The sequence below is a fragment of the Terrabacter terrigena genome (assembly GCF_042676085.1).
Lineage (GTDB): Bacteria > Actinomycetota > Actinomycetes > Actinomycetales > Dermatophilaceae > Terrabacter > Terrabacter terrigena.
The window spans coordinates 1-45826 of record NZ_JBHTKH010000024.1 but is presented as its reverse complement, the minus strand read 5'-3'; the positions used below and the strand labels follow the sequence as shown (position 1 = coordinate 45826).

The 45826-nt window shown below is 71.7% G+C and carries 37 protein-coding genes; 14 read left to right on the top strand and 23 right to left on the bottom strand.

The window, feature by feature from the left end; all coding sequences use genetic code 11:
- Window positions 1–78: 78 nt before the first annotated feature.
- From ACFQ2V_RS20690 to ACFQ2V_RS20645, 10 genes are all read right to left on the bottom strand, one after another.
- Window positions 79–1368 (bottom strand): guanine deaminase, encoded by a 1290-nt coding sequence (locus ACFQ2V_RS20690; protein ID WP_386054835.1) that lies wholly within the window; start codon window positions 1366–1368, stop codon window positions 79–81.
- Window positions 1365–2213, bottom strand: coding sequence for a xanthine dehydrogenase accessory protein XdhC (gene xdhC / locus ACFQ2V_RS20685; protein ID WP_386054834.1), 849 nt, complete (start codon window positions 2211–2213; stop codon window positions 1365–1367). The genes ACFQ2V_RS20690 and xdhC overlap by 4 nt, the downstream gene beginning before the upstream one ends.
- Window positions 2210–4696 carry a xanthine dehydrogenase molybdopterin binding subunit gene (gene xdhB / locus ACFQ2V_RS20680; protein WP_386054833.1) on the bottom strand — a complete coding sequence of 829 codons (2487 nt, stop codon included), beginning with the start codon at window positions 4694–4696 and terminating at the stop codon, window positions 2210–2212. Before xdhB ends, xdhC begins: the two co-directional genes overlap by 4 nt.
- Window positions 4693–6231, bottom strand: a complete 1539-nt coding sequence (locus tag ACFQ2V_RS20675; protein WP_386054832.1) for a xanthine dehydrogenase small subunit — start codon at window positions 6229–6231, stop codon at window positions 4693–4695. The genes xdhB and ACFQ2V_RS20675 overlap by 4 nt, the downstream gene beginning before the upstream one ends.
- 194 nt (window positions 6232–6425) lie before the next feature.
- Complete coding sequence (locus ACFQ2V_RS20670) at window positions 6426–7265, bottom strand: bifunctional allantoicase/(S)-ureidoglycine aminohydrolase (RefSeq protein ID WP_386054831.1); 840 nt, start codon at window positions 7263–7265, stop codon at window positions 6426–6428.
- Window positions 7262–8632: an allantoinase AllB gene (gene allB, locus ACFQ2V_RS20665; protein ID WP_386054830.1), complete on the bottom strand. Its 1371-nt coding sequence runs from the start codon at window positions 8630–8632 to the stop codon at window positions 7262–7264. The genes ACFQ2V_RS20670 and allB overlap by 4 nt, the downstream gene beginning before the upstream one ends.
- Complete coding sequence (locus tag ACFQ2V_RS20660; protein ID WP_386054829.1) at window positions 8614–9543, bottom strand: fumarylacetoacetate hydrolase family protein; 930 nt, start codon at window positions 9541–9543, stop codon at window positions 8614–8616. Before ACFQ2V_RS20660 ends, allB begins: the two co-directional genes overlap by 19 nt.
- Window positions 9540–10679, bottom strand: a complete 1140-nt coding sequence (locus tag ACFQ2V_RS20655) for a glycerate kinase (RefSeq protein WP_386054828.1) — start codon at window positions 10677–10679, stop codon at window positions 9540–9542. The genes ACFQ2V_RS20660 and ACFQ2V_RS20655 overlap by 4 nt, the downstream gene beginning before the upstream one ends.
- Before the next feature lie 10 nt (window positions 10680–10689).
- Window positions 10690–12468 (bottom strand): glyoxylate carboligase, encoded by a 1779-nt coding sequence (gene gcl, locus ACFQ2V_RS20650; RefSeq protein ID WP_386054827.1) that lies wholly within the window; start codon window positions 12466–12468, stop codon window positions 10690–10692.
- A 51-nt stretch (window positions 12469–12519) separates the two neighbouring features.
- The gene (locus ACFQ2V_RS20645) at window positions 12520–13428 is read right to left on the bottom strand and encodes a 2-hydroxy-3-oxopropionate reductase (protein ID WP_386054836.1); all 909 of its coding nucleotides are present in this window, start codon (window positions 13426–13428) and stop codon (window positions 12520–12522) included.
- Here ACFQ2V_RS20645 and ACFQ2V_RS20640 point away from each other — a divergent pair.
- Window positions 13403–13546 carry a hypothetical protein gene (locus ACFQ2V_RS20640; protein WP_386054837.1) on the top strand — a complete coding sequence of 48 codons (144 nt, stop codon included), beginning with the start codon at window positions 13403–13405 and terminating at the stop codon, window positions 13544–13546. The two genes, ACFQ2V_RS20645 and ACFQ2V_RS20640, sit on opposite strands and share 26 nt — an antisense overlap.
- On the opposite strand, the gene ACFQ2V_RS20635 is transcribed toward ACFQ2V_RS20640, so the two are convergent.
- The 10 genes from ACFQ2V_RS20635 to ACFQ2V_RS20590 all read right to left on the bottom strand — a co-directional run bounded on the left by ACFQ2V_RS20635 (window position 13529) and on the right by ACFQ2V_RS20590 (window position 25104).
- Window positions 13529–14362, bottom strand: a complete 834-nt coding sequence (locus tag ACFQ2V_RS20635) for a hydroxypyruvate isomerase family protein (protein WP_386054826.1) — start codon at window positions 14360–14362, stop codon at window positions 13529–13531. The two genes, ACFQ2V_RS20640 and ACFQ2V_RS20635, sit on opposite strands and share 18 nt — an antisense overlap.
- Window positions 14363–14581: 219 nt before the next feature.
- Entirely contained in the window at window positions 14582–14908 is a 327-nt protein-coding gene (gene uraH, locus ACFQ2V_RS20630; protein WP_386054825.1) for a hydroxyisourate hydrolase, read from the bottom strand.
- Complete coding sequence (uraD, locus tag ACFQ2V_RS20625; protein ID WP_386054824.1) at window positions 14908–15411, bottom strand: 2-oxo-4-hydroxy-4-carboxy-5-ureidoimidazoline decarboxylase; 504 nt, start codon at window positions 15409–15411, stop codon at window positions 14908–14910. Before uraD (ACFQ2V_RS20625) ends, uraH begins: the two co-directional genes overlap by 1 nt.
- A complete protein-coding gene (gene uraD, locus ACFQ2V_RS20620; RefSeq protein ID WP_386054823.1) occupies window positions 15408–17345 on the bottom strand; it encodes a 2-oxo-4-hydroxy-4-carboxy-5-ureidoimidazoline decarboxylase in 1938 nt (645 codons plus the stop codon). The genes uraD (ACFQ2V_RS20625) and uraD (ACFQ2V_RS20620) overlap by 4 nt, the downstream gene beginning before the upstream one ends.
- Window positions 17346–17355: 10 nt before the next feature.
- A complete protein-coding gene (gene pucL / locus ACFQ2V_RS20615) occupies window positions 17356–18270 on the bottom strand; it encodes a factor-independent urate hydroxylase (protein ID WP_386054822.1) in 915 nt (304 codons plus the stop codon).
- A gap of 223 nt (window positions 18271–18493) precedes the next feature.
- The gene (locus ACFQ2V_RS20610; protein ID WP_386054821.1) at window positions 18494–19732 is read right to left on the bottom strand and encodes a DUF6986 family protein; all 1239 of its coding nucleotides are present in this window, start codon (window positions 19730–19732) and stop codon (window positions 18494–18496) included.
- Window positions 19733–19823: 91 nt separating this feature from the next.
- Window positions 19824–20255 (bottom strand): SRPBCC family protein, encoded by a 432-nt coding sequence (locus ACFQ2V_RS20605; RefSeq protein WP_386054820.1) that lies wholly within the window; start codon window positions 20253–20255, stop codon window positions 19824–19826.
- Window positions 20256–20396: 141 nt separating this feature from the next.
- Window positions 20397–22802: a Tex family protein gene (locus tag ACFQ2V_RS20600; protein WP_386054819.1), complete on the bottom strand. Its 2406-nt coding sequence runs from the start codon at window positions 22800–22802 to the stop codon at window positions 20397–20399.
- 75 nt (window positions 22803–22877) lie between these two features.
- Window positions 22878–23681 (bottom strand): FadR/GntR family transcriptional regulator, encoded by an 804-nt coding sequence (locus tag ACFQ2V_RS20595; protein ID WP_386054818.1) that lies wholly within the window; start codon window positions 23679–23681, stop codon window positions 22878–22880.
- Complete coding sequence (locus ACFQ2V_RS20590) at window positions 23674–25104, bottom strand: amidase (protein ID WP_386054817.1); 1431 nt, start codon at window positions 25102–25104, stop codon at window positions 23674–23676. Before ACFQ2V_RS20590 ends, ACFQ2V_RS20595 begins: the two co-directional genes overlap by 8 nt.
- Window positions 25105–25270: 166 nt before the next feature.
- Here ACFQ2V_RS20590 and ACFQ2V_RS20585 point away from each other — a divergent pair, with 166 nt between their 5' ends.
- The 10 genes from ACFQ2V_RS20585 (at window position 25271) to ACFQ2V_RS20540 (ending at window position 35241) form a co-directional block, all read left to right on the top strand.
- On the top strand, window positions 25271–26326 hold the full coding sequence (locus ACFQ2V_RS20585) for an isocitrate/isopropylmalate dehydrogenase family protein (protein ID WP_386054816.1): 1056 nt from the start codon (window positions 25271–25273) through the stop codon (window positions 26324–26326).
- The gene (locus ACFQ2V_RS20580) at window positions 26323–27864 is read left to right on the top strand and encodes an ABC transporter substrate-binding protein (RefSeq protein WP_386054815.1); all 1542 of its coding nucleotides are present in this window, start codon (window positions 26323–26325) and stop codon (window positions 27862–27864) included. The genes ACFQ2V_RS20585 and ACFQ2V_RS20580 overlap by 4 nt, the downstream gene beginning before the upstream one ends.
- 3 nt (window positions 27865–27867) lie before the next feature.
- The gene (locus tag ACFQ2V_RS20575) at window positions 27868–28815 is read left to right on the top strand and encodes an ABC transporter permease (protein WP_386054814.1); all 948 of its coding nucleotides are present in this window, start codon (window positions 27868–27870) and stop codon (window positions 28813–28815) included.
- A complete protein-coding gene (locus ACFQ2V_RS20570) occupies window positions 28812–29729 on the top strand; it encodes an ABC transporter permease (RefSeq protein WP_386054813.1) in 918 nt (305 codons plus the stop codon). Before ACFQ2V_RS20575 ends, ACFQ2V_RS20570 begins: the two co-directional genes overlap by 4 nt.
- Window positions 29726–30748, top strand: a complete 1023-nt coding sequence (locus ACFQ2V_RS20565; protein WP_386054812.1) for an ABC transporter ATP-binding protein — start codon at window positions 29726–29728, stop codon at window positions 30746–30748. The genes ACFQ2V_RS20570 and ACFQ2V_RS20565 overlap by 4 nt, the downstream gene beginning before the upstream one ends.
- On the top strand, window positions 30745–31575 hold the full coding sequence (locus ACFQ2V_RS20560) for an ATP-binding cassette domain-containing protein (protein WP_386054811.1): 831 nt from the start codon (window positions 30745–30747) through the stop codon (window positions 31573–31575). Before ACFQ2V_RS20565 ends, ACFQ2V_RS20560 begins: the two co-directional genes overlap by 4 nt.
- Complete coding sequence (locus tag ACFQ2V_RS20555) at window positions 31572–33098, top strand: aldehyde dehydrogenase family protein (RefSeq protein WP_386054810.1); 1527 nt, start codon at window positions 31572–31574, stop codon at window positions 33096–33098. Before ACFQ2V_RS20560 ends, ACFQ2V_RS20555 begins: the two co-directional genes overlap by 4 nt.
- On the top strand, window positions 33091–33876 hold the full coding sequence (locus ACFQ2V_RS20550; RefSeq protein ID WP_386054809.1) for an SDR family NAD(P)-dependent oxidoreductase: 786 nt from the start codon (window positions 33091–33093) through the stop codon (window positions 33874–33876). Before ACFQ2V_RS20555 ends, ACFQ2V_RS20550 begins: the two co-directional genes overlap by 8 nt.
- 82 nt (window positions 33877–33958) lie before the next feature.
- Window positions 33959–34393: a hypothetical protein gene (locus ACFQ2V_RS20545; RefSeq protein WP_386054808.1), complete on the top strand. Its 435-nt coding sequence runs from the start codon at window positions 33959–33961 to the stop codon at window positions 34391–34393.
- A gap of 293 nt (window positions 34394–34686) precedes the next feature.
- A complete protein-coding gene (locus tag ACFQ2V_RS20540) occupies window positions 34687–35241 on the top strand; it encodes a hypothetical protein (protein WP_386054807.1) in 555 nt (184 codons plus the stop codon).
- A gap of 146 nt (window positions 35242–35387) precedes the next feature.
- Here ACFQ2V_RS20540 and ACFQ2V_RS20535 read toward each other — a convergent pair whose 3' ends face one another.
- Together ACFQ2V_RS20535 and ACFQ2V_RS20530 are read right to left on the bottom strand one after the other, a co-directional pair.
- Window positions 35388–35756, bottom strand: coding sequence for a hypothetical protein (locus tag ACFQ2V_RS20535; RefSeq protein ID WP_386054806.1), 369 nt, complete (start codon window positions 35754–35756; stop codon window positions 35388–35390).
- 542 nt (window positions 35757–36298) lie between these two features.
- Complete coding sequence (locus ACFQ2V_RS20530; protein ID WP_386054805.1) at window positions 36299–36925, bottom strand: DUF6318 family protein; 627 nt, start codon at window positions 36923–36925, stop codon at window positions 36299–36301.
- 347 nt (window positions 36926–37272) lie between these two features.
- On the opposite strand from ACFQ2V_RS20530, the gene ACFQ2V_RS20525 reads away from it, so the two are divergent.
- Entirely contained in the window at window positions 37273–40089 is a 2817-nt protein-coding gene (locus tag ACFQ2V_RS20525) for an McrB family protein (RefSeq protein ID WP_386054804.1), read from the top strand.
- 58 nt (window positions 40090–40147) lie between these two features.
- Window positions 40148–41380: an McrC family protein gene (locus tag ACFQ2V_RS20520; protein ID WP_386054803.1), complete on the top strand. Its 1233-nt coding sequence runs from the start codon at window positions 40148–40150 to the stop codon at window positions 41378–41380.
- A 51-nt stretch (window positions 41381–41431) separates the two neighbouring features.
- On the opposite strand, the gene ACFQ2V_RS20515 is transcribed toward ACFQ2V_RS20520, so the two are convergent.
- A complete protein-coding gene (locus ACFQ2V_RS20515; protein WP_386054802.1) occupies window positions 41432–42262 on the bottom strand; it encodes a VOC family protein in 831 nt (276 codons plus the stop codon).
- Here ACFQ2V_RS20515 and ACFQ2V_RS20510 point away from each other — a divergent pair.
- Window positions 42242–45592 (top strand): TM0106 family RecB-like putative nuclease, encoded by a 3351-nt coding sequence (locus ACFQ2V_RS20510; protein WP_386054801.1) that lies wholly within the window; start codon window positions 42242–42244, stop codon window positions 45590–45592. The two genes, ACFQ2V_RS20515 and ACFQ2V_RS20510, sit on opposite strands and share 21 nt — an antisense overlap.
- Window positions 45593–45826: the final 234 nt, after the last annotated feature.

Genomic DNA, 45826 nt, shown 5'->3' with positions numbered 1-45826 from the left:
CACCGGGAGGTCTTCATCTGCCATGAAGGTCAGATCGTGTCGTCACACTGACTCGACCAACGTGACTGGGCATCACAGCTAGCCGCGCACCCGGTCTCCGCCCACCCAGACACCGCCCAGGTGGCCGGGCGTCGCGAGGGCGAACACCTTGGCGAGCGCGTCCTCGGCGCACGACGCGTGGCGGAGGCCGACGTCCAGGGGGTCACCCACGGGGGGTCGCACCCAGACCGCGTCGAACTGCCGGCCGACCGACAGGTCGCCGACCTCGTCGCCGAGACCGAGCGCCAGCGCACCGGCCCGGGTCGCGAGGAAGAGCAGGTCGGGCGAGGCGAGCGGGAGCCCGGCCGGCCCGAGCAGCTGCTGCATGAAGTACGCCTGCAGGCCCTCCTTGAAGAGGGAGAAGCCGGTGCCGGCGCCCACGTCGGAACCCAGCGCCACGCGTACCCCGTGCTCGGTGTGCGACCGCAGCGGGAACAGCCCGCTGCCGAGGGCCGCGTTGCTCGTCGGGCAGTGCGCCACTGACGCGCCTTGCGACGCAAGGAGACTCAGCTCGCGGTCGGTGGCGTGGACGTTGTGGGCGAGCACGCTGCGCGGTCCCACGAGGCCGTGGCGGTCGTAGGTGTCGACGTAGTCCTCGGCCTCCTCGAACAGCTGGGCGACCTCGGCGACCTCGGCCTGGTTCTCGTTCACGTGCGAGGTGAACCACGAGCCCGCGACGTCCTTCATGACTGCGGCACAGGCGTCGAGGAGGTCGTCGCTCGCCGAGTACGAGAAGCGGGGCGTCACGGCATACCTCGTGCGCTCGCGTCCGTGCCAGCGCCGCGCGAGGGCGACGGACTCGTCGTACGTGCGGTCAGGCGTCGAGAGCAGCGGCTCGGGTAGGGAGCGGTCGCTGACGACGAGGCCCGACGTGACGCGCAGCCCGACCCGGTCGACCTCTTCGAAGAGCACGTCGACCGCGCTCGCGAAGTGCGACCCGAAGACGAGGGCCGTGGTCGTGCCGGCGCCGACGAGGCCGCCGACGAACTCCGCGGCGACCGCCCTGGCGTAGTCGGCCGAGGCGAGGCGTGTCTCCTCCGGCAGCGCACACCGGTCGAGCCACTCCAGCAGGGGCATGCCGAGGGCACCGATGGCCCGCACCTGTGGGAAGTGGACGTGGGTGTCGACGAGGCCGGGGAGCACGAGCCCGTCGCGCAGGTCGACGACCTCGTCGCCGGGGTGGGCGGCCCGGAGGTCTGCCGCCGGCCCCCGCGCGGTGATGACACCGTCGGCGACGCGCAGGGCGGTGTCGGTGTCGGAGCGCAGCCGCACGCCCGAAGGTGCGTTCGCGTCGGGGGTGTCGAGGAACGTGCCGAGGAAGAGGGTCATGCCCGCACCTCCGCGGTGGCGGTGGTGCCGCGCGCCTCGACGCCTGCGACCTCCGCGCGAAAGCGCGTCACGAGGTGCGCAGCGACGCTGACGGCGATCGTCGCGGGGTCCTTGCCGGTGATCTCCGGCATCCCGATCGGGGTCGTGATGCGGGCCAGGGCGGCCTCGTCGTGACCCTCGCGCCGCAGGAGCACCTCGAACCGGCGCCACTTGGCGCTCGACCCGATGAGGCCGATGGACCCGAGGTGCGCGCAGCGCAGCGCCATGTCGCACAGCGCGGCGTCCTCGGCGTGGTCGTGGGTCATGACGAGGACGTGCGTGCCCGGCGGCACCTGGCCGAGCACGACCTCGGGCACGGAGGAGTGGTGCACGTGGATACGCGCAACCGCGTCGGAGAGACAGGTGAGCCTGGCGGGCTCCACGTGCTCGGCGCGCGAGTCCACGAGGTGCAGCTCGATGTCGTGCCGGGCGAGGATGCGCGCGAGCTCGAGCCCGACGTGGCCGACGCCGAAGATCGCGACCGCGGGTACGACGGGCAGCGGCTCGAGGAGCAGCGTCACCTCGCCACCGCAGCACTGCCGGCCGTGCTCGCTCGGCGCCTTGTCGCTCAGCGACATCGTCAGCGTCTCGGGCGTGGCGCCACCGGTCGCGAGCAGCTCGCGGGCCCGGGCCACCGCGGTGGCCTCGAGGTTGCCGCCACCGACCGTGTCCCACTCGGTGTCGGCGGCGACGACCATCTTGGCCCCGGCGTCGCGCGGTGCGTGACCGCGGACCGTGGTCACGGTGACGAGAACGCCGGCACGCCGCTGCTCACGCAGCGCCTCGACGGCGCGCACCCAGTTCATCGCCGGGCCCCTGCCGAGACGGCGCTGTCGAGCGCGCGTTCGGACTCGGGCTCGAGCACCGGGGCCCCGGGCTCGGGCTGCTCGGGCTCGACCCCCTTGCCGCCGACGACGAGGTGGGCGTGCCCGGCCCGACGTGCGAGCGGCTCGTCGGCCGCCTGCGCGCGGGCCGACTCGACGGCCCAGTACACCGCCTCGGGGGTGGCGGGCGAGGCGAGGTCGACAGCCGCGCCGGCCGGGCCGAAGGCTGCAGCGGCCTCGCGCAGAGCCTCGCGCACCGAGAAGGCGAGCATCAAGGGTGGCTCGCCGACGGCCTTGGAGCCGTAGACGACGCCGTCCTCGTGCGCGTGCTCGAGCAGTGAGACGTTGAACTCCTCCGGCATCTCGGAGAAGGACGGCAGCTTGTAGGTGCTCGCCGCCTGGGTCGCCAGGCGGCCGCGCGAGGGCCGGTCGGACTCGTCCCAGCGAAGGTCCTCGAGGGTGAGCCACCCCGCGCCCTGGACGAACCCGCCCTCGATCTGGCCGATGTCGACGAGCGGTGACAGGCTCTCGCCGACGTCGTGGACGATGTCGACCCGACGCGTCGCGTAGGCCCCGGTGAACCCGTCGACCTCGACCTCGGTGGCAGCGACGCCGTAGGCGAAGTACTTGAAGGGCGAGCCCTGCATGCGCGAGGAGTCCCAGTGCAGCCCCTCCGTGCGGTAGAAGCCCGCGGCCCAGAGCTGCACGCGCTGGAAGTACGCCTGCCCGACGAGCTCGTCCCAGCCGACCGACTCGCCGGCGTCGCCGAGCCCGCGCACCCGGCCGTCGACGAAGCGCACGTCGTTGGGGTGCACTCCGAGGCGTCCTGCGGCCACTGCGGTGAGGCGCTCCTTGATCTGCTCGCACGCGTTCTTCACCGCGCCACCGTTGAGGTCGGCGCCCGAGCTCGCTGCAGTCGCAGACGTGTTCGGCACCTTGTCGGTGCGTGTGGGAGCGAGACGGACGCGGCTGAGCGGGATGCCGAGAGTCGTCGCGGCCACCTGCAGCATCTTCGTGTGCAGCCCCTGGCCCATCTCGGTGCCACCGTGGTTGATGAGCACCGAGCCGTCCTTGTAGACGTGCACGAGGGCGCCGGCCTGGTTGAAGGCGGTGAGGTTGAACGAGATGCCGAACTTCACGGGTGTCACGGCGAGGGCGCGCTTGACGTCGTCGTGGCTCGCGTTGAAGGCGGCGATCTCTGCGCGGCGGCGCCCGACCTCGCCCGTCGTGAGGACGCCCTCCCACGCGGCGACGATGCGCTCGGGGTGGCGCACGGGCTGGCCGTACGGCGTCGACTGCCCCTCGACGTAGAAGTTGCGGCGGCGCAGCTCGACCGGGTCGAGGCCGAGGAGTGGCGCGCAGCGGCCGAGGAGATCCTCCATGACGAGCATGCCCTGGGGCCCGCCGAACCCGCGGAACGCGGTCTGCGACGTCTTGTTCGTCTTCGCGATGCGGCCGTTGACCCGGACGTCGGGGACCCAGTACGCGTTGTCGATGTGGCACAGGGCGCGTGCGAGCACCGGCTCCGACAGGTCGAGGCTCCAGCCGCCGTCGGCCGTCAGGGTCGCGTCGAGAGCCTGCAGCCGGCCGTCGGAGTCGAAGCCGACGCGCCACTGGGCGTGGAAGCCGTGCCGCTTGCCGGTCATCGTGAGGTCTTGGGTCCGGTTGAGCCGCAGCCGAACCGGACGTCCGGTGAGCGTGGCGCCGAGGGCGGCGATCGCGGCCAGCCCGTGCGGCTGCATCTCCTTGCCGCCGAAGCCGCCACCCATGCGCAGGCACTGCACCGTGACGGCGTGGCTCGGCAGCCCGAGAACGTGCGCGATGATCTCCTGCGTCTCGCTCGGGTGCTGGGTGCTCGACTGCGCGAACACCTGGCCGTTCTCGTCGACGAGCGCCAGGGCGCAGTGGGTCTCGAGGTAGAAGTGCTCCTGGCCGGAGAACTCGAACTCGCCGCTGAAGACGTGGGTCGAGCGGGCCAGCCCGGCCTCGACGTCACCCCGCTCCATGTGCGGCCGCGCGCCCTGGAACGCCTCTGCCGCGATGGCCTCGCGCACCGTGACGAGGGCCGGGTGCTCGACGTAGTCGACCTGGACGGCCGCGGCGCCGAGCCGGGCGGCCTCGAGCGTCTCGCCGAGCACCCAGGCGACGGCGTGGCCGACGAACATGACCTCGGTGGGGAAGAGGGGCTCGTCGTGCTTGACCCCGGCGTCGTTGACGCCGGGCACGTCGGCGGCGGTGAGCACGCGCACGACGCCCGGGACGGCGTACGCGGGCTCGACGCGCATCGCGGTGACGGTGGCGCGGGCGTACGGTGCCTGCACGGGGTACGCGTGGAGGCAACCCGCGGTGCGCCCGACGAGGTCGTCGGTGTAGAGCGCGGCACCCGTGACGTGCAGGGCTGCCGACTCGTGCGGGAGGGCCTCGCCGACGACGGCGCGGTCGGGTCGGTCGGACAGGGTGCTCATGCCCCCACCTCCTGCCGGGTGGCTGTCGCGGAATGGAGCTTGAGCAGGGCGCTGCCGAGCATGGCGCTGCGGTAGGCCGCGCTCGCGCGGTGGTCGTCCATGGGCGTGCCCTCGCGGCGCATGACCGCGGCCGCCTCGCGGACCACCGGCTTGGTCCACGCGCGTCCCTCGAGGGCGGCCTCGGTCTCGAAGGCGCGGATCGGTGTGGCCGCGACGCCGCCGAGGCCGATGCGGGCCTTGGTGACGGTGCCGCCGTCGACGGTGACGGCGAAGCCGACGGCGACGCTGCTGATGTCGTCGAAGCGGCGCTTGGCGATCTTGTGGAACGCGGCGATCGGACTCAGCGGCAAGGGGATCCGCACGGCGCGGATGATCTCGCCGGGGCGTCTCACCGTCTGCCGGTAGCCGGTGAAGTAGTCGACCAGGGGGACGTCTCGCTCACCCTCGGCCGAGGCGAGCACGACAGCCGCCTCGAGTGCGAGCAGGGCGGGGGGCGTGTCGCCGATGGGCGAACCGGTGCCGAGGTTGCCGCCGATGGTCGCGCCGTTGCGGATGAGCCGCGAGGCGAACTGCGGGAAGAGCTGGCCGAGCAGGGGCACACGGCCAGAGAGTCGAGCCTCGACCTCGGACAGGGTGAGGGCGGCGCCGATCTCGACCGACGAGTCGCCGATCTCGAGGGTGCGCAGCTCGGGCACCCGGTCGATGCCGACGACGAACGGCGCCCGGGCCGCCTTGAGGTTGACGTCGACGCCCCAGTCGGTCGAGCCGGCGACGAGGACGGCGTCGGGGTGCTCGGCGAGCAGGCCGAAGAGGTCGGCGGCGTCGGCGGCCCGGGCGTACGAGCCCCCGGCTGCGGCGACCCGGGTGGCGACCGGCTCGGGGGCGGGGCGGTCGCGCCGCTGCGCGAGGGCGTCGTCGTGCCCGGGCTCGCCGAGGGCGTACGCGGCGTCGCGGATCGGGCGGTAGCCGGTGCAGCGGCAGAGGTTGCCCGACAGCGCGTGCAGGTCGAAGCCGTTGGGACCGTGGTCGTGCTCGTGGTCGTGCTCGTCGTGGTCGTCGTGGTCGTGGTCGTCGTCGAGCGCGTCGCTGCGTCCGGGTCGGTAGTACTCCGCGGCCATGCTGCAGACGAAGCCCGGCGTGCAGTAGCCGCACTGCGACCCACCGCGGACGGCCATCTCGGACTGGACGGGGTGCAGGTGCTCGGGCGTGCCGAGCCCCTCGGCCGTGACGACCTCCTGGCCGTCGAGCGAGGCGGCGGGGATGAGGCACGCGTTGATGGCCGTCCACGTCGTGGTGCCCGCGGCACCGTCGGTGGCAGGACGGGCGACGAGGACGGAGCACGCGCCGCACTCGCCCTCGGCGCACCCCTCCTTCGCCCCGGTGAGGCCGTTCTCGCGGAGCACGTCGAGGGCGCTCGTCCAGGCGGGGACGCCCGTGAGGTCGACCGTGCGACCGTTCACGGTGATGCCTGGTGCGCCGGTCGTGGTGGCCGGTGCCGTGGGTGCCGCCGGTGTGGCGGGAGACAGTGACGCCATCGTCTACTCCTCGTGGTGCGTCGTGCACCGTTCGGACCGGCCCGGGTGGGTCGGCCGCATGGTTGGGAGTGAACCGAGCCGCTGGTTATCCATGCCGAACAGCGGTCGGGCGCTGCATCGATGGTACGCGCGAGGGCGTGCCAGAGGAAGGGTTCAGGCTCCTTCTTTTCCGCGATGTGGACTAGTTGTTCCGATCAGAGAAACTGGCGTGACAGCTTCGCGTGCCGGTTGACGTCCTTGTAGAGCAGGTAGCGGAACCTGCCGGGGCCGCCCGCGTAGCAGGCCTGCGGGCAGAAGGCGCGCAGCCACATGAAGTCGCCCGCCTGCACCTCCACCCAGTCGTTGTTGAGCAGGTAGACCGCCTTGCCCTCGAGCACGTAGAGGCCGTGCTCCATGACGTGCGTCTCGGGGAAGGGGATGACGCCGCCGGGCTCGAAGCCGACGATCGTCACGTGCATGTCGTGGCGCACGTCGAGCGGGTCGACGAAGCGCTTCGTGCTCCAGCGCCCCTCGGTACCGGGCATCTCGGCCGCGTCGACGTCGTCCTCGTGGGTGACGAACGGTTCGGGTGCGTCGATGCCGTCGACGGGCTCGTACGCCTTGCGGATCCAGTGGAAGCGCGCCGGACCGTCGGCCTCGCCGTCGACCGCGAGCGACCAGCCCGACCCGGCCGGGAGGTAGGCGTAGCTGCCCGGGCGCAGCGGGTGGTCGGCCCCCTCGACGGTCAGCCGCGCAGATCCCTCGACGACGAAGAGCACCCCCTCGGCAGACGGGTCGGGCTCGGGCCGGTCGCTGCCCCCGCCGGGTGACACCTCGACGATGTACTGCGAGAACGTCTCGGCGAATCCGGAGAGTGGGCGGGCGATGACCCACGTGCGGGTGCGTTCCCAGAAGGGGAGGGCGCTGGTGACGATGTCGCGCATCGTCCCGCGTGGGAGGACGGCATACGCCTCGGTGAAGACGGCGCGGTCGGTCGTGAGGTCGGTCTGGGCGGGCAGGCCGCCCTTGGGGGCGTAGTAGCGGGGGGTGCTCATGCCTCTCCTCTGCGGACGAGCCGGCCACGCGGGCCGGCGTCGAGGTCGACGGGGGTGCCGGCGAGCCACGTGCGGCGGACGACGCCGGTGAGGCTGCGCCCGGCGTACGCGGACACGGGGTTGCGGTGCTCGAGGGCGCCGGGGTCGACGACGAAGGTCTCGTCGGGCGCGAACGCCGCGAGGTCGGCGTCGGCACCGACGGCGATGCGTCCCTTGCGCTCGAGCCCGACCTGCAGGGCGGGGGCCTCGGCCATCCAGCGGACGACGTCGGGCAGCCCCAGCCCGCGGGCGCGCGCACCGCTCCACGTGGCCGCGAGGCCGAGCTGGAGCCCGGCGATCCCGCCCCAGGCCGTGCCGAAGTCGCCGGTGTCGAGGGCCTTGAGGTCGGCCGTGCACGGCGAGTGGTCGGTGACGACGAGGTCGATGTCGCCCTCGACGAGGCCCTGCCACAGGCGTTCGCGGTTCGACGACTCGCGGATGGGCGGGCAGCACTTGAACTCGGTCGCGCCGTCGGGCACGTCCTCGGCCGTGAAGGTGAGGTAGTGCGGGCACGTCTCGACGCTGAGGCGTACGCCGTCGGCGCGGGCGGCGTGGATCGTCGTGATCGCGTCGGAGCTGGACAGGTGGAGCACGTGCGCGCGTCCGCCGGTGCGGCGGGCCTGTTCGACGACCCGGGCGACGGCGAGGTCCTCGGCCGCGCGCGGCCGGGAGCGGAGGAAGCCGACGTAGGCGCGCCCGTCGGACGGCGGGGCGTGGTCGATCGTGTGGGCGTCCTCGGCGTGCACGATCATGAGGGCGTCGAGGCGCGCCGTCTCGGACATTGCCTCGGCGAAGGCCTCGGGATCGAGGGCCGGGAACTCGTCGACGCCGGAGTGGAGCAGGAAGCACTTGAAGCCGAAAACCCCTGCGGCGTGGAGCGGCTCGAGGTCTGGCACGTTACCGGGAATCGCACCGCCCCAGAAGCCGACGTCGACCCAGGCCTGGCCGCGGGCGGCGTCCTGCTTCGTGCGCAGGGCCTCGAGCGTCGTCGTCGGCGGCACCGAGTTGAGTGGCATGTCGACGATCGTCGTCACGCCACCACGGGCCGCAGCCCGGGTGGCGCTCGCGAAGCCCTCCCACTCCGTGCGGCCGGGCTCGTTGACGTGGACGTGCGTGTCGACGAGCCCGGGCAGGAGCACCTCGTCGTCGGCGAGGTCGACGACCACGGCGGCGTCGAGCTCGAGGGGAGTGACGGCCTCGGCGGCCGACGCGAGCGTGGCGCCCGTGCGGACGACGGCGATGCGACCGTCGCGCACGCCGACGAGCGCGGCCGTCTCGGCGCCGTCGACGACGGCGCGGGCGGCGCGGATCAGCGTGTCGAGAGCCATGCGGCCGACTCCTTCGTCGTGGTCTCGTGTCCGACCGTATGCCGTGTGGCCGCGATCGGGGAGCGTTGCCGCCCCAGCGCGCCGCCGTCGGCCCGGACGACGTCGCCGTGGCGCAGGTACGGGCGCGGCTCGGCGGCAGCCATCGCGACCCCCGCCGGCGTGCCGGTGATGACGACGTCGCCCGGCTCGAGCGTCATGAGGGTGCTCACGTGGGCGAGGCACGTCGCGACGTCGTGGACCATGTGGTCGGTCCAGCCGTCCTGCCGCCGCTCGTCGTTGACGGTGAGCGTGAGCCGAACCCCGGATCCGTCCGGAGCCGGCATCGCTTCGGGGAGCACGAGCCAGGGGCCGAGAGGGCAGTACGTGTCGGCGGACTTGCCCGGGGCCCAGGTGGCGGCGCCGCCGAGCTGGAGCGTGCGGTCGGTGAGGTCGTCGGCCAGCGCGTAGCCGGCGACTGCGTGGATGGCCTCGTCGGTCGAGGCGCGGCGCAGGACGCGACCGACGACCACGGCGAGCTCGACCTCGTGGTCGGTCGTCGTGGAACCCGGGAGCAGGTGAACCGTGTCGTCGGGCCCGCACACCGACGTGGAGGCCTTGAGGAAGACGACCGGGTCGGCCGGCTCGCGGGCGCCGATCGCGGCGGCGTGGCAGCGGTAGTTCAGCCCGATGCCGACGACCTTGCCCGGCCGCGCGACGGGTGGTCCGAAGCGGGTGGCTGCGGACGTCGCCAGTGGTGGCAGGGCGCCGGCCCGCATGGCCTCGCCGACGAAGGCGCCCCCGCTGGCCGTGAGCCGTTCGAGGAAGTCTGCGTCGATGTCCTCGGTCAGGGGCGAGAGGTCGAGGAGCGCCCCGTCCGGTGCCTCGGCGACCGGGCGCTCGGCGCTCGGCCGGCCGACGCGTGCCAGCCTCATCGGGATGCTCCGAGCCGCTCGGCGAGCTGGGTGCCGAGGCGCTCCCCGATGCGTTCGAGGGCCGGGCCGGGGTCGGCGAGAGACGCCTCGACCGATCCGGCCTCCTCCGTGGTGGTGAGGACGCAGTCGAACCCCGCGAGCTCGGCGTCGGCGGCGTCGACGAGGCAGCGGCCGACCACGGCGACGACCGGCACGCCCTGCTCATGGGCGACGCGGGCGACGGCGGTGGGTGCCTTGCCTCTGAGCGACTGGGCGTCGAACGAGCCCTCACCGGTGATGACGAGGTCGGCGCCGGCCACGGCCCGGGCCAGGCCGGTCAGCTCGAAGACGATGTCGGCCCCGGGCCGGGTGCCGGCCCCGGCGACCGCGAGCAGTCCGAACCCGACGCCCCCGGCGGCGCCTGCCCCGGGTGCGTCACGGCGGTCGACGCCCGTCGCCGCCGCCACGAGGTCGGCCCAGTGGCCGAGCGCGCCGTCGAGCCGGGCGACGTCGTCGGCGGACGCGCCCTTCTGGGGGCCGTAGACGTGTGCCGCGCCGGACGGTCCTGTGAGCGGGTTGTCGACGTCGCAGGCGACGACGAGGTCGACGTCGCCCAGGCGTGGGTCGAGACCCTTGAGGTCGACGCGATCGGCGTCGACGAGGGCCGCGCCACCTTCGACCACGGGGTGCCCGTCGCGGTCGAGCGTTCGCAGGCCGAGGGCGCGGAGCAGGCCCGCCCCACCGTCGGTGCACGCGCTGCCGCCGATGCCGACGACGACCCGCACGCACCCCGCGTCGAGAGCGGCGTTGACGAGCTCGCCCGTGCCGCGGCTCGTCGCCGTCAGCGGCGCAGGCGCCCCGCCGGGCAGCAGGTCGAGACCGCTGACCGCCGCGAGCTCGACGACGGCGTCGGCCCCTCGCCGGGCCCACGACGTCTCGACGGGCTCGCCCGTCGGGCCGGTCGCCACGGCAGGGATGCGCTCGAAGCCGGCCGCGACGGCCGCCTCCACCGTGCCCTCGCCCCCGTCGGCGACGGGGGCGAGGACGACCTCGACACCGGGCACGGCGGCACACAGGCCGCGGGCCAGGTGCCCGGCCACGGCCGAGGCGGTGAGTGAGCCCCGGAACTTGTCCGGTGCGATGACGACGCGGGGCACGGGGGACTCCTCAGTCGAGGTTGGCGTAGAGGGCGGTCGGCGCGTCGAGGTCGCTCGAGGCGAGCTCCTCGAACTCGGTCACGTTGGCGATGGAGGTGCCCATCGACACGTTCGTGACACGCTCGAGGATCACCTCGACGATCACCGGCACGCGGTGCTCGACGAGCAGCTTCTTCGCCTGCTCGAGCGCAGGTCGGATACCATCCGGCTCCGTCACCCGAATTGCCTTGCAGCCCAAGCCTTCTGCGACCTTGACGTGGTCGACGCCGTAGCCGTTCACCTCAGGAGCGTTGATGTTGTCGAACGACAGCTGCACGCAGTAGTCCATGTCGAAGCCGCGCTGCGCCTGGCGGATGAGACCGAGGTACGCGTTGTTCACGAGCACGTGGATGTAGGGGATGTTGAACTGCGCCCCGACTGCCAGCTCCTCGATCATGAACTGGAAGTCGTAGTCGCCCGACAGTGCGACGACGGTCGAGTCGGGGTCGGCCGTGGCGACACCGAGCGCGGCCGGGACGGTCCAGCCGAGAGGACCGGCCTGACCGGCGTTGATCCAGTGACGCGGACCGTAGACGTGGAGCAGCTGCGCGGCCTGGATCTGCGACAGCCCGATCGTGCTGACGTAGCGCACGTCCCTGCCGAAGGCCGTGTTCATCTCCTGGTAGACCCGCTGCGGCTTGATCGGCACGGCGTCGAAGTTCGTCTTGCGCCACAGGGTGCGCTTGCGCTCGGCGCACTCACCGGCCCAGTCCGCGCGGTTGGCCAGCGCCCCGGCGTCACGACGCTCGCGGGCGGACTCGACGAAGAGCTCGAGGGCGGCCTTCGCGTCCGACACGATGCCGAAGTCGGGGGCGAAGACGCGCCCGATCTGGGTCGGCTCGATGTCGACGTGCACGAACGTGCGCCCGGCCGTGTACGTCTCGACGTCACCGGTGTGACGGTTGGCCCACCGGTTGCCGATGCCGAGGACGAAGTCGGAGGCGAGCATCGTGGCGTTGCCGTAGCGGTGGCTCGTCTGCAGCCCGACCATGCCCGCGTTGAGCTCGTGGTCGTCGGGGATCGTGCCCCAGCCCATGAGGGTCGGCACGACGGGGACACCGGTCAGCTCGGCGAGCTCGACGAGCAGGTCGGCGGCGTCTGCGTTGATGATGCCGCCGCCCGCGACGATGAGCGGCCGCTCGGACGACTGGAGCATGTCGAGCGCCTTGTCGACCTGCGCCCGGGTCGCCGCCGGCTTGTAGACCGGGAGCGGCTCGTAGGTCTCGACGTCGAACTCGATCTCGGTCATCTGGACGTCGATCGGCAGGTCGATGAGGACGGGTCCCGGACGGCCGGACCGCATGAGGTGGAAGGCCTGCTGGAACGTGCCAGGCACCTGGGCCGGCTCGAGCACGGTGACGGCCATCTTCGTCAGCGGCTTGGCGATCGAGGCGATGTCGACGGCCTGGAAGTCCTCCTTGTGCAGCTTGGCGACCGGCGCCTGGCCGGTGATGCACAGGATCGGGATCGAGTCGGCGCTCGCGGAGTAGAGCCCGGTGATCATGTCGGTGCCGGCCGGGCCGCTCGTGCCGATGCAGACGCCGATGTTGCCGGCCCTCGCCCGGGTCCAGCCCTCGGCCATGTGCGAGGCGCCCTCGACGTGCCTGGCGAGCGTGTGGTGCAGGCCCCCCTGGGTCTGCATCGCCTTGTAGAACGGGTTGATCGCGGCGCCGGGCAGGCCGAAGACGTTGGTGATGCCCTCCTTCTTCAGGATCTCCACCGCGGCCTGCGCTGCAGTCATGCGTGCCATGTTCGTGTCCTTGCGTGGGGCGCCCGGGTGGGCGCGGTAGGTCGGTGGGGGTCAGTGGGTGGGCTGTCCGGAGAGGCGCTGGACGCCGCGGAGCAGGCCGGAGTGGTCGAGGCCGCCGTCGCCGTTGGCGCGTGCCGCGGCCATCAGGGTGGCCACGAGGTTGCCGAGGGGGAGCACGACCCCGGCCTCGCGAGCGGCCGAGCTGACGATGGCCATGTCCTTGTGGTGCAGGTCGATCCGGAAGCCGGGGGCGAAGGACTCCTCGAGCATGTTGCCGCGCTTCTGGTCGAGCACCTTCGAGCCCGCGAGGCCGCCGCCGAGCACGGTGAGGGCCGCGTCGATGTCCACGTCGTACGCCTTGAGGAAGACGACGGCCTCGGCGAGCGCTTCGATGTTGGCCGCGACGATGAGCTGGTTCGCCGCCTTGACGGTCTGGCCGGCGCCGTTGCCGCCGACGTGCACGACCGTGCCGCCGACGACCTCGAGGATCGGCTGGGCCTCGGCGAAGTCGTCCGCCGAACCGCCGACCATGATCGAGAGGGCGGCGTTGACGGCACCCGCCTCCCCACCGGACACGGGGGCGTCGAGCAGGCGGAAGCCCTTGGTCGCGGCCTCCTTCGCGAGCTCGGCCGTGACGTCGGGCCGGATCGAGGAGAAGTCGATCACGAGCGTGCCGGGCTGCGCGTTGGCGAAGACGCCGTCGTCGCCGAGCAGGACGGCCTGGACGTCGGGGGAGTCGGGAACCATGACGGCGACGACGTCGGCGGCCTTGACGGCCTCGGCGATCGAGCCGCTGCCCCGGCCGCCGGCCTCCTCGAGGGGGCCGTAGCGGTCGGGCGTCAGGTTGTAGCCGACGACGTCGTGGCCCGCGCGGGCGAGGTGCACGGACATCGGGCTGCCCATGATGCCGAGGCCGATGAAGGCGATGGTGGACATGTCGGTCTCCTTCGAGGTGGGGATGTGGTCGTTCTGGTGGCGCTGGTGGCGCTGGTGGCGCTGGTGGTGGCCCGGCGCCGGCTGGTGCCGCGGTGTCCGTGGCGCCGTCATCGGATGGCTCGGTTCAGGTGGCGGCGGGTAGCGCGCCGAAGGCGGACAGGCTCTCGAGAGTGGTCGTGGTCGGCTTGTACTCGAGTCCGACGAAGCCGCCGTAGCCTGTGGCCGCGACCCGGGCGAGGAGGCCGTCGAGGTCGAGGCCGCCGCTGCCGGGCTCACCGCGACCGGGCCAGTCCGCGACCTGGACGTGGGTGATGTGGTCGCCGAATGCCGCGATGGCCGCCTCCGGGTCGTCGCCGTTGTTGGCGAGGTGGAAGAGGTCGAGCAGGAAGCCGATGTTGGGTGCGCCGGCGGCGCGCACGTCGTCGACGACCGAGACGGCGTCGGCGGCGGTGCGCAGCGGGTAGGGCTTGGGGCCGCTCACGGGCTCGACGAGGACGGTGGCGCCGATGCGCTCGGCGGCCCGGGCGGCGAACGCCAGGTTCTCGCGACCGAGGGCGTCCTGCTCCTCGGGAGAGGACTCGTCGACGCGGTTGCCGAAGAGCGCGTTGAAGGCGCGAGTGCCGAGCTGCTCGCCGATGCCGAGGGTGACCTCGACGTTGTCGCGGAACTGCTGCGACCGCGCGGGGATCGACAGCACGCCGCAGTCGGGCCCGGCCAGGTCGCCGGCGAAGAAGTTGAGGCCGGCGAGCCGCACTCCGGCGTCCTGCACGGCGGTCACGAGCGCGTCGACGTCGCGGTCGGCCGGCACCGGCTGCTCGGGCCAGGGCCACCACAGCTCGATCGTGTCGAAGCCGGCGGCGCGGGCGGCCGCGGGGCGCTCGAGCAGGGGCAGCTCGGTGAAGAGCATGGAGCAGTTCGCCAGGTAGCGGAGGCCGTGGTGGTGGGTCAGGATCGACATCGTTCACTCTTCCGAATAGTGGAAAACATATTCCGTTCTGCAAAAGAGTAGGGACCGCTGAGCCCTGCGGTCAAGGGCTGCGGGGCGCCGTCTCAGCGACTGGGCAGTTGCGCTGGCTGCCGGAATGCCTTGAGCGTCAGCAGGATTCGTCTGACACGCATGAGGGGCCGCCGCCGTTGTCGGCGGTGGCCCCTCGGGTCGGCGTGGACGTGTGCGTGGTCAGCTGCCGCGATACGTCGAGTAGCCGAACGGGTTGAGCAGCAGTGGCACGTGGTAGTGCTGGCCGGCGTCGGCGATCGTGAAGGCGATCGTCACCTCGGGGTAGAAGCCCGTGGTGCCGGATCCCGTGAAGTACGCCGCGGTGTCGAAGCGCAGCGAGTAGTCGCCGGGTGCAAGCCGCTCTGGACCGATCGCGCCGATGCGCCCGTCGGTGTCGGTCTCACCCTGGTCGAGGACCCTTCCCCGGTGGTCGCGCAGGGCGACCGCGATGCCCTCCGCCGGGCGCCCGGCACTGGTGTCGAGCACGTGGGTGCTCAGCGTTCCCATCAGAGGACTCCCTCCAGCCGCAGCAGCGCGATCTGGCGCAGCTGGTCGACCGTCTCGGCGCGTTCGGTGTCGGTGTCATTGTCGAGGCGCCGGCGCAGCTCGGCCAGGATCTCGGCCGCCGACCGCCCGGCGGCGCGGATGAGGAAGACGCGGTCGAACCGCTTCTCGTAGGCCGCGTTGCCAGCGGCGAGGGCCCTGGCCACCTCGGCGTCACCGGAGTCGACACCCGCCTGCTCCCTCGCCGACTGCGCGGCGTCGTGCTCCGGTGCACTCGCGCGCTCCCCGATGCGTGGGTGGCCGGCCAGCGCGGACGCGAGCTCGGCGTCGTCGAGCGTGCGCGCAGCACGGTCGGCGGCCGCGAGCATGGCGTCGCGGTCGGCATACGGCCTCCCCCCGAGGACCTCCTCGACCCATCGGTCGACGCCGAGGCAGGCGTGCAGCCGTGGTCGGAGGTCCTCGGGCGCTGCGTCGTTGAACTCAGCCAGGGCGGTGGTCGTGCTCATGCCATCTGGTCCACGTCGACGATGCGCTGGCGCGCGCTGTGGATCGGGTTGGCGTCGGCGACGAGGTCGTCGAAGCGGTAGGCGGCGATCTTGGAGATCTCGACGAGCGCGGCCGCGTGCTCCTGGCTGGGCGAGTTGTTGAGCCGCTCCCAGCCGTGGCGCAGGACCTGGGCGTACGAGTCGCGGTCTCGCACGCACGTCACGAGCGGGAACCCGAACCTGTCGCGGTACTCGTGGTTGAGCTCGGAGAGCTCGTCGTGGCTGCGCTCGTCGAGACGAGTCAGCCCGAGCGAGGCCTGGTCGCGGAGCGAGCCCTCGCCCTCGTCGCCCCCTGCCACGGCCTCGGCGCCGAGGTCGGGGTAGGCGTTGACGAGCAGCAGCTGCTCCTCGGTGGTGGCCGAGAAGAGAGCCTCCTGGAAGGCCTGCCGCAGGTCCCTGGTGTCGCGGAAGGGCCGCTGGTCGAAGGCCCGCTCGACGACCCACGTGGGCCCCTGGAACAGCCCGCTGAACGTGTCGACGAACTGCTCTCGCGTCATGGCGTTGATGTCGCTGAGGCGGATCAGCGAGCCGGGCGTGCCGGCGACGGCCGGGCCACGACGGCGGCCGACGTGGTGGAACACGAGGTTGAGCAGGATCGCCGTGATGCTCCCGAGCGTGATGCCCGAGCCGAGGATGATCTGGGCCCACTCCGGCACCGCCTTGGCGACGTCCGGCTGGGCGGTGACGTACATGGCCAGGCCCACGCTCGTGCCGACGATGACGACGTTGCGGTGGTCGTGGAAGTCGACCCGCGACAGGGTCTGGATGCCGACGACCGCCACGGTCGCGAACATGGCGAGCGCCGCGCCGCCGAGAACAGGGTGCGGGATGCCTGCGACGATCGCCCCGGCCTTCGGGATGAGACCGATGACGATCATGATCGCGCCGGCCATCGCCACGACGTAGCGGGACTTGACCCGCGTCAGCCGCACGAGCCCGACGTTCTCGGCGAAACACGTGTAGGGGAAGGAGTTGAGCACGCCACCGATGGTCGTCGCGAGACCGTCGGCGCGCAGGGCGCGCGCGATGTCGTCGCGCTCGATGCGCTTCTCGACGATCTCGCCCGTGGCGAAGACGTCGCCCGTGGTCTCGACCGCGGTGATGAGCATGACGACGACCATGGAGACGATGGCGGCGACCGAGAACTTCGGCCAGCCGAAGTAGAACGGCGTCGTCACGCCGAACCAGCTCGAGCCCGAGACGCTGTCGAAGTGCGCGTCGCCGAGCGCCCACGCCACGAGCGTGCCGGCGACGAGGCCGACGAGCACGGCGACCGTGGCCATGAAGCCCTTGAAGACGCGCTGGATGACGACGATGAGCGCGAGGGTGCCCAAGGCGTACGCCATGTTGCGCCCGCTCGGGGGGTCGAGCGTCGGCCCCGCGCCGCCGACGGCATCAGCCGCGGCGACGGGAAGCAGGGCGATGCCGATGATCGTGATGACGGTGCCGGTGACGACCGGCGGGAAGAACCGGATGAGGCGGCTGAAGTACGGGGCGATGAAGAACGTGAAGAGCCCCGCGACGATGACGGCGCCGTAGATGACGAGCAGGCCGTCGGTGCCGCCGCCGGCGGCCAGGCCGATGGCGATCATCGGGGAGACCGCCGTGAAGGTCACGCCCTGCAGGAGCGGCAGCCGCACGCCGACCTTCCAGAAGCCGATCGACTGGATGATCGAGGCGATGCCGCACGTGAACAGGTCGGCGTTGATGAGGTGGATGAGCTCCTCGGTGCTCAGGTCGATGGCGCTCGCGAGGAGGATCGGCACGATGACCGCGCCGGCGTAGAAGGCGAGGACGTGCTGGAAGCCGTAGACGAAGAGCCTCGGTGCGGGCAGCACCTCGTCGACGGGGTGGCGGGACCTGCGGGGGCGCTCGGTCGTGGCGGTCGCACTCATGGCTGGCTCCTCAGCAGAAGCCCGGCGTGGCGAGCCAGGCCTCGGGGGCGGCGGGGGCGTCGTCGCGCAGGACGGTCGCCTCGATGAGCCCGTACGGACGGTCGGCGGCGATGAAGACCTCGCCGTGGTTGTCGACGTCCGGGAAGGCGGAGAAGTCGACGAGGAAGTGGTGCTTGTTCGGTGCCGAGAAGCGGATCTCCGCGATGTCGGGGTGGCGTTCGAGGACGGCCTGGCCCATGAGGTGCAGGGTCTCCTGCAGGGCGCGGCTGTAGGTCGTGGCGAAGAGCTCGAGCAGCGTGTCCCGGACGCTGTCGTAGGTCTTGTTCCAGTCGACGTCGGTGCTCGTGTGGCGCCACCGGGCGACGAGCGACGTCGCGAGGATGCGGTCGTCGGCCTCGGCGAGCGTCGTGTACTCGTCACGCAGGTAGCCCTTGAACTCCGAGCCGGTGGACTTGAGGACGACGAGGTCCTTGAGGCCGGAGATGACGTGCGGGGTCGGGGCCGCACCCTCGGCGCCACGCTCCAGCGTGACGACAGTGGTGCGCGTGTCGCCGCCACGGCGGACGAACGCGTGGTCGTGGCCGGACTCCCCGACGGGGATGCGGTCCCAGGCGTACTGCTCGACCTCGATGCGAGCGCTCGTCGCGGCCGGGGTGGCGTCGAGGAAGCGGCCGGCGAGGGCCAGGGCGTAGTCCTCCGGGGAGGAGACGCCGTGCTTCTTCGCGTAGGCGAAGGCGGTGTTCTTCTGCGTGTCGGTCGGCAGGATCTTGGACTGGTCACCCGTGACGTGTGCGTCGGCGAAGTCGCCGCGCAGGGACGTCGACACGTTGAGGTCGGTGATCTCGTGCCTGGCCGTGTCGCGCGTGATGCGGACGACGCGATTCTCGGCCTTTCCGTACTGGTTCGGTCCCAGAACGATGCTCATGGTTCAACTCCGTTGTCGATGCGAGGCGGTTCTGTACGCGAGGCTGTCGTTCCCAACAGGGTGCCGTTGTCGCGGTCGCGATGGTGCGTTGATCAACGCATGTCTTTGTTTCCATGATGTGGAAGCAAGTTATCGAATAATGGAAGGATAGGAAGGCTTACGGCGACCGTCAACCGTCGACGGGTGGTCGTCTCGCGACCCGGTCGCACAGGGCTGCCGTCGGTCAGGCTCGGCGGGCCAGGCGCGCCAGGGTCGCGCCGTCGGCAGCGCAGCGCTCGAGCGCCTCCTGCTCGTCGACCGCGCCGCAGTCGACCCCGCGCAGCACGACGTCGGCAAGGGCGCGGGCGGTCGCAGGCTCGTCCATGAACGCGGAGTCCCGTTGGTTCAGGTAGGCGGCGAGCCGGGGGGCCGCGCCGTCGAAGGCGTTGCGGTAGAAGGAGAACGTCGCGGCGTAACGGGTGGGGAGCTGGGCCGGGTGCAGGTCCCAGCCCTGGTAGAAGCCGCGCGCGAGCGATCGCCCGACGAGGCGGTGGTGCAGGCTCCACGCCGAGGCGACGGCCTCGGGCGAGCCGACGGGCAGCACGTTGGTGGATCCGTCGGACACGCGGACCCCGGTCTCGGCCGCAGCCACCTGCATGACGGCCTTCGCGTGGTCCGCGGCGGGGTGGTCCATGGACTGGTGGTGGGCGGCGATGCCCAGCGAGGCCGAGTAGTCGTACGTCCCGTAGTGCAGGCCGGTGCACCGGCCCTCGGCGGCGTGCACCATGCGGGCCACGAGCGCGGTGCCGTCGGGCCCCAGGACGGCCTGCGGCGTCTCGACCTGGATCTCGAAGCCGACGCGTGCGGTGAGCCCGACGGTCGCCTCGAGCCGCGTCAGCGCGACGGCCATGGCCTCGACCTGGGCGACGCTCGTGACCTTGGGCAGAGTGACGACGAAGCCGTCCGGCAGGGCGCCGTCGACGGCGAGGACCGAGAGGAACCGGGCCAGGGTGCGCAGCCCCCGGTGTCGCGTCGAAGCCTCGAACGACTTGAAGCGGATGCCGGTGAACGGTGGTGCGCACCTCGCCGCGACGGCCTCGCGCAACAGTGCCGCGGCGCGGTCGACGGCGGCGTCCTCCTCGGGGTCGGGGTGGTTGCCGAAGCCGTCCTCGAAGTCGATGCGAAGGTCCTCGACGGGCTCGGAGACGAGCTTCTGGCGGACCGCCTCGACCGTGGCGGAGTCACCGGCGATGCGGGCGAAGGCCTCGGCGTCGGAGTCGATGGCCTGGAGGGCAGCGGCGCCCCAGGCCGCGGCCAGGTCCGGCTCGAACCGGTGCGCCGGTACGTAGACCGTGTGCACGGGCTGGCGTCCGGCGCGCGGGCCCGGGAAGTCCCGTGCGAGCGCCTCGTCGGCCTCGTGCAGGAGCCCGTCGAGCTCCGTTCCGAGCGCGTCGACGACGGTGGGCAGGTCAAGGTCGGGCATGGACTGCTCCTTTGCAGAATTCTGTATAGCGGATGCTAACTTCTGCAATGCGGAAGTCAATCTCAGTGCTCGCGCACCGGACCGCGCACGGTCACCCGTCGATCGACGTGGAGAAGCGACCCAGTGCGTCGTCCCAGCGGTGCTTGTGGCCGGCGCCGTCCTCGGCGATGCCCTCGCCCTCGTGGTAGAGGTCGACGCGGGTGCCGTCGCCCTCGGGCTTCAGCTGCAGGTCGACGATGCTGAGGGGGCCGTCGACGTGGGGGTGCCACGAAACCCGGATCTGTTCCATCGGGTGCCAGCTGCGCACGACGCCGTGCGGACCGTCGTCGCTGTGCCAGGACTCGCCCTTGCTGCCCAGGGAGACCCCCCGGCCGAGAAGGGCCTCGGTGCCTCGGGAGCTGATCAGGTGGCGCCACACGTCGTCGACCGGGCGGTCGACGGTCACGCTCGCATGCACGCCGGCAAGGGACTGGTCCGGTTCTGCGTCCTCGGCGTCGGGGACGGACTGGGTCGAACTGCTCATGGGCACACCTCCGCGGCACTCGGACCGGCCCCTGATGGGCCGGACCCATCGTGGGTCCAGTCGACCAGACGTCGGGCCGGACGACAAGGCCCCCCATCGGGCTACTTGCCGCGTCGTCGGCGGACCCGGCTGCGGGCAGGCTCAGCCCGTGTAGCCGGCGCGGCGCAGGGCGTCGGCCATCGCGCTGTTCGCCGGGGCGTCGTCGCGGCGCGGACGGCCGTCCTGGGCGCCGCGCGACTGCCGCTGGCCGTCCCGCCGCTGACCCCGGGCGCCCTGCCGGTCGCCCTGTCGCTGGCCGCCCGACCCGGACTGGCGGGAGCCGGCGGCGTCGGCCTTGGACCCGCCGCTCGGCAGCTCGTCGTCGAGCCGCAGGGTGAGCGAGATCCGCTTGCGGGCCACGTCGACGTCGAGCACCTTGACCTTGACGACGTCGCCTGACTTCACGACGTCGTGGGGGTCGCGGACGAAGCTCTTCGACAGTGCCGACACGTGTGCGAGGCCGTCCTGGTGGACGCCGACGTCGATGAAGGCTCCGAAGGCCGCGACGTTGGTGACGACACCCTCGAGGGTCATGCCCGGCTCGAGGTGCTTGATCTCCTCCACGCCCTCCCTGAAGGTGGCCGTCTTGAACGTGGGCCGCGGGTCGCGCCCCGGCTTGTCGAGCTCGCGGAGGATGTCGGTGACCGTCGGGAGCCCGAACGTGTCGTCGACGAAGTCGGCGGGACGGATCGCCTGGAGCGCAGCGGTGTTGCCGATGAGAGACGTGAGCTTCTGGCCGGTCGACTCGAGCATGCGGCGTACGACGGGGTAGGCCTCGGGGTGGACTGCGGACGCGTCGAGCGGGTCGTCGCCGCCGGGGATGCGGAGGAAGCCGGCGGCCTGCTCGAAGGCCTTGGGGCCGAGGCGCGGCACGTCCTTGAGGGCCGTGCGGCTGCGGAACGGCCCGGTCGCGTCGCGGTGCGCGACGATGCTGTCGGCCAGCCCGGCGGTGATGCCCGAGACGCGGGTCAGCAGGGGAGCGGAGGCGGTGTTGACGTCCACCCCCACCGCGTTGACGCAGTCCTCGACGACGGCGTCGAGCGAACGCGAGAGCGCCGTCTGCGAGATGTCGTGCTGGTACTGCCCGACGCCGATCGACTTGGGGTCGATCTTGACGAGCTCGGCGAGCGGGTCCTGCAGGCGGCGGGCGATGGAGACCGCGCCGCGCAGCGAGACGTCCATCCCGGGCAGCTCCTGCGACGCGAACGCCGACGCCGAGTAGACCGACGCGCCCGCCTCCGAGACGACTGCCGTCGTGAGCCTGAGCTCGGGGTGGCGCTTGACGAGATCGGCGGCGAGGCGGTCGGTCTCGCGCGACGCCGTGCCGTTGCCGATGGCGACGAGGTCGACGTCGTGCTCCTTCGCGAGGCGCGCGAGCGTGGCGATCGAGCGGTCCCACTGGTTCTGCGGCACGTGCGGGTGGATGACGTCGGTCGCGACCACGCGCCCCGTGCCGTCGACGACGGCCACCTTGACGCCGGTGCGGAAGCCCGGGTCGAGACCCATGGTGGCGCGCGCGCCGGCGGGGGCGGCGAGCAGCAGGTCGCGCAGGTTGGCCGCGAACACGCGTACGGCCTCCTCCTCGGCCGCCCGGCGCAGCTGCATGCGGGCGTCGATGCCGAGGTGGACGAGGATCTTCGTGCGCCAGGCCCAGCGCACCGTGTCGGCCAGCCACTGGTCAGCCGGGCGGCCGGAGCTCTCGATGCCGAAGCGGTGCGCGATCGCCCGTTCGTATGCCGTGGGGCCGGGCTGCGCCTCGGCGGCTGGGTCGTCGGGGTTGATGTCGAGCGAGAGGACGTCCTCCTTCTCGCCGCGGAAGAGCGCGAGGATGCGGTGCGACGGCAGCGTGGAGAGCGGCTCCGAGAAGTCGAAGTAGTCGGAGAACTTGGCGCCGACCTCCTCCTTGCCCGCTCGCACGCTGGAGCCGACGTGACCCTGCTTCCAGACGCGTTCGCGCAGGTCGCCGATGAGGTCGGCGTCCTCGGCGAAGCGCTCGACGAGGATGGCTCGGGCGCCGTCCAGCGCGGCAGCCGCGTCGGCCACCTCGCGGTCCGCGTTGACGAAGCCGGCTGCGGCCGTGGCCGGCTCGGTGTCGGGCGAGCCGAGCAGGAGGTCGGCGAGGGGCTCGAGGCCCGCCTCGCGGGCGATCTGGGCCTTGGTGCGCCGCTTCGGCTTGAAGGGCAGGTAGATGTCCTCGAGGCGCGCCTTCGTCTCGGCGGCCAGGATCTGGGCGCGGAGGGTGTCGTCGAGCTTGCCCTGCTCCTCCACCGAGGCGAGCACGGCAGCCCGGCGCTCCTCGAGCTCGCGCAGGTAGCCCAGGCGCTCCTCGAGGGTGCGCAGCTGCGCGTCGTCGAGGCCGCCCGTGACCTCCTTGCGGTAGCGCGCCACGAAGGGGACCGTCGAGCCACCGTCGAGCAGGCCGACCGCAGCGGTCACCTGCCCGTCGCGGACACCGAGCTCCTCCGCGATGCGACGCTCGATCGACGCGACCTTCACCTGCACGCTCACGGGCTGTTCTCCTTGTCGACGACCTGACCGAGCCACGCATTCTGCCGTGCCGCCCCGGTGGGGCGTCGAGCAGGGTCAGTCGTCGAGCAGGGCCTCGAGCGCAGCGCGTTCGGCCTTGGGGACGTAGCTGGCGTAGTAGTCGTAGAGGCTGTGCAGCGATGCTCGTCCGGCCTCCGGACCGTCGCCGGCCCGGATCGCCGCCAGCACCTGCTCGTGGTGGCCGAGCGAGCGCTTCATCAGCGCCTGCGCGTTGCGGGCGTGCGCGATCTTGTCGGAGATGAGCGAGAGGACGGTGTCGCGCACGACGCCGTTGCACACCTGGATGAGGGTGTTGCCGCTCGCCCGCGCGATCGCCTCGTGGAAGGCGAAGTCGGCCTCGCTGAACGAGCCGTAGCCGCCGTCGACGGACGTGCGCATCTGCTCGATCGCTGCGTCCATCTCGGCGAGCTGTGCCTCCGTGCGCAGGACGGCGGCGAGGCGGTTGGCCGTCGAGTCGAGCATCATCCGGGACACGAGCAGCTGGGAGAGCGAAAGGCCGTCCGCGCGGGCCAGGCGTCGCATCTGCTTCGTCAGGCCGCCGGTGGTGAAGGGCAGGATCTCGGGTCCGTTCGGGTCGCCGGGTCGCGACCGCACCACGCCGTTGCTCTCGAGGACGCGCAGCGCCTCGCGCACCGTGGCTCGGCTCGTACCGAACTGCACGACGAGCTCGCGCTCGCTCGGGAGGCGCTGGCCCGGGCGCAGCTCGCCGCGCGCGATCGCCTCCTCGACCTGCTCCACGATGCGTTCGTAGAGACGGACCGAGCGCACCGGCTCGAAGCCCCGGGCGGCCTGCGCGACCGAAGCGGGCGGGGTGGGGGAGGACACGGGAGTGTCAGCCACGGTTCTCTCCTGCCGCGGGGATGGGCCAGACCGGCGTCGCGTCGGCACCCCGGTGCTCCTCGTACCAGTCGACGGCGCGAAGCACCCCGACGTCGTCGAACCGGCGGCCGGACACCTGCAGCCCGATCGTGCGTCCGTCGGCGGTGAACCCGCAGTTGACCGACGCGGCCGGCTGGCCCGACATGTTGTAGGGCACGGTGAAGCCGATGTGCGCCATTCCCAGGTCATCCTCGCCCCACGGCATCGGCCACTCGGCCGGGAACGCGGCGACCGGCGCCACCGGGGACAGCACGAGGTCGAAGGCCTCGGTGGCCGCGACCGTCGCCTGCTGCAGGGCCATGATGCTGGCGTAGTCACGCAGGACCGAGCCACCGTCGACGTCGCGCACCGCGAGCACCCACCGCTGGATGAACGGGAGCACCCGCTCGCGGGCGTCGGGCGGCAGGGCGTCGAAGTCGTTGAGCGACCGCACCCGCCAGAACTCGTCCAGGTCGCGGAGCATGCGGGGAGTCATGAAGGGGTCGAGCGGGACGACCTCGGCACCGGCTTCCGCGAAGACGTTCGCAGCGGCCTCGACGGCACACCGCACCTCGGCGTCGAGCGCGAGCCCGCACCCGGCGTCGAGGTGCAGCCCGACGCGCAGGCCGCGGACGTCGAGCGGCTCCGGCGGCAGCACGGTGCCCAGGTCGGTCGGAGGGAGGCTCGTCCAGTCCCGCGGGTCGGGCCGGCTGATGACCGACAGCAGCAGCGCGGCGTCACGGGCGGAGCGGGTCATGGGGCCGGCGGCGCGACCCAGGTAGGGCGTGTCGAGCGGCACGCGGCCGGCGCTCGGCTTGAGCGTCGTCAGCCCCAGCCAGGTGCCGGGCAGGCGGATCGAGCCGCCGATGTCGGTGCCGACGTGGAGTGGGCCGTAGCCACCCGCGGCCGCGGCGCCGGCGCCCGAGCTCGAGCCGCCCGTCGTCAGCGCCGGGTTCCACGGTGAGCGCGTGACGCCGTGCAGGCTCGAGACGCCCGAGCTGAGCATCCCCCAGTCGGGCATGACCGTGGACCCGAGCACGACGCCGCCCGACTCCTCGACGCGCTCGGCGACGGGGCTGCTGCGGGTCGGCACGACCGGTTCGACCCCGGCGTTGCCGGCCGGCATCGGCACGCCGGCGCGTCCGAGGTTCTCCTTGATCGTGACCGGCACGCCATCGATGGGACCAGCGGGATCGCCTCTGCGCCAACGGGCCTCGCTCTCGCGAGCCGCAGCCTCGGCGGCCTCCAGGTCGAGCCGCCAGAACGCGTTGACCTCGGGCTCGCGGGTCCTGATGACGTCGGCGACGTCGTGCAGCACCTCGACGGGGGAGAGGTCGCGCAACGCGTACGCGCGGACGAGGTCGGTGGCGGTGAGGCCGGCCGGTCGGCCAGACGGGTGCGGCATGGGCGTCCTTCCGCGTCGGACGGCTCTCGGGCCGCCTGGGCCGCCGGACGAGGTCTTGACATCCGGCCTGATGAGAGCAACGGTACCTCTCACGGCGAAAAAGTCTACTGGTCAGACCAGTGACTTCCGGTGGGTCGACGACGACCCCTCCACGGACAGGAGAGCCATGACGGTTCGACTCGCAGCGATTCCCGGCGACGGCGTCGGCCCGGAGGTGGTGGCCGCCACCCTGCCCGTGCTGTCGGCCGCGCTCGAGAGTCATGGCGAGCACCTGGAGGTCACCGAGCTCGACTGGGGCGCAGACCGCTTCGTCCGTGAAGGCGCCGCCATGCCCGCCGACGGCGCCGAGACCGTACGCCGTCACGACGCCGTCCTCTTCGGCGCGGTGGGTCGACCCGACGTCCCCGACCACGAGCTCGTCTGGGGCCTGATCATCGGTCTGCGCCAGCAGCTCGACCTCGCCGTCAACGTTCGCCCGGTGCGAGCCTTCGAGGGTGTGCCGAGTCGCGTTCGCGACGTCGAGGGCGTCGACCTCGTGATCGTCCGCGAGAACACCGAGGGCGAGTACGTCGGCGCCGGTGGCCTCGCGCACGCCGGCACGGGCCACGACCTCGGCATCGAGGTGGCCGTGCACTCGCGGCGCGTCATCGAGCGTGCGGCCGAGTACGCGTTCGGGCTGGCCGAGCAGCGCCGGGGGAGGCTCTCCCTGGTGACGAAGTCCAACGCCATGCGTCACGGCTACCCGCTCTGGGACTCCGTCGTGCGCGAGGTCGCGCAGCGCCATCCCGACGTCGAGCTCGAGATCGTGCTCGTCGACGCGATGGCGGCCCGCCTCGTGCAGGCACCGCACTCGCTCGACGTCCTGCTGGCCGGCAACCTCTTCGGCGACATCCTCAGCGACCTCGCGGCGGTTCTCGCCGGAGGCATGGGCATGGCACCGAGCGCCAACGTGCTGCCGGGCGGCGCGGTGCCGGGCATCTACGAGCCGGTGCACGGCTCCGCCCCCGACATCGCCGGGCGCGGCATCGCCAACCCGACCGCGTGCCTGCTCTCCGGAGCCATGTTGCTCGACGACCTCGGGCACTCCGCACCGGCCGACGCGGTCCGCACCGCCCTGGCCACCACCCTGCGTTCAGCACAGCACCACACCCCCGACCTCGGCGGCACCGCGAGCACCTCGCAGCTGGCCGCAGCGGTCCTGCACGAGATGGAGTCACGATGAAGCCCACCCGCATCGGCACGGCGGCGTCTGCGGCGCTGCTCCTCGCCCTCACCGCGGCCTGCTCGGCAGGCTCCGGGTCGTCCGGCTCCGGAGGCGCCGGAGGCACCGGAGGCACCGGAGGTTCGGGAGGCGGTGACACCTCGCTCACGGTCGGTCTCGTGGCCGAGCCCGCGAGTCTCGACTTCACGACCAAGGACGGCGCCGCCATCCCACAGGCCCTGCTCGACAACGTCTACGAAACTCTCGTGACGGTCGACCAGGACGGAAAGATCAAGCCGTCGCTCGCGAAGTCCTGGACCGTGTCCGACGACGGCAAGACGTACACCTTCGACCTGGTCGACAACGCGAAGTTCACCGACGGGCAGGCCTTCACGGCCAAGGACGCCGTCTACTCGATCAACCGGGTCAAGAAGGACTGGACGATCTCGCTCAAGGCCGCCATGGACGTCGTCTCGGACGCCAAGGCCGTCAGCGACACCAAGCTGCAGGTCACCCTGAGCAAGCCGAGCAACGACTGGCTCTACCGCATGTCCACGCGCGTCGGCGCGATGATGACCGAGAAGGCCGTCGCCGACCTCGCCACCAAGCCGGTCGGGACGGGCCCGTTCGTCTTCGACCAGTGGCGGCGCGGCGACTCGATCACGCTCAAGGCGAACCCCACCTACTGGGGGACGAAGCCCTACTTCCAGAACGTCACGCTCAAGTACTTCAAGGACCCGACGGCCCTCAACAACGCGCTGCTGACCAAGACGATCGACGTCATCGGCACCGTGCAGGCGCCCGAGTCGCTCGCCCAGTTCCAGGGCAACGACGCGTACGAGATCGTCGAGGGGACGACGAACGGCGAGGTGCTGCTGTCGTTCAACAACGGCAAGGCCCCGTTCAACGACCTCAAGGTCCGCCAGGCTGCGCGCTACGCCATCGACCACAAGGCCCTCCTGGACACCTGCTGGGCCGGCCGCGGCACCCTCGCCGGCAGCATGGTCCCGCCGACCGACCCGTGGTACGAGGACCTCACCGGCCTCTACCCGCACGACCTCGACAAGGCCAAGTCCCTTCTCGCGCAGACGAGTGCGGCTGCGACGCCGGTGCGGCTGCGCATCCCGTCCCTGCCGTATGCCGTCTCGTGCGGCCAGGTCGTCAAGAGCCAGCTCGAGCAGGCCGGCTTCAAGGTCACCCTCGACCAGCTCGAGTTCCCGGCCGTGTGGCTCTCGACCGTGTTCACCGACGCGGACTACGACATGTCGATCGTCGCGCACGTCGAGCCGCGCGACCTGCCGGCGGTCTTCGGCGACCCGAAGTACTACACCCGCTACGACAACAAGCAGCTGCAGGCCGACCTCAAGGCCGCCGACTCCGGCACGCCCGAGGAGCAGGTGACCCTGATGAAGAAGGCCGCCCGGGAGCTCTCGGAGGACGCAGCCGGTGACGTGCTGTTCATCCTGCCGAACCTCATGGTGGCCGAGAAGGGGATCACCGGCCTGCCCAAGAACGCGATCACCGAGTCCTTCGACCTCGCCGGGCTCGCCCGCTCCTGACGGATGCTGCTCCAGATCGCCAGACGCACCGCGACGCTCGTCGCGAGCCTCGTCGTGAGCTCGGTGCTCGTCTTCGTCTTCATGGCGCTGCTGCCCGGCGACCCGGCCCGGGTCGCCCTGGGCGTCAACGCGTCCGAGGCGTCGGTGGCCCAGCTCCGCCGGGAGTTCGGCCTCGACGAGCCGCTCGTGAGCCAGTACCTCTCGTGGATGGGCGGGTTCCTGAAGTTCGACCTCGGCTCGAGCTACGTCTCCCGGGTGGCGATCGCACCGCAGATCGTCGACCGCCTCCAGGTCACCCTGTGGCTCGTGGTGTGCGCCATGGTGCTCGCGCTCGTCATCGCCGTCCCGTTCGGCACGGTGATGGCCCTGCGGCACCGCAAGCCGAGCGGCCTGGTGCTGTCGGCGATCTCGCAGGTCGGTGTGGCGGTTCCGGCCTTCCTCGCCGGCATCCTGCTCGTGACCGTCTTCGCCGTGAAGCTCCAGTGGCTGCCGGCCAACGGCTGGACGCCGCCGAACGAGGACCCGCCACAGTTCCTGCGCCAGCTCGTCCTGCCGGTCCTGTCGCTCGGGCTCGTGCAAGGGGCGGTCCTGACGAGGTACGTCCGCAGCGCCATCCTCGACGTGCAGCGTGAGGACTACATCCGCACGGCCCGCGCCAAGGGGCTCGGCGCCCTGCAGGCGCTGCGCCGGCACGGTTTCCGCAACGCGGCGATACCCGTCGTCACGGTGCTGGCGCTCCAGCTGGCGACGCTGCTCATCGGCGCGGTCGTCGTCGAGCGGGTCTTCGTCATCCCGGGGCTGGGCAGCCTGCTGCTCGACCAGGTGGCCAACCGCGACTTGATCTTCGTCCAGGACATCGTCATGCTGCTCGTGCTCGCCGTCCTGGTCGTCAACTTCGTGGTCGACCTGCTCTACCTCGTCATCGACCCGAGACTGAAGGTGGCACGATGAGCACCGACGCCACGCCTCGCCCGGCCGGCTCGCTCGACGGGCCCAGTGTCCCAGCGGTCCCCGCTGACCACGCCGGCGCGGCCGCGGGCCCACGCCGGCGCCCCGGAGCCAGCTTCTTCGTCGGTGCCGCCATCGTGGGCGTCGTAGTGCTCATGGCGCTCGTGTCGTTCGTGTGGACCCCCCACGACCCCACCTTCGTCGACGCCTCCGCGCGGCTGCGGTCCATCGGTGACCCCGACTACCTCCTGGGCACCGACAAGCTCGGCCGTGACGTGCTGAGCCAGGTGCTCGTCGGGGCGAGGACCACGCTCTTCGTCGGGCTCGTCGCCGTCGGCGTGGCCGGGCTCGTCGGCGTGCCGCTCGGCATCGTCGCCGCGATGGCGCCGCGAATGCTGGGGGAGCCGCTGATGCGCGGCATCGACCTGCTGCTCGCCTTCCCGGCGTTGCTGCTCGCGATCATGTTCAGCGCCGTCTACGGCGGCAGCACGCTGGTGGCCATGGTCGCCATCGGCATCGCGTCGGTGCCGAGCTTCGTGCGCCTCGTCAGAAGCGGCGCGCTGCAGGTGCTGAGCACGGAGTACGTCATGGCGGCCAGGGCCGCGGGCCGCGGGCCGTGGGCGATCGGCCTGCGGCACGTGCTGCCGAACGTCAGCGGCCTCGTCATCGTCCAGGCCTCGGTCTCGTTCGCCATCGCGGTGCTCGCCGAAGCGGCGCTGTCGTTCCTCGGATTCGGCACACCACCACCGACCCCGAGCTGGGGCCGCATGCTCCAGGAGAGCCAGGAGCTGCTGTTCGCCGCCCCTCGGCTGGCGGTCGTTCCCGGCATCGCCATCGCACTCGCCGTGCTCGGCTTCAACCTCCTCGGTGACGGGCTCCGTGACCACTACGACCCGCGGATGGAGGACCGGCGATGAGCGCCGTTGCAGCACAGACCCGCCCGACGGACGTCCCGTCTGCACGAGTGCTCGACGTCGAGGGCCTCGACGTGCGCATCGGTCGCCACCACCTGCTCCACGACGTGACGTTCAGCATCGACCGTGGCGAGCGGGTCGGGCTCATCGGCGAGTCGGGCTCCGGCAAGTCGCTCACGAGCCTCGCGCTGCTCGGCCTGCTGCCCGACGACGCGGCCGTGGGCGGCTCGATCCGGCTTGCAGGTGTCGGGCGGGACCTCGTCGGTGCCCGGGAGCGCGACCTCGCCGCGGTGCGGGGGCGTGAGGTCGCGATGGTCTTCCAGGAGCCGATGACGGCACTCAACCCGACGATGCGCGTCGGCGACCAGGTTGCCGAGGCGATCACGGTGCACGCCGGACGCGGCGGCCCCGACAGGCGGGCGGCGCGCGCGCGAGCGGTGGAGCTCCTCGACCAGGTGGGCCTGCCCGACCCCGCCGACGCGGCGAAGGCGTACCCCCACCAGCTGTCCGGTGGCCAGCGTCAGCGTGTCGTCCTCGCCATCGCCCTTGCCAACGACCCGGCGCTGCTCGTGTGCGACGAGCCGACGACGGCGCTCGACGTCACCGTCCAGGCGCGCGTGCTCGACCTCATCGTGCGGGGAGTCGAGTCCCGCGACGCCGCAATGCTCTTCATCACCCACGACCTGTCCGTCGTCGCCACGGTGTGCGAACGGGTCCTGGTCATGTACGGCGGACGGGTCGTCGAGGCGGGCCCCGTGGACGACGTGTTCCGCCGGCCGCGGCACCGCTACACGCAGGGCCTGCTCGCCGCGTCCGACCTCGCCGCGGCCTCGCCCGGCGGACGCCTGCCGACCATCCGAGGCACCGTTCCCGCGGCAGGAGCCTTTCCCGACGGCTGCGTCTTCCGCAGCCGCTGCGACCACGCGACGCAGGAGTGCGCCACGACGCCGGCCTGGACCGGTCCCGACCCGGGCAAGGGGTTCGCCTGCCACCACCCCGCCCACGAGGAGCGTGCGTCATGACGTCCCCGGCGATCAGCGTCCGCGACCTGCGCCGCGAGTACCGACGGCCACGCACCTCGCTGCGGCGCCCCGCCCCCGTCGTCGAAGCCCTCAAGGGTGTGTCGTTCGAGGTGGCTCCGGGCGAACGCTTCGGCATCGTCGGTGAGTCCGGGTGCGGCAAGTCGACGCTCATGCGCCTGCTCGCGGGTCTCGACCAGCCGACGAGCGGCGAGGTGCAGGTCGAGGGGCAGACGGTGTCGGGCCTCCCGGAGCGGCGGCTCGGCTTCCTGCGTTCCAGCCTCCAGCTCGTCTTCCAGGACCCGATGGGCTCACTCGACCCGAGGATGCGCGTGCGCGACATCATCGCCGAGCCGCTCGTCGCCCAAGGGCTGCCGGACCGCAGGGCACGCGTCAGTGAGCTGCTCGAGGCCGTCGGGCTGAGCGCCGAGGCAGGGGAGCGGTTCCCGCACCAGTTCTCGGGCGGGCAGCGCCAGCGCATCTCCATCGCGAGGGCGCTGGCGCCCAAGCCGTCGATCCTGCTCGCCGACGAGCCCGTGAGCGCCCTCGACGTGTCGGTGCGGGCACAGGTGCTCAACCTCATCACCGACCTCGTCGGCGAGCTCGGCCTCACCCTCGTCTTCGTCTCCCACGACCTGTCGGTGGTGCGTCACGTGTGCGAGCGCGTTGCCGTCATGTCCGCCGGCGAGATAGTCGAGACGGGCCCGACGCAGCAGGTCTTCGACGACCCACAGCACCCCTACACCCAGCGCCTCCTGCGGGCGGCGCCGAGCATGCGCAGAGCCCTGGCCGGGGCGGGCGCAGCCGACCTTCTCGGAGAACCATCGTGACCATCGCGTACGCACCCGAACACCCCGCAGGCCTTCCCGTCGGAGACGGCTGGGTCGACGTCGACGAGACAGCGCGGGTGACCTTTCCCTTCACCGGCGAGACCGTTGCCCTGGCGCCCATCGGTACCAGTGAGATTGCAGCACAAGCGCTTTCGTATGCCGCCGCCATCCGTGAGCAGATGGGCTCCCTCCCGTCGCACGTCCGTCGGGCGGCCCTGGCCGAGACCCATCGGTTGCTGTCCGAGCGACGGGCCGACATCGAGCAGCTCCTCGTGCTCGAGACGGGCAAGCCGCTCGTCGACTGCCGGGTCGAGGTCGACCGCACGCTCCTGACGCTCGTGACCGCGGCCGAGGAGGTGGCCCGCCTGCACGGTGAGACCGTGCCGCTCGACCTGCTGCCGAGCGGTGAGGGGCTGGTCGGGTTCTGGGTGCGCAAGCCGGTCGGCGTCGTCGTCGGGATCGCCGGGTTCAACTACCCGCTCCTGCTCGCCGTGCACAAGCTCGCGCCGGCGCTGGCCGCCGGCTGCCCGGTCGTCGTCAAGCCTGCGCCGCAGACGCCGCTCGCCACGCTGTGGCTGGTCCACGTGCTGCGCGAGGCGCTGGCGGCGGCGGGCGGTCCCCGCGCGGGCATCCAGCTCGTGACGGGCGGGGTCGAGGTCGGGGTCACGCTGACGACGGACCCGCGGGTGGCCGCGGTGTCGTTCACGGGGTCGGCCGCGGTGGGGCACCAGATCGCCCGCGACGCAGCACCGACCAAGGTGCTGCTCGAGCTCGGCTCGAACGCAGCGCTCGTCGTGGCAGCCGACGCGGACGTCGACGCTGCGGCTGATGCCGTCGTGCGGGGCGGCTACTACGCGTCGGGGCAGGCCTGCATCAGCGTGCAGCGCGTCGTCGTCGTCGAGTCGGTGCGTGACCGCTTCCTCGATGCGCTGTCGGCGCGGATCGACCGGGTCGTCGTCGGCGACCCGCGCGACGAGGCGACGCGGGTCTCGGCCCTCATCGACGCGCGGTCGACGGAGCGGGTGTCGCAGTGGGTGCGTTCCGCGTGCGACGCCGGGGCCACGCTCGTGCACGGCGGCGGCGTCCGCGAGGGCGTGATCGAGCCGACGGTGCTGCTGGACGTGCCCGACGGACAGCTGGCCTGGGACGAGGAGATCTTCGGCCCGGTCGTCGTCGTGCGGTCGGTGACCGACTTCGACGCGGCCATCGACGCCGTGAACCGCTCGCGCTACGGCCTGCACGCCAGCGTCTTCACGGAGGGGCTCGGCTCGGCCTTCGCGGCGGTCGACCGCATCGAGGCCGGCGGCGTCGTGGTCAACGAGGTGCCGGGCTTCCGCTCGGACGTCATGCCCTACGGCGGCGTCAAGGACAGCGGTGTCGGTCGTGAGGGACCCCGGTTCGCCATCGAGGAGCTGACCGTGACGCGGATGGCGATCATCCGCCCGTCGGCGGCCCACGCAGCCGCTCCAACCGCAACCGACCCGGCGCCCGAGCCGGAGGAACAGGGGGCCACCCGTGTCTGAGCTCGACCGACCCGACTACTCGCAGCTGTTCCGGCTCGACGGCCGGCGAGCCGTCGTCGTGGGTGCCGGCAGCGGCATCGGGCGCGAGAGTGCGCTCGCGCTCGCCGCCCAGGGCGCCGACGTGGTGTGCGTCGACCGCGACCTCGCCGCTGCCCGTGAGACCGCGGCGCTGGGAACCGGCGCGGACGCGTACGAGCTCGACGTGACGGACGGGGACGCGGTCGCTCGAGCTGCTCAGGAGCTCGGTGCCGTCGACGTCCTCGTCTTCACCGCGGCCACGAACGTGCGCAAGCGGCTGCTCGACTACTCCGCGGACGAGTTCGAACGTGTCGTCTCGCTCAACCTGCGTGCCCCGTTCGACCTCGTGAGGGCCTTCGGCGCGGGAATGGCCGAGCGCCGGCGGGGGAGCATCATCGGTTTCAGCTCCATCCGTGCGGTGACGGTCGAGCCCGGTCAGGGTGTCTACGCGGCCACGAAGGCGGGGCTCGTGCAGCTGCTGCGCACCGCGGCGGCCGAGCTCGGACCGCGGGGCGTTCGCGTCAACGCCGTCGCCCCTGGCATCGTCGACACACCGCTGACCGCCCAGATCCACGCCGTGCCGGAGTGGTCGGAGGCGTACGCGAGCAAGAGCGCACTCGGACGCTGGTCGCGGCCCGACGAGCTCGCCGGCGCCGTGGTCTACCTCGCCTCGGACGCCTCCTCGTTCGTCACGGGCAGCCAGCTCTTCGTCGACGGCGGGTGGACCGCTGTCGACGGCAGGTACACACCGCCGACCTGAGCCCGTGGCTCGGCGCCGACCGGCGCTCGGGGCATGTGGACAACGACGGCCCACTGTCACCGGTCGCCGTCATGCTCAACCCATGCGCTTCGACGATCTGCCGCGGGACTGGGCCCAACGACCGATCACCGACCCCGCCGTGCTCGAGGGTGTGGTCGACCTGATCGCCACCGACCGGTCGAGGGTGGGCGGCGCCACCTACCTGCTCCTCTGCCATCACAACAGGCGGTTGCTGCAGCCAGTCTGCCTGCCTGACGAGCCACGACAGGTCGACACGGCCGCGGTCGGCGAGCGAGTCTCCCTGGCCCTGGCGGAGGCGGCGCGGCACGGCGTGCACGACGTCGTGATGGTGATCGCGCGGCCGGGCCGGTCCACGCCGACGCCTCGCGACCGCGACCTGCGCGCGGCCTTCGAGGCGGCCTGCCGCAGTGCCGGCGTGACCCTGCACGCGGTTGCGATCGCGGCGCCCGAGGCCGTCGGGGTGCTGCCCAGCGAGGGCGACAGCGCAGCGGCCTGAGCGGCGTCGTCCGGCTCGGGTCGGACGACCTGCAGAGACCTACGGCCTCCTCCGTCCCTGGTGCGGTTCATCGGGGTACCGTCCAAGCGGTGACCGCCATCGCGGCCACGACCCGACCTTGGAGGACCGATGACGCAGGCCCATGCACCGGGGACGTCCACAGCGCGTCCGCGTGGCTCGATCGGTTGGCAGTGGTGGGCCGCCCTCGCGCTCGCCGGGGGCGCCGCGGCGGTGGGCGGCGACTTCGATCTCGAGGCGAGCCCCGGCGCGTCCGGTACGGCTGGAGGTGTGCGATGAAGTGGTGGCTGGTCCTCGTGGCCTTGCTGATCGGCGCGGTCGTGACCTGGTTCCTGACGAGGCGCGAGGGCGAGTCCGTCCCGAGCGGTGAATCCCCGGTCTCAGGAAGCGAACGGTCTGGTCAGGGTGAGGCGGGCCGTTCCCCGTCACGCGACGCGGGTGTCGGCGACGCGTACGAGGGCGAGGTCGACGACGCGTCGGCCTTCGGCGGTGCGCCCACGGAGTTCTCGTCCCAGCTCGGGTCGGCAGAGAGCTGGCACCGCGACGCGCAGGACGAGGATGCACTGCTGGCCCGCGAGCCCGCGTCAGAAGTGGGCGATGTGGAGGCCCACGTCCCGCCCGTGGCTGAGGCGACACCCTACGGCGACGTGGCCGGACTCGGAGAGCCTGAAGCCATCCGGGCTGTCGATGCGGTCGAGGTTGATGCCGAGGCCGCGAAGCAGGTCGAGGCTCCCAGCCGCGCGCCACGCGAGTCCGAGCAGGGGACGTTCGTGTTCGACGAGGGTGCGGCCGACGATGGCGTCGGCGACAAGCCGGCCCAGGGAACGTAGACCCACGCATTCGCCAGGCTGCCGCCGGCCACTCTGCGTTGGTTCGCCCCGTGACTCACGATCGCGCAGCCCCCAGGCGGCGCCCTCATCCGCCCACGTGCGTCATCCGATGACTCAACGCACAGTGGTCGCGGAGCGATTCATGCTCAGTTGTTGACGAGCACGCCCTTCGCCTCCCGCACCGTCACGACCGTTGGAGGGCCTGGAACGGTGACGGTCGCCGGGATCTCGTCCCACGTGCTGCCGTCGAGGCTGAAGTCCGCCCCGAACGTGGTGTTGACGCGGACGGGGAACTGCCCCTTGGCGCCGTAGACGTGGGTGATGTCGCCGTCCGGGTAGACGCCGCCTGTCGATGTCGTCGGGCCGACCGAGGACCCGTCGCCGAAGACGTAGGTGAAGCCGACGAGCTTCGGCCGGATCTGCACAGGGATCCCACGCAGCACGGACCGGTCGACCTCGCCGGGCTGGAAGCCCTTCGGCGTCCAGTTGACCTTGTAGAAGGTCCGCAGGTTCACGAGGGTCGTATTGCCGGCCGGCTGGCTGGAGACCTGCGGTTTCGACCACGGCGTCCGCATGAAGGCTCCCTTGAGATCCGCCATAGTCAGCGTCGGCCTAGCCCCCGGCGCCACATCCGCTGCGCATGTTAGGCCGATCAGGATCCAAGGGCCCGGGGACTTCCCGGCTGCGACCACACGCCGCCAAATGCGCAGCCGCGGCCCGACTTCCGTCGGTGGGCACGACCTTAGGGCGCCGGTGCACGTGACGCCTTCCGTGCTCGATCCCGGCTTTGCCTCATAGCAGTCGGCCAGGGACCTGTACTCGTAGCGCGGCAACTTGGCGTCTCTGTCGACGACAACACCCCCGTCGTCGCCAGGGAAGTTGGGCAGGTTGATTACGTCCTGGCGTGGGAGGAGCTGAGCGTAGGCGCCGTCCTTATCGTTTCCACAGTCGACCCATTCGCCGTCACACGGGTTCGCTCCGGTGGTCGCGCCTGAGTGAGGTTCCAAGGACAGAAGGGAGAGCGCGATCGTTATCGAGGCGATCGCGCGACTGAGGATCATGAGGCGGTCTGGAGTCGTTGTGCGACCCAGTGGCCGTGAGCCACTCCCAAGGTCATGACGAAAGCCCCAGGCCCCTCTGCCGTGGTGCGAATCGTGTTGCCTTTGGAGTCGATAACCGCGACCGAAATCTGTTGCACGTCGATCAGCACCTGGCGTGCGCTGCCTGTGGTGGCCACTGCGGTCGTTCCCGTGACTTTGATTGAGGGTGCGGTGTGTCGCTGATGCTTCATTTTGAGCGTTTGCAGGGAGTCGTGCATGGCCTTGCAAGTCTCGCAGGCCGGGGTAAACAAGCCCTCGAGAACCTGAGGATTTGCCGTCGTAGCGCCAGTGTTTAGCGATTCGATAAAGAAGCGCGCAAACGCCTGGGCTCCCGCCTCGGTCTTCGCCCGGGCGGCGGCGGGGATCTTGGCGATCACTGGGTCAACCGTGGCCGTCGGGGTGGGCTTGGTCGTGGTGGACGGCACGGCCGTCGTGGTCGCCGGCGTTGACGACGTCACCGGGGGAGTGGCCGTGTCCTGGCCGGGGTCACTGCCCGTGCAGGCACCGAGCGTCGCCAGCGCGACGAGCGCGGCGGCATACGGCAGCAGCTTCCGGTGTCGGTCGGCCCTGGCGGCGGCGGTCATCGGCATCCCCTGTCGATCGTCGACCATCGTGTGCGGTGCGTCTGTGAAGGGCGTTTCGCCCCCGTTGTTCCTCCTCGGAACCTATGGCCATCCTGCCCGACACGCACGCCGAGCGACCCCCACCGTCCACAGCCCCCCGGGTGCGCATCCTCCGGTGGGACAGGTCACAATGGTGACGATTCGCTGCCGTCAGGGGCCGTTCGACGCTGCGATTCCGGGGACTCGCCGGTGACACACCCACGAGTTTCGGAGCACGGGCGACCGGCAGGTAACCTTTCCGCGGTCCTGCGCGCACCTCCACGCGCGCAGTAGCTATTCGCCCTAGCAGTGGGCGTGCAAGGAGCCCCATGTCTCGCACCGACAGCGTCGACGTCAAGCGTTGGCGCGCGAAGTACGCGCTCATCGAGCGAGCCGCCGAGGCCGACAAGGACGCCCAGGCACTCTTCGCCGAGCTCGACTCTGAGCGCGCGTCCCGCAACGGCGAGCTGCGCGAGATCCTCGCCGACCTCGTGGCCTCCAGCGACCTGCTCGCCTTCAAGGAGGCGATGAACCAGTGGACCCGCAAGGACGGTCCCTACGTCGGCTTCGGCCCCATCGGGGGCCCGTGGCTCGCCTCACTCGTCCGTCGCGCCGAGGAGGAGTACGCCGAGGTCGTGGGCCTGCTCAAGCTCACCCTGCAGACACCGGCCTCCCCGCAGGACGCCTCCGACAAGCTCCAGGCCATGGAGGCCTTCCTCGCCCGCGGCGGCGCACGGGGCCAGCGGGCCCCCGGACCGGGCCACACGGCATACGTCCTCTCGCTCTTCTGGTCGACCGACGACGGTGGCGAGTGGCCCCTCATGTGGGAGAACGCGCCGCACATGCTGCAGCGCCTCGGCTGGCTCGAGCGCGGCCTGAGCCACGCCGAGCGCTACGTCGCGTTCGCCGACCTCTGCGGCGCGCTGCGTCCCGAGGACCCCAAGTACGCCGCTCGCATCCTCTGGTACCTCAAGGAGACCGAGGCCTTCGTGGGCATCGCGCCCAAGGCGCTCGACGTGTGCGTGGAGGCCGCCGAGATCGCGGCCGACTTCCGCCCGTCCTCGGGCTACAGCAACGACAAGCGCGAGGAGCGCGCCGCCGACCTGGCACGCCAGCTGCGCGGCGAGGCCGACCACATCTCCGACAGCCTCATCGAGCGCCTCTCCACCGAGACGGGCCTCTACCTCGAGGCCCCGACGCTGGCCCTGCAGCAGCACGCCGGCGAGGACGCCGCCTACCGCTCCGACCTGTATGCCGCGTGGATCCTCGTCGGCGGCGCCGGAGCCCCCGGCTTCCGCCTGTGGGTCACCCCTTCGGGAGTCGCGTTCGGCCTCCACGGTGGCTGGGAGGGCGAGAGCGACCAGCAGCACCGCGAGGTCGGCACCATCGTGCAGGAGCACCTGCCCCGCGGACTGACCTTCTTCCGCGTGCACGAGGACGGCCGCACCGACCGGCTCGAGCCGGTCGGGCGCGAGTACCCGTCCGGCGAGGCGTTCGTCGGGCGCTGGTGGAAGGGCGACGAGGCGCTCGGTCGTGCCGACTTCGCCGACGACATCATCGCCACCGCCCGTACGCTCACGCCCCTGCTGCGCTTCATGACCTCCAGCCAGCGCGGCCCCCTCGACGACCCCAGCCTCGAGCTCGCCGCCATGGTCGACCTCGAGAGCGAGGTCGACATCTTCAAGACCGAGCGGCCCTACCCGAGCGAACGCGACGCCTGGCACCAGGAGCAGCGGCGCGTCTTCGCCGCCTGCCTCTCCCGCGAGGGGCTCGAGGACTTCGACCTCGCCACGTTCAAGCGCATCGTCTCGACGCGTGGCTACGGCGACATCGGCGCCCAGTCGGTGCTCATCAGCAGCATCAACGCCCTCGACGCCACCGGCATCGACGAGCTGCGTCTCATGGTGCGCGACCTGCTCTGGGGCGAGGGACGTGACGAGGAGCGCATCAACCGCGTCCTCGGCTCCGACGACGTGCCGGTCCAGGGGTTCGGCGAGAGCGTCGTGCTCAAGCTCTTCGCGATCGCGCACCCCGAGCACTGGCTGCCGCTCTTCGCCCTCGGTGGCGACTCCGGCAAGATCGCCATGCTGACCCGCCTCGGCGGCCCCGCCCGCTGGACCGAGGGCAAGTCGCGCGGTCGCACCCACGTCGAGACCAACGCCCTGCTCAAGCAGACCCTCGACCCGCTCCTGCCCGACGACCCCTGGGGTCAGGCGCAGCTCGCCTACTGGCTCATGCGCCGCTCGGACAAGGCGCTCATGCCCGACCACGACGCGCTCGGCGACGCTGCCCAGGAGCTGCTCATCGAGGAGGACTTCCTCCGCGAGATCCGGGCGCTGCTCGAGGAGAAGAAGCAGGTCATCTTCTACGGGCCTCCCGGCACCGGCAAGACGTACCTCGCGCAGCGCTTCGCCCAGGCCCTGCAGCCCGACCCCGCCAAGCGAGACATCGTCCAGTTCCACCCGAGCAGCAGCTACGAGGACTTCTTCGAGGGCTTCCGGCCGCAGATCGACCACCAGGGCCAGATGGTCTACGAGCTGCGCAAGGGCCCGCTCGCGCTCCTCGCCGAGGCGGCCGAGGCCGACCCGCTGACGCCGCACATCATGATCATCGACGAGATCAACCGCGCGAACCTGCCGCGCGTCTTCGGCGAGCTGCTCTTCCTGCTCGAGTACCGCTCGCACTCGGTCAAGACGAGCTACCGCCCCGACGAGGGCTTCGAGCTGCCGCCGAACCTCTACTTCATCGGCACGATGAACACCGCCGACCGGTCCATCGCCCTCGTCGACGCCGCGCTTCGCCGCCGCTTCGACTTCGTGCCGTTCATGCCGCACGACGGGCCCATGGAGGGCCTGCTCCGTCGCTGGCTCGAGGCCCACGACGGGCCCGTCTGGGTCGCCAACCTCGTCGACCGCGTCAACGAGGACCTACGGCGTGCGCTGCGCGGGCCGCACCTGCAGATCGGGCACTCGTACTTCATGCGTCCCGGGCTCGACGGCGACGAGGCCACGCTGCGCCGCATCTGGGACTACAACGTCTACCCCTTCATCGAGGACCAGCTCTACGGCCGCGAGCACGAGCTGGCCCAGTTCCGCTGGGACAACGTGAAGGCCCGCTACGGCCAGCTCGACCTGTCGCGACCGTGACGGCGACGACCCCGACCGCCTCCCGGACTCGGCGACACCGCGTCGCGCCGACCCGCCGATGACGATCGAGCTGCCCCCGATCCCCGAGCACGGACGTTCGGGGCCGGTCCGCCTGTCCCGCGAGACACGTGCCGCCCTCGTGGTGGCCGCGGGGGAGCGGCTCGTCATCCACGCCACCGCCGACCCGGACGTCGTGACGATCGGCGCGACGAGCTGGGTGGGCGCCCTCGCCGTGCCCGGCCTCGTCGTCCGGGTCGCCCCCAAGGTGTCGGTCACCAACTTCTTCGCGATGCTCGGCGCCGGGGTCTCGCCCGACGCCTTCGACCACGAGCACGTGACGTGGAGCGACACCGACGAGCTCATCGACGGAGTCGCCTACTTCGCGATCCGCCTGATCGACTCGGCGACGATGCGCGGGCTCGTCCACGGCTACGTCCCGCGCGAGGAGCGGATGCGCACCATCCGCGGTCGCCTGCTCGTGGAGGAGTTCGCCCGCCGCCCGTGGAGCGCCGCCGAGCCACAGTGCCGCTTCGACGACTTCACCGCCGACATCGTCGAGAACCAGCTCTTCCGGTGCACCCTCCAGGCGATGCTCGCCTGGCCGCAGCTCGCCCCGAACGTCCGGCGCGAGGCGTTGCGGGTGCTCGGCCGTTTCGACGGAGTCGCCGACACGCCCGCCACGAGGCACGCGGCTCCGTTGCCGATCACCCGCCTCAACGAGCACTACGAGGACGCGATGCGCCTCAGTCGCCTTGTGCTGCAAGCGATGTCGCTGAGCCATGAGGCCGGTGACCAGCAGGCGAACAGCCTCATGGTCGACATGGACGACCTGTTCCAGCGCTGGATCTCCCAGGAGCTCGACCTGCGCCTCGCCCCGGACCTTCGCATCGAGACCGACGAGGACGTCTGGCTCGACGAGGGGCGCGCCGTGACGATGGCTCCCGACCTCGTCGTGCGCCGCGGGAGCGATGTCGTGCTGGTCGGCGACGCCAAGTACTCGATGGGCGCCGACGGCTACATGGCCTCGCGCGACTACCTCGAGCTCATCGCGTACACCACCGCCCTCGGGCTGCCGACGGGCATGCTCGTGCACTGCAACACCGACCGTGCGCCAGAGTCCGAGATCGTCATCCGCAACGCCGGCACGCGCATCCTCTGCCGTCCGATCCGCCTCGACGGGTCGTATGCCGCCGTGTGCAGGTCGCTCGACGCGCTCGCCGACCTGGTGCGCGAGCTCGTGGACTCACCGGGCGAGCTCGAGGTGCCGACCCTCGTCCGCTCGCGCCGCTGAGCCATCGACCACAGCGCGACCCAGGCGTCGCCTCCCTGTATGCCGCCGTGCTCAGTCCGGGGTGAACGCGCAGAACTCGTTGCCCGCCGGGTCGAGCATCACGGTCCAGCCGATGTCGCCGTCGCCCTTCCGGCGGGTCACGGTCGCCCCTGCTGCCACCAGGGGGCCGAGGTCGAGCGCCGTCACGTCGACGTGGATGCGGTTCTTCGTCGTCTTCTCCTCGGGCACGGGCTGGAAGACGACCGCCTCGAAGGGCAGGCCCGCGACTCCCTCGACGTGGCTGAACCCGTCGTCGCGGACGGCACTGCCACCGAGGACCTCGGCCCACCACTCGGTGAGCCGGTGGGCGGCGTCGGCGTCGCCGGTGACGTCCCAGACGAGCTCGTAGAACGGCTGCGTCACGGGCTTGTCGCGCACGAAGACGCAGAACTCCTGACCGTCCGGGTCGAGCATCACCGTCCAGCGCGGCTGCTCGTCGTGCACGACGGCGCCGGCATCGAGCGCCGGCTGGAGCGAGCCCGCGTTGACGTCGATGTGCAGCCGGTTCTTCACGGTCTTGGGCTCGGGAACGCGGTTGAACCACACCCGGACCTCGTCGCCGACCCGCAGGCACGAGTCGCCGTCGTCGTGCGGGTGGGACTCCCAGCCGAGGAGCGGACCCCAGAACGCCGACAGGGCGTGCGGGTCCGACGCGTCGATGCAGAGGTCCTTGTACGTCGCGAGCGGCATACGGCGACCGTAGCCGTCGGCGGGGACGATCGGCGTCGGCCCGGCCCCGACCGGCGTCGCCCGGCGCTGGCCAGCGCCGGGCGGCACCGGGTGGACGTCGTCATGTCGGTGGCGGACGGCATACTCGGCGCCATGCAGCGCATCGACGGTCACCTGGTCCTGAGCCCCACGGACCTCACCAAGCACGTCGCCTGCGCGCACATCACCACGCTCGACCTCGCGGCGCTCGACGCTGCACCGGGGCGCGGCGGCCGGCCGTCGGGCACCGACGACTCGCTCAACCTCGTTTTCGCAAAGGGGCTCGAGCACGAGCGCGCCTACCTCGACCGGCTCGTGGCCGAGGGCCGTGTCGTCGAGGACATCGCCGCGCTGGCGCTGCGCGGGCCGGCCGCCGAGGCGGCGACCGTCGACGCCATGCGCCGCGGCGTCGACGTGGTCTACCAGGCGACGTTCTATGACGGGCACTGGGTCGGTCTCGCCGACTTCCTCCTGCGCGTGGACCTGCCCCAAGGCGAGCGCAGCGCCTTCGGCACGTGGCGCTATGACGTCGCCGACACCAAGCTCGCCCGTCGCCTCAAGGTGCCCGCCCTCCTGCAGATGGCGACGTACGCCGCCCGCCTCGAGACGCTCCAAGGCGTGCCTCCGCAGTGGCTGACCGTCGTAACGGGTGACACCGAGGCGCACCCGTGGCGTCTCGTCGACGTCGCCCCGTACGCGCGTCGCCGCCGCGCGGAGCTGCTCGACGCCATCGCCAACCCGCGCGAGACCGAGTCGTCCCGCGTGCAGCACTGTGGGCAGTGCCGCTGGAAGGAGAGGTGCGCGCAGGAGTGGCTCGACCGAGACGACCTCATCCAGGTCGCCGGCATGCGCGCCGACCACCGCGCGGCCCTCATCGACCTCGGCATCCCCACGCTTCGCGCTCTCGCGGGCTCCACCGAGGAGCAGCTCGCGCCCCGCCTCTCGACGACGACCCGGCGCAGGCTGCTCCAGCAGGCCCGGCTCCAGCTCGCCGAGCGCGAGACGGGGCAGGCGCAGTTCGAGCTGCTCGACCCCGAGCCGGCGCGCGGCCTGCAGATGCTCCCCGAGCCCGACGACGGCGACGTCTACCTCGACTGCGAGGGCGACCCGTGGGCCGAGGGCGGCGCCGGCCGCGAGTACCTCGCAGGCATCTGGACGCGCCAGGGCGAGTTCGTCGACTTCTGGGCCCACGACTTCGACGAGGAGGGCCGGCTGACCACCGACCTGCTCGACTGGCTCACGGAGCGGTGGCGCCTGCACCCGGGCATGCACGTCTACCACTACGCGCCGTACGAGACGACCGCCCTCAAACGGCTCGTCGGCCAGCACGCCACGCGCGAGGCGGAGCTCGACCAGCTGCTGCGTCACGAGGTCTTCGTCGACCTGTATGCCGTCGTGCGCCAGGGCGTCCGCATCAGCAAGGGCTCCTACTCGATCAAGAAGCTCGAGGAGTTCTACTGGGGCCACACGCGCAAGGCCGAGGGTGACGGCGTGGCCGACGGACTCTCCTCCGTCGTCGAGTACGAACGCTGGCTCGCCGGCCGCGAGGACGGCGAGGCCGACCAGGCGATCCTCGACGACATCCGCCGCTACAACGAGGAGGACGTCCGCTCCACGCTCGCGCTGCACGACTGGCTCGAGGCCCGACGGGCCGAGCTCGCCGCATGCGGTCACACCCTGTCGCGGCCGGTGCCCGAGCAGCTGCGCGAGATCGGTGACGACGAGCGGGCCGAGATCCAGCTCGCCGAGGCCCTCGTCGATGCCGGGCACCACCTGCTGGCCGGGCTCGTCGGCTGGCACCGGCGCGAGAAGCGCCCCGAGTGGTGGGACTTCTTCCGCTACAAGGAGCTCGAGACCGCCGAGCTCGTCGAGGACGGCACCGCCATCGGTGACCTCGGCGAGCCCGAGGAGATGCGCATCGTCAAGCTCTCGAAGGTCTGGCGCTACCCGTTCCCGCCGCAGGACTGCAAGGTGTCGATCGGCAAGTACGTCCCCGACGTCGACACGCATGCGCCGGTCGGCAAGGTCGTCGACCTCGACCCGGTCGAGGGCTGGGTCGAGCTGTCGATGAAGAAGTCGCTCGCCCCGCCGCACCCTCGCGGGCTGGGCGGTCCCGGGCCCGTCATGGACCAGGTCCTCCGCGCCAGCATCGCCCGCACCGCCGCACTGGCCCTGTCCGGCGGAGGCAACCTCGCCACCCGGCTCCTCGACCGCGTCGTCCCCGCCCCCGACATGCTCGCCGCCCGTGAGGACGAGACGCCCAAGGACGTCGTCGTCCGGGTCGGTCGAGGGCTCCACGGTGAGGTGCTCGCGGTTCAGGGCCCGCCCGGAACCGGCAAGACGTATGCCGGCTCGGCCCTCATTCGCGAGCTGCTCGACGCCGGGCTCCGGGTCGGCGTCACGGCGCAGTCCCACGCCGTCGTGCTCAACCTCCTCGACGAGGTGCAGCGCCCCGCGTGGCACAAGGACGGCAGCAACGCGGAGGAGGGCGCCGAGCCCGACGACCCCAACGCGCTGATCCGGCACACGACCGACAACGCCGAGATCGCCGCAGCCCTCGCGGGCGGCCAGGCCAACCTCGTCGGAGGCACCGCCTGGCTCTGGTCCCGCGACGACATGGTCGACGCCGTCGACGTGCTCGTCATCGACGAGGCCGGGCAGTTCTCGCTCGCCAACGCCGTCGCCGTGGCTCCCGCCGCGCGCTCACTCGTCCTGCTGGGCGACCCCCAGCAGCTGACCCAGCCCACCAAGGCCGTGCACCCCTACGGTTCCGGGGTCTCGGCCCTCGACCACCTCCGCACCGACGCCGACGGCGGCGTGCACGACGTCATCCCACCCGAGCGCGGCGTCTTCCTCGACCGCACCCACCGCATGCACCCGTCGCTCACGGCCTTCGTCTCCGAGCTGGCCTACGAGGGCCGCCTCCAGCCTGCGCCCGGCCGTGAGCTGCTGGCGGTCGACGCGCCCGGCGCCCTGTCCGGCGACGGCCTCCGGTGGGTGCCCGTCGAGCACGACGAGCCCAGCGAGCAGTCGAGCCGACAGGAGGCCGCCGTCGTGGGCGAGCTCATGGCAGACCTGCTCCGCGGCGCGTGGACCGACGCGGCGGGCGTGACCCGGCCCATCGGCATCGACGACATCCTCGTCGTCGCCCCCTACAACGCCCACGTCGCCACGCTCGCGGCGGCGCTCCCCGAGGGCGCAAGGGTGGGCACGGTCGACAAGTTCCAGGGCCAGCAGGGTGCCGTCGTCATCTACTCGATGGCCAGCACGACAGCGGCGCTCGCGCCGCGTGGGGTGTCGTTCCTCTATGACCTGCACCGCCTCAACGTCGCGATCTCGCGGGCCAAGGCGCTCGCCGTCATCGTCGGCAGCCCGTTGCTCACCGACGCCGAGGTGCACACGCCCGAGGAGCTCCGTGCGGTGAACGCCCTGTGCCGCTACGTCGACGAGGCCAAGGAGGTCTGAGACCCGGTTCCTCGACGGGCCGGACCTCGCGTCAGAACCGCGGACGGCCAGGTCCGCAGCGGTGCCGGTAGTGCGTCACGTCGCCAGACCGATTGTGGCGCAGTCGAATTCATTCTCCACAGATGTGCTGAACCCCTTGAAAGGTAGTCGAACATCCGTTCTGCATATCTGCTTGGGTGAAGTAGAATCTGTCGATGACCGTGAATCCAATTCGGGGCGTGGATTATCCGTCGA

Coding starts and splice junctions, on each gene's coding strand:
- ACFQ2V_RS20560 (WP_386054811.1), top strand. CDS start 30,745: ATGACGTCCCCGGCGATCAGCGTCCGCGACCTGCGCCGCGAGTACCGA.
- xdhC (WP_386054834.1), bottom strand. CDS start 2,213: ATGAACTGGGTGCGCGCCGTCGAGGCGCTGCGTGAGCAGCGGCGTGCC.
- ACFQ2V_RS20660 (WP_386054829.1), bottom strand. CDS start 9,543: ATGAGGCTGGCACGCGTCGGCCGGCCGAGCGCCGAGCGCCCGGTCGCC.
- gcl (WP_386054827.1), bottom strand. CDS start 12,468: ATGGCACGCATGACTGCAGCGCAGGCCGCGGTGGAGATCCTGAAGAAG.
- uraD (WP_386054823.1), bottom strand. CDS start 17,345: ATGAGTGCGACCGCCACGACCGAGCGCCCCCGCAGGTCCCGCCACCCC.
- xdhB (WP_386054833.1), bottom strand. CDS start 4,696: ATGAGCACCCTGTCCGACCGACCCGACCGCGCCGTCGTCGGCGAGGCC.
- ACFQ2V_RS20690 (WP_386054835.1), bottom strand. CDS start 1,368: ATGACCCTCTTCCTCGGCACGTTCCTCGACACCCCCGACGCGAACGCA.
- ACFQ2V_RS20530 (WP_386054805.1), bottom strand. CDS start 36,925: ATGACCGCCGCCGCCAGGGCCGACCGACACCGGAAGCTGCTGCCGTAT.
- ACFQ2V_RS20675 (WP_386054832.1), bottom strand. CDS start 6,231: ATGGCGTCACTGTCTCCCGCCACACCGGCGGCACCCACGGCACCGGCC.
- ACFQ2V_RS20605 (WP_386054820.1), bottom strand. CDS start 20,255: ATGAGCAGTTCGACCCAGTCCGTCCCCGACGCCGAGGACGCAGAACCG.
- ACFQ2V_RS20670 (WP_386054831.1), bottom strand. CDS start 7,265: ATGAGCACCCCCCGCTACTACGCCCCCAAGGGCGGCCTGCCCGCCCAG.
- ACFQ2V_RS20575 (WP_386054814.1), top strand. CDS start 27,868: ATGCTGCTCCAGATCGCCAGACGCACCGCGACGCTCGTCGCGAGCCTC.
- pucL (WP_386054822.1), bottom strand. CDS start 18,270: ATGAGCATCGTTCTGGGACCGAACCAGTACGGAAAGGCCGAGAATCGC.
- ACFQ2V_RS20580 (WP_386054815.1), top strand. CDS start 26,323: ATGAAGCCCACCCGCATCGGCACGGCGGCGTCTGCGGCGCTGCTCCTC.
- uraH (WP_386054825.1), bottom strand. CDS start 14,908: ATGGGAACGCTGAGCACCCACGTGCTCGACACCAGTGCCGGGCGCCCG.
- ACFQ2V_RS20525 (WP_386054804.1), top strand. CDS start 37,273: ATGTCTCGCACCGACAGCGTCGACGTCAAGCGTTGGCGCGCGAAGTAC.
- ACFQ2V_RS20540 (WP_386054807.1), top strand. CDS start 34,687: ATGAAGTGGTGGCTGGTCCTCGTGGCCTTGCTGATCGGCGCGGTCGTG.
- ACFQ2V_RS20565 (WP_386054812.1), top strand. CDS start 29,726: ATGAGCGCCGTTGCAGCACAGACCCGCCCGACGGACGTCCCGTCTGCA.
- ACFQ2V_RS20585 (WP_386054816.1), top strand. CDS start 25,271: ATGACGGTTCGACTCGCAGCGATTCCCGGCGACGGCGTCGGCCCGGAG.
- ACFQ2V_RS20640 (WP_386054837.1), top strand. CDS start 13,403: ATGTCGGTCTCCTTCGAGGTGGGGATGTGGTCGTTCTGGTGGCGCTGG.
- ACFQ2V_RS20520 (WP_386054803.1), top strand. CDS start 40,148: ATGACGATCGAGCTGCCCCCGATCCCCGAGCACGGACGTTCGGGGCCG.
- ACFQ2V_RS20570 (WP_386054813.1), top strand. CDS start 28,812: ATGAGCACCGACGCCACGCCTCGCCCGGCCGGCTCGCTCGACGGGCCC.
- ACFQ2V_RS20510 (WP_386054801.1), top strand. CDS start 42,242: ATGCAGCGCATCGACGGTCACCTGGTCCTGAGCCCCACGGACCTCACC.
- ACFQ2V_RS20590 (WP_386054817.1), bottom strand. CDS start 25,104: ATGCCGCACCCGTCTGGCCGACCGGCCGGCCTCACCGCCACCGACCTC.
- ACFQ2V_RS20610 (WP_386054821.1), bottom strand. CDS start 19,732: ATGCCCGACCTTGACCTGCCCACCGTCGTCGACGCGCTCGGAACGGAG.
- ACFQ2V_RS20545 (WP_386054808.1), top strand. CDS start 33,959: ATGCGCTTCGACGATCTGCCGCGGGACTGGGCCCAACGACCGATCACC.
- ACFQ2V_RS20635 (WP_386054826.1), bottom strand. CDS start 14,362: ATGTCGATCCTGACCCACCACCACGGCCTCCGCTACCTGGCGAACTGC.
- allB (WP_386054830.1), bottom strand. CDS start 8,632: ATGGCTCTCGACACGCTGATCCGCGCCGCCCGCGCCGTCGTCGACGGC.
- uraD (WP_386054824.1), bottom strand. CDS start 15,411: ATGAGCACGACCACCGCCCTGGCTGAGTTCAACGACGCAGCGCCCGAG.